We start from the raw sequence: 47,689 nt of genomic DNA, 5'->3' as shown, positions 1-47,689 counted from the left end.
GTTGTTTTACCATGGTCAACGTGACCGATTGTGCCCACGTTAACGTGTGGCTTATTACGTTCAAACTTAGCCTTAGCCATGAGATCTTCCTTTTTAAACTACTCATGGAGGATCACTCCATGAGCACTTGGTTTTAAACTATGAATTAGTTGGGCTTATAGTAATCGAAAGATTACTCGTCGTCACCTTTTTTACCACCAGCTTGGAACTTAGCAATGATGCCTTCAGCCACGTTACGTGGAGTTTCAGCATATTTAGCAAATTCCATAGAGTAAGTCGCACGACCTTGAGACATAGAACGCATGTGTGTTGCGTAACCGAACATCTCAGAAAGTGGAACTTCAGCACGGATTGCTTTAGTACCGCCAGGTAAATCGTCCATACCTTGAACCATACCACGACGACGGTTTAAGTCACCCATGATATCGCCCATGTAGTCTTCTGGAGTTTCTACTTCAACTTTCATGATAGGTTCAAGAAGAACAGGATCTGCTTTCATGAAACCATCACGGAATGCGTAAGAACCCGCCATTTTGAACGATAATTCGTCAGAGTCGACATCATGGTAAGAACCATCGAACAATGTCGCTTTGATGCCAACAACTGGGTAACCAGCTAGGACACCATTCTTCATACGTTCTTGAATACCTTTGTCTACAGCACCAAAGAATTCTTTAGGTACAACACCACCAACAACTTCTTCAGCGAACTCGTAGTCTTTACCAGCTTCAGGATCCATTGGCTCTAAACGTACATATACGTGACCGAATTTACCTTTACCACCAGTTTGACGAACAAACTTACCTTCTTGCTCAACAGATTTTTTAATCGTTTCGCGGTAAGCAACCATTGGTTTACCAATGTTCGCTTCAACACCGAATTCACGCTTCATACGGTCAACGATGATGTCAAGGTGAAGCTCACCCATACCAGCAATAATAGTCTGACCAGATTCTTCATCAGTACGAACGCGGAATGATGGATCTTCTTTCGCCAAGCGGCCCAAAGCAACTGACATTTTTTCTTGGTCAGCTTTAGTTTTAGGTTCAACTGCAAGTGCAATTACTGGCTCTGGGAATTCCATACGCTCCAATGTGATCACGTTGTTTTCATCACAAAGTGTATCACCTGTAGTCGTATCTTTAAGACCTACACATGCCGCGATATCGCCCGCACGAATTTCTTCGATGTCATGACGGTCATTAGCGTGCATCTGTACAATACGACCAACACGTTCACGTTTAGATTTAACAGGGTTATAAACTGCACTACCAGCTTTTAGAACACCTGAGTAAACACGAACGAATGTCAAGTTACCAACGAATTTGTCGTTCATAATTTTGAACGCAAGCGCAGCAAACGGTGCCTCATCAGACGCTTCACGAGAACCTTCTGTCTCATCTTTGTCGTCTAAGATACCTTTAATTGCTTCAACGTCAGTAGGTGCTGGTAAGAATTCAATAACAGCATCCAACATACGTTGAACACCTTTGTTTTTGAACGCTGAACCACAAAGCATTGGTTGAATTTCATTCAACAATGTACGTGCACGAAGACCACCGATGATTTCTTCTTTAGTCAAATCACCTTCTTCTAGGTACTTATCCATGAGTTCTTCTGATGCTTCTGCAGCAGCTTCAACCATGTTCGTACGCCATTCTTGAGCAAGCTCAACAAGGTCAGCAGGAATTTCACCGTATTCAAACTTCATACCTTGAGATGCTTCATCCCAGATAATCGCTTTCATTTCGATAAGGTCTACTACACCTTGGAAGTTTTCTTCTGCGCCAACAGGAATCACGATTGGCACTGGATTACCACCAAGACGTGTTTTTACTTGTTCAACAGCACGGAAGAAGTTTGCACCAGTACGGTCCATTTTGTTAACGAACGCAATACGAGGTACTTTATATTTATTTGCTTGACGCCATACAGTTTCTGACTGAGGTTGTACACCACCTACAGCACAGTAAACCATGCACGCGCCGTCAAGAACACGCATAGAACGCTCAACTTCGATCGTGAAGTCAACGTGTCCCGGTGTGTCAATTACGTTAATACGGTGTTGTTCGAACTGGTTACCCATACCTTTCCAGAAGCAAGTTACTGCTGCTGAAGTAATAGTAATACCACGTTCTTGCTCTTGTTCCATCCAGTCAGTTGTTGCTGAACCTTCGTGAGTTTCACCTAGTTTGTGGCTCTCACCTGTGTAGAACAAAATACGTTCAGAAGTCGTTGTTTTACCAGCATCAATGTGTGCTGAGATACCAATGTTACGGTAACGAGAAATTGGGGTTTGACGAGCCATGATTTCTTGCATTCCTAAATTTTGTTGTTTAAAACAGGACGCTTTAAGCTGCTGAGCAGCTTAAAGCGATTCGATGACAAATCAGTGAAACCCGACTTACCACCCTCCTGAATAGGGGCTGTTTTATCCGCTTAGAAACGGTAGTGAGAGAAGGCTTTGTTGGCTTCAGCCATACGATGCACATCTTCACGTTTCTTGATCGCTGAACCTTTACCTTCAGCTGCGTCAAGCAACTCACCAGCAAGGCGTAACGCCATAGTTTTTTCAGAACGCTTAGCAGCAGCATCTACTAACCAACGCATCGCTAAAGCAGTACGACGGGATGGGCGTACTTCCATAGGAACTTGGTATGTAGCACCACCAACACGGCGTGCTTTTACTTCGACCATAGGACGAACTTTTTCAAGAGTAGTCTCGAAAAATTCAACTGGGTCTACTTTAGATTTTTCTTGAACGCGGTCTAAAGCACCGTAAACGATACTTTCAGCAATAGATTTTTTACCATCTTGCATTACGTGGTTCATGAACTTAGCGATTGTTTGGCTGCCGAACTTAGGATCCGGAAGGATTTCACGAGCAGCGACTACGCGACGTCTTGGCATTTTAATACTACCTATAAATATGACACTTCAGGTTTATCCAGCAGCAGTACAAAGTGTCATGTACTATTCGCTGGCCTTACTACACGTCGCTTGAATTTCACAAAATTAAATGCAGAAATCAGACAAGCGAGACGATAAAGGATTGCAGTTCTATACGTTTAAGAAAATGATCTAGTTAGATTATTTCTTAGGACGCTTAGTACCGTATTTAGAACGAGACTGGTTACGATCTTTAACACCAGCACAGTCTAAAGAACCACGAACGGTATGGTAACGTACACCTGGTAAGTCTTTAACACGACCACCACGGATAAGAACAACACTGTGCTCTTGTAGGTTATGGCCTTCACCACCGATATAGCTAGATACTTCAAAACCTGAAGTTAAGCGAACACGGCAAACTTTACGCATTGCTGAGTTAGGTTTTTTAGGTGTAGTTGTGTAAACACGTGTACAAACACCACGACGTTGTGGACAAGCCTTCAACGCAGGAACTTTTGATTTTTCAATCAAAGTCGTACGACCCTTACGGATCAACTGATTTGTTGTTGCCATGTGGCAATTCTCCCGTTAATAAAAAGCCCCAAAAAATACTACTTTTTGAGGGCATGCAATTGTAAGCCAAGAAGTAAAAATGGTCAACATTCAACATGACATCAAATATTGACCATTGTGTGCTTACAACGAAATTTTCAGAATGATTTGATCAACCATTCATAACTAAATTTATTGTTTTTTCTGTGACGTAGGTAGTGAGTTTGCTGCTTCGTCTTTCTTTTTTGAATTACGACGCTTAGGGGGCGCTTTTACCTGCACAATAGGTTCGCCTTGAGGCTGGTCTTTATCAGCGTCTTGAACACTTTCATTAGAAGCCGATTCCACATGTTTTTCAGCTAAGGCCTTAAGACCATCCTCAACACTGACCACTTCTTCTTTTTCAGACTCGGTAGATTTTGCTTCAATTTTAATTGCTGAAATTGAATCATTATGAACTGCAGACTCATCAACTTGAATAGACTCTTCTCCTTCAAGTTTTTTTGCAAACTCTTCAACCTCAACCACTAACTCATTATTGATTGACACTGCGGAATTCAATGCGAGTGAAGATTGCTTTAATAATTCTGTACCGCGCTCAAAGGCCTCCTGAACAGATACCTGCTCATCTGGATGTTGGAGAATGTACTTCTGTGCTCCTGAAAAAACAGCTCTAGCTTTAGTATGAGCCTCTTCCACCAAACGCCAGCTATATACTGCACCAATACCAGCACCAGCCACAGGTGCTAATTTAGATAAAATTGAAATTTGAGGAATCTGATTCAACCAATTCCATTTATAACCACCTTCAGGATTACTCAGCCAATTTTTTAAAGCCGTGAAGTCGTTACTAGAGCCCAATAGGGTTTGTAGCTGATGAGTATCTTGTGTTTCCAATAAATTTGCGACTGTTCTTAATGCCACTAAAAGTGTTTGCTTTTCCGCAATAACACCTAAATCGACTTGTTTGAATACATACTCAACGATCTCTTGCTCTTGACGATGATTAAGTTCAAAACCGTGCGCGCGCCCTTCTTGGTAAATACTACGCAACGTAAATGCCAACGAGAAAGGAATATCGATGGCCGTACCAACTACGCCTGTCGCACCAGACACTGCCCCCTGAACCGCTGCAATCAACTTATTTTGATTGGCTAATGCTTCACCGATACGATTCGCACGATCAGGGCTTGATTTAAGTTCATCCAAGCTTTTTGCACCAACTTCCTTTAATACATGCTCAACTGAACTTAACTCAGAAACAAAATCATTCAATTTATCAAAAAAATAATCTGCAACTTTGTTGTTTAAGTCCGGAGAGATAAAAGAAGCAACATTATTTAATTTACTGTAATGACGACCAAAAATTTTTTGAGAAACTTGAGGGACATGATCACGAAATAATTGTTGAGGGGTTTCGTACTTTTTTTGTTCAGTCATTTTTCTCTCATCTAAAGTTATGTCAATAATTTTTTGTGGATCAGGTTGTTGCGTCAATTTCGCAATTGATCCTGGTGCAACATGTTGTGCCAGTTCAAATCCAGTAGCACTGAGCTTTTTAGCCACTCCAAATGCTTTTAATACCAGTCCGCTAGATTGCTTATTATTAGAATTTGCCATTTACAACCCTCCTTCGCATTTATCACTTATGTTTAAAATTCTATGCGCAGTCAAGAGTTATCTCAACTTTATCGTGTTTTATTCGGTTGCAATATAGTGAACATATCTGCCAATAAGCATTTTAACGCTGCGATATTGATTTGCCATAAGAATTTAAAATAGATTCTGATATCATGATACGAATTTTTGACAAGATCTTATGGACTTTTACATCCAATCAAATCATCGATGTGAATTTTTCCATAAAATGACTTCACCATAATAGGGAATTGTAAATGAAACGTGTTGTAATCACTGGTATGGGCATTAACTCATGCATTGGTAATACATTAGAAGATGTAAATCATGCCTTACAAAATGGTATTTCAGGCACACGTTTTAACCCAACTTATGCTGAACTTAATTTTAAAAGTCATGTTAGTGCTGCAGCAGAACAAAATTTTGACGGTATTGACCGTAAACTGAAACGCTTTATGGGTGTATGTGCGATGTATGCCTATAACGCTGCAGTCGCTGCGGTTGAAAATGCGGGTCTAACCGCTGAAGATCTTGCGGGCAATCCTCGTTATGGTATTGCGGGTGGTTCAGGCGGCAACTCTACAGCTTCTGTCGCTGAAATGATTGAACTTCTTGAAGAGAAAGGCGCACGTAAAATTGGCCCTTTCTTTGTTCCACGCAATATGTCAAATACTATTACAGCTAACGTTGGTGTGGCATTCAAATTACAAGGTATCGCTCACTCTATTACAAGTGCTTGTGCAACCTCAGCTGATGCCATTGGTTACGCATACAACCTGATTCAACTTGGCAAACAGGATCTAATGCTCGCTGGTGGTGGTGAAGAAGACCATTGGTCACAAAGTCTATTATTTGATGCAATGGGTGCTTTATGCTCAAAATATAATGACTCACCAGAAACCGCTTCTCGCCCTTACTCTGCTGATCGTGATGGTTTTGTCATTGCTGGCGGCGGTGGTTTCGTGGTACTTGAATCTCTTGAGCATGCTCAAGCGCGCGGTGCAAATATTCTTGCTGAAGTCGTTGCATATGCAGCCAACTCTGATGGTGCTGATATGGTCGCACCATCAGGTGAAGGTGCAACACGTTGCATCTTGATGGCACTTGATGAAGCAAAACAGCATGGTGTTGAAAAAATTGATTATGTAAATACACACGGCACATCTACACCAGCTGGGGATGTGACTGAATTGAAAGCAATGGAACGCGCATTCGGTGAAGGTCAAGTACCACCTTTAAGTTCAACAAAATCTATGACAGGTCATAGCTTAGGCGCTGCAGGTGTACAAGAAGCGATTTACTCTATTCTCATGATGCAGAATGACTTTATTGCACCAAATATCAACGTTACTGAGCTTGATGAAGGTGCAAAACCATTTGATATCGTACTTGAAAAACGCGATACAAAACTGAATACTGTAATGAGTAACAGTTTTGGTTTCGGCGGCGTAAATGCCTGCCTCATTTTCAAGAAATGGGAAGGCTAATTTAATTCCGCCCATAATGGGTGATTAGATGGATGCTCCTTCAGATGCTTTCCTATGGGTAAAAGCATTACATATTATTGCTGTGGTATGTTGGTTCGCTGCTTTGTTCTATCTACCACGGCTTTATGTTTATCATGCGATGAGTGACGATGCCATAAGTCATCAACGCTTTGAAGTCATGGAACGTAAGCTTTATCGTGGCATTATGTGGCCTGCGATGATCGCAACATTGATCACTGCACATTTTTTAGTGGACTGGGGTGATGCAACTCGACATTATCATGAAGCTTTATGGTTTTATTTAAAAGTTGGTTTAGTCGGATTACTGGTCATATACCACCTAGTGTGTGGATATTACCGTAAAAAACTCATTGATAATGCACACTATAAAAGTCATAAGTTCTGGCGCTATTTCAACGAAATGCCCACATTGATCTTATTCGCAGTTGTAATTTTAGTTGTGGTCAAACCTACATTCTAACTAAAGAATATAAAAAAACCTCCATTCGTGGAGGTTTTTTCTTTCTCTAAAAATTAATTATGGTTACGCTTACGCATACGTGGTTTATAAAGAACACGGTATGTTACAGCTAACAGAATCAACCAGATTGGGCTAATCATCAAAGCTTTAAGCGTGTCTGGCTCTAAACTTAAAATGATTAATGCAAATAGCAAAAATGCCAATACAACGTATGACATTGCCACTCCACCCGGCATTTTAAAATTCGACTTTTCATGTAGCTCAGGTCGCAATTTACGGTAGCGTATATAGCACACCATGATAATCGCCCAAATACTAATGAAAAGAATCACACACAGCGAACTTGCTAATGTAAAAGCTTCCATCGTATTTGGCACAAAATACTGAAATGCTGCACCGGCCATAATAAATGTACATGAAAAGATTAATCCCTTAGCAGGTACGGCACGACTTGAAAGTTCTGCTAGCTTTTGAGGGGCTTGGCCGTCACGGGCCAATCCAAATAACATTCGACTGGTAGAAAAGACACCACTGTTCATGGAAGACATCACAGAAGACAAAACCACTAGGTTCATAATCACAGCAGCTGAACCAATACCCGCAAATAAGAATAATGTGACAAATGGACTTTGATCTGCTGGGATATTGATCCAAGGTGTCACAGACATAATCATGATCAACGAAAGCACATAGAAAATAATAATACGTGTCGGAATAGCATTAACCGCTTTTGGTAAATTTTTTTCAGGATCTTTGGTTTCCGCAGCCATCGTCCCGAGTAACTCTACACCAACAAAGGCAAACATTGCGATTTGAAAGCCTGCCAAAAAGCCCATGGTTCCTTTCGGGAACATTCCACCATGAGACCAAATGTTACTGAAGCTTGCAACAGCACCACTTGGTGACTGAAAACTCGTAAACACCATGAAGGCACCCACCAAGATCAATCCAATAATGGCTAGAATTTTGATTAATGCAAACCAAAACTCAATTTCACCAAAAAGTTTTACAGTGACTAAGTTAATTGCGAGTATGAATAAGACACATCCTGCACTAATCGCTGCTTGCCCCATTGGGGTAAACATTTGATCTGGAGGTAACCAAAAACTGAGATAATTGATAATTGCTGCTAAATCAGCAATACCGACCAAAATCCATCCCAGCCAATAGGACCAACCAATATAATACCCTGCACCTGGTCCAATGAGATCATGTGCCATATCAATAAATGATTTGTAGTGCAGATTAGATAAAAGAATTTCACCAAGGGCACGCATCAAGAAAAAAAACATGGCACCAATAATCATATAAATGATGATGATTGAAGGTCCTGCAAGTGAAATCGTTTTTCCTGAGCCCATAAACAACCCTGTACCAATCGCTCCACCGATGGCGATGAGTTGTAAATGTCGATTTGAAAGCTTACGCTGTAATTCATTGGGAGATGATTGTTCATCAATATTTGTGGTTGTCATTATTCAACATCCTTTTACACCATCTAATCTAATCGATCAGCCTAAATTCCGCTTCAAACTGAGATTCGAGAGATTTTGTTATTATGAGAGGAGCCATAAATGACTCTTCCTCGTGAAGTCTTACTTATATTCAGTTATTTCAATGCAGCAATCACTGCGATTTCAATTAACCATTCTGGATTAACGAGGTCAGCCTGAATGGTTGCTCGTGATGGTGGTATTGAATCCTCCATCCATTCAATCCAAATTTGATTGAAGATTTGAAAATCTTCCAAATTCTTCACGAAAACTTGTGCTGACAATAAACGAGATTTATCTGTGCCTACTTGAGCCAAAAGAGCGTCGATCGTATTCAGCACATCTTTCGTTTGTAAGGCGATATCAGGCGTCGTAATCTTAGGTACTTGACCAGAAAGATAAGCCACTTGATTAAAGACTGTAACTGCACTCATCACGCCATTACTATTGAGTTTTTGAATATCCTGATTTTGCATATTAATTCCTTGATTACTCAGTATCGATCCTAGTGTTGATCGTTGAATTTTTAACATTAAATTTCTAGAACAAATGGAACCCGCGTCGTTACGCCACACATTAACTCATATCCCACAGTACTCGCTCCTACAGCGACCTCATCAATCGGTAACAAACTTCCGTACTTTGAGACGCCCCACAGTACGACTTCACTGCCAATTTTTGCATCTTCAATATGCGTGATATCAACAGCTAGCATGTCCATACTTACACGACCAATCAAAGAAGTTTTTTGTCCATTCACAAGCACTGTTGTGCCAGATTGAGTAATCCGTTGATATCCATCTGCATATCCACAAGCGACAATGCCAATTTTCATAGCTTGTTCTGCAAAAAATGTCGATCCATAGCCAATACTTTGCTGAGGATTAATTTCTTGAATTGCAATCAATTCACTTCTTAAAGACATTGTTGGTTTTAAGTCCCAATCTTGAATAGTATGGGTTGGATAATCCGGTGAACTCCCATACAACATAATGCCACTACGTACAATGTTAGAGTGGACATGATTGGCATGTCTAAGAATGGCTGCGCTATTACTTAGTGAACAAGGACCACCTAAAACGCTGATGATTTGATTGAATACTGAAATTTGATAGTCAACCCCAACCTTATTCAAGCGCTCGCCATCAGCATCAGAAAAATGTGTCATGTGAGTGATTGATGCCACTTGTGGCAATTCAGTTAACAGACTCCAAATTTCAGGGTAACGTTGAGGTTGGAATCCTAAACGGTTCATACCACTGTTCATTTTCAAAAAAATATTAAAATGAGCATCAAGACTAAACCGCTTAATCCATTCGACTTGAATCTCGTTATGAACGGTAAATTGAAGATCTAAATCGTGACACAACTGTAAGTCCGCTTCTTGAAAGATACCTTCCAAAAGCAAAATTGGGCCTTTCCAACCTAAATCTCGAACTCGTTGTGCTTCACTCAGCTCTAGAAGTGCAATTCCATCTGCATCCACTAAGGCTGAATAAATGCGCTCGATCCCATGACCATAAGCATTAGCTTTAACAACAGCAAAAACTTGGGCATTCGGTACATGTTGCTTAGCAACTTTCAAATTATGCTTGATCGCGTTTAAGTGAATAACAGCCTGTATTGGGCGAGACATATTCCTTGTCCTATTATTTATTTTTTAATAGCAAACCACGCAGCCTTTATGCTGCGTGGTTATAACGTTGAATTGAAAGTCCATCGGTACTAATCTCTGGAGTCCGATTCAGCACTAAATCACTAATCAGCTTTCCAGAACCACATGCCATAGTCCAACCGAGCGTGCCATGTCCAGTATTTAAAAATAGATTCTTATATTTCGTCGCACCGATAATAGGCGTACTGTCTGGCGTCATTGGTCGTAGTCCCGTCCAGAAGCTGGCTTGTGCCATATCTCCGCCTGGGAACAAATCACGCGTTACCATCTCTAAGGTGCCACGGCGATCCTCATTTAACTCTTTATTAAAACCACTTAACTCAGCCATCCCACCAACACGAATTCGTTGATCAAAACGAGTTATTGCAATCTTGTAAGTTTCATCTAAGACAGTTGATTGAGGGGCATATTGCGCATCCACGATAGGTATAGTTAATGAATATCCCTTTACAGGATAAATGGGCAAATCTAGACCTAATGGTTTAATAAAATCTCGTGAATAGCTACCGAAGGCAAGTACATAACGATCTGCCGTGAGTACTTGACCGTCGACAACAACGCCTTTAATTTCATCACCTTCAACTACGAGTTTTTCAACATTTTGATTAAATTTAAACTCAACACCAATACCTTTTGCATATTCAGCAAGCGCGTTGGTAAAGATATAGCAATCGCCAGTCTCATCATTTGGAAGATGTAAACCACCGACCAATTTGTCTTTAACTTCCGCTAAAGCAGGCTCAACTCGACCTAGACCTTCACGATCTAATAACTCAAATTCGACACCTGTTTCTTTTAAAACTTCAATGTCTCGTTGAACTGCGTCTAATTGCGCATCCTTACGAAAAATTTGTAATGTTCCTTTTGAACGATTCTCATAAGATATGCCAATATTTTCGCGTAATTCTCTTAAACAATCTCGACTGTATTCAGCAACACGTACCATACGCTCTTTATTGATAGCGTAATGTGCCGCATTGCAGTTCTTCAACATTTGAGCCATCCATTTCAGCTGCCACAAGCTTCCATCTACATTAATTGCTAATGGTGCATGATGTTGAAACATCCATTTAACCGCTTTAAATGGAATTCCTGGTGCGGCCCATGGTGTAGAATACCCAGGAGAAATCTGTCCTGCATTGCCAAAACTCGTTTCTTCGGCAGGACCTGATTGACGATCTAATACAGTGACGCTTGCTCCTTGTTGCGCTAGGTAATACGCACTTGCAACACCAATGACACCACTACCTAATACAATAACGCGCATGAACTATCCCTCAGCACTGTGTAGTTTATTTCACTAGTATATTTTTGCTTTAATAGTTTTTTTCACTCTTTTAAACGTTATAATTTAGGTAATTTAAGGGTTTTATCCTAAAAAAATTAAAAAATAAGGAAATTATTCATGCGGAAATTAGATCGCACTGATCGTATGATATTAGATATTCTGCAAAAGGACGGTCGTATCGCCATTAGTGAACTGGCTGCAAAAGTAAATCTTTCTACAACCCCTTGCTCAGAAAGAGTCAAAAGACTAGAACGAGATGGCATTATTATGGGCTATTACGCCCGATTAAATCCGGAGTTATTGGAGCGTAATTTACTCGTCTTTCTAGAAATTAAATTATCGGCGAAATCTGGAGACGTTTTTGATCAAGTCGCCAAGAATTTAGTTGAGATACCTGAGGTATTAGAGTGTCATTTAATTTCAGGTGAATTCGATTACTTGGTGAAAGCGAGACTAAAAGAAATGAGTGCTTATCGCCAACTACTGGGTGACCTGCTTAAAATGCTTCCCTCCTCTGCATCCTCCCATAGTTACATCGTGATGGAAGAGGTCAAAGAGTCCTTGTACTTGGATCTAAGCTAAGCTACGAAGAGCAATCTCTTGAGAGTTGCTCTTGAGCCCAAATTTCGGCTTAGATTAATCAACGTAATTTAAAATTTGATGGAAAGCTTGAATTCTGGCTTTGGGTGCAGCAGCGGCTAACTCTGCATCACTGCCATAACCGTATTCCACCGCAATCGTTTCAATCCCATTTTTTCGAGCACCGATAATGTCATGCTCTCGGTCCCCTACCATTAAACAGGTTTCTGGCTTAATTTTTTCTCGCTCTAAAATATATGCAATAAGTTCAGCTTTATTGGTGCGGTCACCATTTAACTCACTGCCATAGGCATAATCAAAATACGGTGTGAGATTGAAATGTTCAAGAATTTTCTGGGCATACACCTCAGGCTTTGCAGTAGCTAAAAACAATCTGTAACCTTTGTTCTTAAGTGTTGCCAATGTCTCTGCTACATCTTCAAATAATAAATTTTCAAATAAACCTTTTACAGCAAAGCGTTCACGATAACCAAGTAAAGCCTGTTCCGCCAAATCATCATTCACATCAACCTTCAAAATTTTGGCCAACGAGGCTTTTAAAGGTGGTCCAATAATCCAATCAATATTCTCATCCTCCGCGATAAGATGACCTACTTTTTCTAAACCATAACGTGCAGAAGTCGTAATACCCACTTTAGGATCAGTTAGCGTTCCATCTAAATCAATGAGAATATTTTTAATCATGCTGTACCTTTTTTAGAAATGCTATCGAGACTTCTCAGAAACTTGCCTATACTACTCCAAATTGATCGATGAAGGACATTGTTGTGCGCCCTACTGTATTGTGCTTTTCTGGTTTAGATCCATCTGGTGGTGCTGGCTTACAAGCAGATATTGAAGCAATCGGCCAAAGTGGTGCTCATGCAGCAATCGCATGTACAGCGTTAACCATTCAAAACTCTCAACAAGTTTTTGGATTTGAAGCAACCTCAAAAGATTTACTGCTGGCTCAAGCGAATGCTGTAGTGAACGATCTTCCTATCAAAGTAGTGAAATCTGGCATGCTCGGCACTACCGACAATATCGCCGCTTTGGCAGAATTCCTAAGAGCACATCCTGATTTCCAATACGTACTCGATCCAGTTTTGGTTGCCAATAGTGGTGGCTCATTAGGAAATCAAGCAACATTGGTCAAGGCTTTTGTTGAATTGATTCCTCTTGCTACGATTCTTACACCGAATACCGTTGAACTTCGCGCATTAACAGGCTGTGAAGATTTAGATCAAGCTACACAGAAGTTATTTGAAATGGGTGCTAAAGCTGTATTAGTCAAAGGTGGTCACGAAGACACACCGACTTATATTAGAAATGCACTCTACATCAACGGTGATATGGTCTCTGAAACAAAATGTCCTCGTCTTGAAGGTGAGTATCATGGTTCAGGCTGTTCTCTTGCTAGTTTTATTGCAGGGAGGTTGGCACAAGGTGATCAAATTAAAAATGCAGTTCACCATGCGGAAACATGGCTATTTGGTGTATTAAAACGTGCTGAAATCCCAGTTGAAGGTGGCCAAAGAATTCCAAAACGCTTCTAAATAAAAAGCCCACTGACTGTGGGTTTTTTTTTATTAATCTTTTAGTCTTTCTTTGATTGATCGGATATGTTCTCTATTGGTTTTCCACGATTTTTGAAGCGCTGCTTTTTCAATACGATATTTAATTCTCTGTAGTCTACGATCATCAATCACTTTCATTTGGTAGCTTTTAACTTCTTCAATCCAACTTTTACCCCAATGAACATGTACAGGAATTGGTGTTTTAAACTCACAATTAGGCACGAAAACTATTAACCCATGTATCGACAGATTTGAATCGATTAAATCTTTTAACAATCCCTCTAAAACCTTTATATGCTTGTAGTTTTGGTGCAATGGATTTTGAAATTTATGGCTAGATTTATAAATTTTTTGAGTCCACATTTTTTGATGTGATGAGCAAAAAATCCAACCTTTATAGTTTTTGGTCTCAATCACAAATATTCCATAAGGACTCAATAAAATATGGTCAATCTGTGTGGTCTGATTGTCCTGATCCAAAAATGTTAGATCATTCAGTAAAATATAGTCCTCATTCAAAAATTTTTTTGCATGATATTGGACAATGTATTCACCCAATTTTCCTTTGATATAAGGTACAAACATTTTGAATACAGGGATGATTGCTAGAATTAAGATCAACCACCATAACTGCGATATGAGATTAAAAACAATTGTAATTATAGGATTTTCATTAGACATAATTTTTGTATTTCATATGTTTATGCTGTTATAACATCACCACTTATCATCTTCAAGCTGCAGCAGCTTAAGCTTATTTTCCACACCTCCTGAAAATCCGACCAGCTTGCCATTGACACCTATTACACGATGACAAGGTACAATGATCGCGATAGGATTTTTCCCATTGGCCAAGCCTACCGCTCGAACCGCTTTTACATTCCCAACATCCTCAGCAATTTGCTTATACGTTCTAGACTCTCCAAAAGGAATTTTTAACAGCGCATTCCATACCGAGCGTTGGAATTCTGTCCCATAAAGTTCTATAGGCAAATCAAATACCTGACGTTGTTTTAAAAAATATTCGCGAAGCTGTGTTTCGGCAATGCATAAAATCTCGTGATCATCCCGCTGAATTACGATTTGATTTCGGATAAACTGAGGAAGTGCATTCTCCCAAGCGACAACAATCAATGCTCGATCATGAGCAACCAATTGAAGTTCACCGACAGGTGTCATTATTTTTTTTAAATAAAATTGAGTCATTTTTTAATCGCCTGAAAGTTGAATCATCTAACTATGTTGATGATAACTTCATCAAGACCAAACCCGAAATAATCAATACTGCAGCGATCATTCTCATTGCATTTGCAGGTTCTCCAAGAATAAAAATCCCAACCACAAATGAACCTACAGCGCCTATGCCTGTCCATACGGTATAAGCTGTCCCGAGTGGCAAAGTTTTCATCGCATGGGAAAGTAAAGCAAAACTTGCGATCATGAAAACGATCGTCAAAATACTGGGTGTCAATTTGGTGAATCCATCTGAAACTTTCATAAAATAGGCCCAGACCACTTCCAACAACCCTGCAACAATCAAGACTAACCAAGCCAAAATAAACCCTCTCTCAATTAAAAAAAGCAGCGTATGGATACGCTGCCTTAAATCTTACGCTGAAGCTAATTTCATCATGACTAAACCTGAAATAATCAGAATAGCCGCAATCATCCGCATTGCTGTCGCAGGCTCACCCAGAATAAAAATGCCGACTAAAAAAGACCCTACTGCACCAATCCCCGTCCAAATCGTATAGGCAGTTCCCAGAGGGAATGTTTTCATGGCATGTGCCAACAACCCAAAACTGAGAACCATAAAAAATAGAGTAATTGCAGTCGGTGTGAATTTAGTAAATCCTTCAGACATTTTCATACTATATGCCCAAACGATCTCAAATAAACCCGCGAGAATAAGAATAAACCAAGCCATGATGCCTGCTCCCAATTAAAATAATTTAAGAGTCAGGCCGTCCTGACGATTTTTCTCAGAGAAATGAGGGAGGTCGTTCCTCCAAATGATGGTTGAATTATATCAACACACGCACAAAATAGGCGCAATTTTACAATTTTTGACCCAAAATACACCTACAAAAAATAGGTCATTATCGGACTAGCTTTTCTAGATTATTTCTGCATTTTTAGGCTATTGCATTACAAAGGCGATCGCTATTGGCAGATAGAAGACTAAATCCGCACTAAATTAAAACACTTTACTGCACTATAGAATCACTGGTCTGGGATGTTTAAATTGATTTTTTATCTCGCTCTTTTAAGACTTATTCACGAAGATAAGCCAAATAATGAGCAACGAAAATTTCTCCCCCAAACAATACAACAGAAAAGATAAGAAGATCCATTTTTTGTAAAAAAGGACTCAAATGAGTCCTTTTTATACATTTATTGTCTAATAAACAAACCATTGAACTAAATATGATTATAATCTAATCAAATTATCCAGACTGTTATCAACACAGATATCCACCACGTTATCCATAGACTTATCCACAGATGTGTGTAGTGTTATACATGTTTCGGATCAAACGTTAATTGAACCTACTTTCGCCAACTCTGCACGCATTTCATCAATTACAGCTTTATAATCTGGCTTTCCAAAAATGGCAGAACCAGCTACAAACATATCTGCACCAGCTTCAGCGATTTCACGAATATTTGCTGGACCAACACCACCATCAACTTCTAAGCGAATATCTTTACCAGATGCATCAATAATTTTGCGTGCTTTACGAAGTTTATCTAGCGTCATTGGGATAAATTTTTGTCCACCGAAGCCAGGGTTGACGCTCATTAATAAGACTTGATCCACTTTATCCAGTACATAATCAAGGTAATGTAAAGGCGTTGCAGGGTTAAAAACTAAACCTGCTTTAGCACCACCAGCTTTAATCAGCTGCAATGAACGGTCGATATGGTCTGATGCTTCTGGATGAAAAGTGATGATATCTGCACCCGCTTCTAAGAAATCTCCGATCATACGATCGACTGGTTTCACCATAAGATGAACGTCAATTGGGGCCTGAATACCATATTTTTTAAGTGCCTTACATACACCAGCACCAAAAGTTAAATTTGGTACATAATGATTGTCCATTACATCGAAATGGACCACATCTGCACCTGCTTCAAGTACGTTTTCGACTTCTTCACCTAAGCGAGCGAAATCAGCAGATAAAATCGATGGAGCAATTAAGAATGGCTTGGACATGTCAGGACCTGGCGGGAAATTAGAATTCAAAAGTTGATTATAGCAAAACTTCGTTTATTCATTCCTTCGAAATTACTGCTATTTAAATTTCAACTCAAAATGCAAATCGTTGATAAAAAAATCTTCAAGGACGGAATATGACTTATGCAAAGCTATGTTGCATATTCGGAACAACCTTATGGTGAGATGAATGTTAAGATACAATAAATTTCAAGCATTACGGTAAATAATGAAAACAACCACAACGATAGACAGCTCCGAAGCATTACGTATCGCTAAACGATTAAGCAATCATTGGAAACATAAATTTGATGTCACCAATACCGATGACCAATATCAAATTTTTATGCCAAAAGTGACAGTTGAATTATCAATACAACCTGATCAACTTCATGTCAGTATTGTGAATAAAGAAGAAATATCTTTAAAAGAATTAATACGACTAGAAAATGTCGTGCTTGATCATATCAATCGCATGGTTCAAGCTGACTATCAAGTTATATGGTCTAGAGAAAGTTAAAGAAAAACCGACATAAAGTCGGCTTTTCATTATTGTTGCTGTTTAAATTCAGTAACACGGCGAATTCGTTCTTCAGTGGCAGGATGACTTGCAAAGAGATCAAGAATTTTTGATTGATCTTCGTCTTCTCCCATATCATCACTCATACGTTTTAAAAAGTTTGCAAAATGCACTGTATCCATTTCATGTTTATGCATGAGTTCTAGCGCATACTGATCTGATTCTAACTCAAACTTCCGTGAATATCCTGCACCAATCATGGCAACTGGCAAAGTCGCAATTAAATCCGATCCATCACCAGTGATAGCAATATAAAGTACACTGAATCCTAGGCTCGAAAGACCTTGTTGTAAGCTGTGACGTTTTAATAAATGTGCTTGTTCATGTGCCAAAACGCCGATAATTTCCTGATCATTCTTGGCAAGCTTCACTAATTCATCGGTGAGATAAATTGTATTGTTTGGCAATGCGAGTGCATTGGCTCCAAGCGAGGTACCTTCCCTAAATTTCAACTGAGCGGGACGACCCTCAGCAACATATTTCAGATAATCCGCGAGAATCCGATCCTGTCTTTGCTGTGATAACTGAGAAGGTTTAGTGTATTCGGCTAAATAAACTTCTGCCTGTCCACCCAAACGATTCAGCGTATTTTCTGGCAGCTGGAAAGCAACAATGTGCGATGCCGTCGGTATTCCCCATTTAATGACGGAGAAACCAAGTGCGACCACGAAAATAACACTAAAAATAATCAACGATGGTGTACGTTCAAGTTTCCATACTTTTTGATGAAAATTTTTATGCTCAACAGGCAACCATTCAGGAAGCTGACGCTCATGAAATTCAATCCTAGCGTCATGTGTTAACTCTAAAGCTGGATTACGTCGACCAATTTTACCAAGCAATACCATTTCATCTGCATGATAGTAGACTGTTTTCACTTCGCCTTTATCTGTATAACTGACAGCGATACTGTCTTGATTAGCAGGGCGAATCTGTGCTGTAAAAGGCTTAGAAAGAACACCATCATAATATGTCACTGTGAGAGGTTGATTCATTGAATTAACTCCTAAAGTGAAATATCAATATCAAAAATATCACTAATTTCTTCCGCGATGGCACTATGATCACTTTGCGCAATATTCATCATCAGGTTTGGATCATCATTTAATTCTAAGCTCATCGATTCAACTTGGTATCGATAAATGCGAATAGCAGCCCATGCTGACAATAATCCTAAACTTAAGATTCTAGCGATCCAATTACTCGCAACAATCCATGCATAGCGCCATTGATTACAACTGGTCTTAAACTGACTGCTGTTGAGTGTTGTGCTATTCCACGTAGTAATAAAAATTCGTGCCTGTATTAACGGACCAATAAACAACATTCCAATCGCATAAACGGCAAAGATCATCATCAGCATCATATCCATTCCATGACCACTGAGTATTGATAATGTCGAACCACCAAATCCGATGAGCATAAGAATCAATACAAAGAGAATCATGGGAACATATACTGCTCGCATATAACTAGGCCAGTCATTGTTTAATTGAAATTTGAGTTGTCCAATGTACAAATGATTAAGCGTATATTTTTTATAAATCCAAATTGCGACAGGACTAAATATACCTAATGTAAAAATGGTGATAGCAAGCGCAAGTAAAAATTGTTTATAGGCTTCTTTATTCGTGCCAGAAAAATAAAAACGGCTGTTCCCAAATTTACTGTTGCGCGCATTAAACCGAATTGTGGCACGAACCAACCATGGAAGAGCAATATAAATAATCAGTCCACCAAATGCTGCTATCGTCATATCCATATATGAGGCAATCGCAAATATTGCCCAAATGCCAATGGCTATCAGTCGACCAATCAAAATTTTAGTCGGTAAACCAGTAAAATCAAAAAAGCGATGAAAAAATTCGGTATTGTTATAAAAATATCTTAAACGACGTACTTTCGCCCATGGCGCATATAGGCTCAATGTCGCAATCGTCAACAGAATGTTGACGATCCATATGCCAAAGTACTCCATCGCATTGCCATGAAATTTAAATTTAAACACTTTCCCCATATAAATCGGTCGATTTTCATCTGCATCAGATAATGGAAATGGATCGTTGATCAATGGTAAGGGTGCTTGTTCAGCGGAGTGTTCTGATGAATTCATTATTATTTTCTCTGATTATAAAAAATGACATCCCGAGAGATGTCATCATTCAACATGATTTAAATGTGATATCGCACACATTATAACGAACTTAAGTATGAATATCTTAAAATTCAAATGAGATTAATTTTGCAATTGTAAAGCATGGAATTGCAGATGATCATCAATAAAACTTTGGATAAAGAAGTATCCGTGATCATAACCCTCGTGCTCACGCAATGTGAGCTTTTGACCTACGGTTTTACATGATTCAGCAAATAGTGCTGGATTAAGTTGAGCATAAAACTGATCTGCAACCCCCTGATCAATTAAAATTTCGTGATATAGAGCACCCTTTGCTTTCACGAGCTCATTCGCATCATGTGCTTTCCATAACTCACGATCTTCTCCGAGGTAAGCTGAAAATGCCTTTTCACCCCATGGACAAATTGATGGTGCACAAATCGGTGCAAATGCTGAGACTGACTTGAATAAGTCTGGATATTTCCAAGCAAGCGTGAGTGCACCGTGCCCTCCCATGCTGTGACCAAAAATACCAATCCCGTCATCCTGTACAGGAAACGATGTAAGAACTAAAGGATACAACTCCTGTATAAGATACGACTCCATCTGATAATGCTCAGCCCAAGGTGCTTGAGTTGCGTTTAAATAGAATCCAGCCCCTTGCCCTATATCCCAAGAATCCCCGACCGCCACGTCGTCACCACGAGGTGATGTATCTGGAGCAATCAAGATAATTCCCAATTGTGCAGCTAAACGTTGTGCATGTGCTTTGATAACAAAAGTTTCTTCAGTACAAGTCAAACCTGCAAGATAGTACAACGCAATACATTTTTGACCCTCGAGTGCCTGTGAAGGTAAAAATACAGAAAATTTAGTGGGATTTTTCAAAAACTTTGAATTGATCTGATAAACACGTTGTTCACCATCAAAACATTTATTCTTTTGAACCAATTCCATTGCACTGCCTCACACATTTAATTTTTAAAACATCATCGCATATTCGTAAACTGAGCACTATCACTCTGGTGTTCACTACTTACGGTTGATAATCCAACCTGAGGAAATAATCTCTTTTCAAGTTGCGGCAACATAATTTCCATATTCTTACCAATGACCCATTGTGGCTCTGATGGCATAAACCCTTGTGCATTTTCCCAATGCGCAATATTGACTGATGCATCTTCAAAGGCTTCACGTAAGCTATTTTTTTCACGCATCGCTAAATCAAAGAAAGCACGTCCAAAATAAGTCGAGTCTGCATCATTTGAACAACCAAAAGACTCTCGATCTGCTGCAGCTGCAGTAATGACTAATGTATCTGGCGATTGCAACGCTGGAATAAAACTACCAGAGAAACATGATGAAATCACAATGACTCTCCATCTGATCCCTGATTTATCAAGCGTTTGGCGCAACCATTTTGGATCTATGTCTTCCAAATCAATTGGCGTATTTTCCATTTGAAATTGGTTACTCAATCCATGGGAAGTCATATAAAGAAACAGGACATCACTTTCACGATTCATCTGAGCGCCAATACGTTGCAATGCCAAATCAATACTGGTCTTTGACGCAATTGGATATTCTTCGCGAGTTGCAGGATTATTAATTAACGCAATTGAACGACCAAAGGTTCCGAAACGCGTATCAAATTGATCTTTAAATCTTTGAATTTCCAATTTGAATACATCTTGATAACTTGCACCAGCTACGCCCATAAAATACCAATGCGAGTTCGCGAACTCTCCAAATTGGATCTGTTCAAGCGCCTGATTTAATAATCTGCTTTGCGCGTAAAATGATTGTTCTGAAATACTTGGAGGCGCCTCATCTACCTTCCAAATTGGTTGACTTTGTGACGAAATCTGCCACACAAAAAGTGTAAAAAACGTGGCGATCATGATGAGCAGTCGCTCCCACCAAGGCCATTTTAATTCACGCGAAAAAACCCAAACAACAGCTAAACTTTGCCAAACAAACAATAAAGAAAATATGTGCTGCAAATGATCAACAAGGAAATTAGGTTGATAGTCAAAGTTATTAAAATAATATTGGATAAGACACTGAATCAAAACAATATGTGTGTCTAGTACTAACCAAAGTAATGCTGGCACTAACATCAAACGTGGATTATTAGTACGCTGTGAAAGGAAAATCCCAACAATTAAAGCAATAAATGGCCAGAGCGCATAACTCACTAATCCTTGAGAATTAAATTCTCCAGCACCATTCGATAACAACCAGCTAAATAAAGAGCTCGCTGAACCTCCAAGAATTCCCCAAAAAATAAGTTGAAGAATTGATGGCCTTACAATCTGTAGTGATTTCCTTGAACCTAAAAATAACCAAATCCCTGCAAGCTGGTTACTTTTTAAATCATGCCAAAAGTTAATTGAAGGTTTAAGGTCTATCATAAGATTACTGTGTAGGTGCTTGGATCAGCTTTTTTAAGTTTATGCTCGGTTAAATAATTATCAATGCTACTTTTAACTATATAACAATTTTTCGATTATTTTTGAGTCATTTACCAAACTACTCAGAAACAATCGTTTGAAAATAGGCATCAAAGCGACATGCATCACCTAACCATTGATGATCAGGTTTTTGCGCATTGAGATAAACAGCATGCCTTGGTCGCTTTACAATAACTCGCTTAGCAACGCTTTGAGCCAATACCAACAATTCTTCACCTAAATCCATCTCTCCATCTTCAGGCAACAGAAGATGTAACAGCTGCATTTGTTTTTTAACTTGCGCTTGTTTTTTAATGGCATTTTGATTCTGATCGCGCTGTGGAAACATTGGATCTAAATATACTACATCGGCATCGACGTGTTGGTTTTCACATTGCTTAAGATAATCAGCGGAATCTGAAAAAACCAGCTGAATACGCGCAACAATACTCTTTAAAAATGGGTCAAGACTCGCTTGTTGATGAGTAGATTCTAACAAAGTATATAAAATTGGATGTCGTTCAACTAATGTGACATTTGCCCCTAAATGTGCCATCAGTAAACTGTCATGCCCAAGCCCTGCGGTGGCATCAATGAGCTGGGGTTTTTCAGATAACTGGCATGCCCTCGCAATCATTTCAGATTTCAAGCTAGCACGTTTTAAGCGACCGACTTCGGCTTTCCAATCAGGTTGCATACGCATGCCCTGTGCGCACAGCCACAACCCATCTTGATCAACACAAAGCGCAAGTTCAGGATGATGTCTGAAAAATCGAGCATTCAATTTTTCAACCTCTTCGATTGTTGACTGCACCCCACGAGAAGAAAGCACAGCATTAAAATGCTGTGCTTTCTCAAGAAAATCTCGTTCAGCAAATAAGCGTATTTCGCTTACCATAATTTCCAACCTGTAAATGCAAAGAGAAGGATCACTAAACCTGAAGCAATTCGATACCAAGCAAAAATCATAAAATCACGTTTTGCGACATAGGCAACCAAAGCTCGAATGAGTAATAAAGCCGAGACAAATGAAACAATCAACCCAGTTGTCAACACTGCCCAATCTTCAGCAGTCTGGAACACATCATAGCTTTGATATAAATCTAATAATCCAGCACCAATAATGACTGGAATTCCAAGAAAGAATGAAAATTCGGTCGCTGCTTTGCGGGAAACGCCTAAAAACATTGCCCCGATGATCGTAGCACCAGAACGTGATGTACCTGGGATCAAAGAGAGCACTTGAATTAAACCAATCCAAATTGCATCTTTATAACTGAGCTCTTCAACTTCTTTGACACGTATTCTTGGGGGATTTTTTTCTACCCAAATGATAATTAAACCACCCACAATCAGGCCAATTGCAATCGCGTAGTTATTAAATAATAGCTCTTTTACTGTTTGCCCAAAGGTCAAACCTATTGCAACAATTGGGATTGAAGCCAAGATTAAACCAAATCCGAGTCTTCTACCTTGTGCTTCGCCAGTGACCATACCCGTTGCAGCACCCCATAAGCGCGACCAATATTCATAAATAACCGCTGCGATTGCCCCCATTTGAATGGCAATCACAAAGACATCACTTTTTTCCTTGGTCCAGAAATTCATGAGTTCAGCGGCTAAAATTAAATGGCCTGTACTAGAAATGGGTAAAAACTCAGTAATACCTTCAACGATACCCATAATTGCCGCTTTAAGCAGCAGTAAAAGATCCATAGAAATTCCTAATTATGCTTTGCCTTGTTCTGGAATTTTTTTCCACGCATTGTCACGTAAATAAACGGGTAGTGCGAGATCGGCACTGAGCCAGTGTTTTTTTAAAGCATGTTCACGTGCAATCGTCGCTATATCCTCAGCAGTTGCTTGGACATTTGAATAATCATTTAATTCGGGATGAATACATTTTGTTCCCGAACCAATCATTTGAAACTTTTGATAGGCTGCAGCATTTTCATAATTTAATAATTGCTCTTCATCCACCAACTGCATTAAACCTTGAGCATTTAACTGAAAACTTGCGATGTAGACCTCACTCATTCTTGCATCAAGTACAGCCGTAACTTCTGTCAGTTGATACATTCGATAAGCAGCCTGTGCCAGAGCTTGAAGGGATGAAACAGGAATCACAGGCACGTCATGTGACCATGCAAGCGCCTGAGTGACCGCTGCATTAATACGCACACCGCTGAATGAGCCAGGACCACGACTAAAAGCGATCGCATCCAAATCTGAAACGTGTACTTCAGCTTGCTGAAAAGCTGCTTCAATCATTGGGAGGATAGATTGGGTCTGCGCTTTTGCACGATCATCTAGTTTATAAAAAAGTACTTGATTCTCATCAATTAACGAAACTGAGCACTGCTCATTGGCAGTTTCTAATGCAAGCAATTTCATGCATGCCCCTATAAATCGTTAAAAATGGTGCTAATCATACTCCACTCGAATTATTCCTGCGAGAGCAGATCTGTTCAGATTTAGTGATTATTGAACGCTGGTATCAATCTCAACACTTATATTTAAAATTCAAATTTTTCAAGCTGAGTGAAATTTTTGAAATGATGCGCATAATGCATCGCACTCATTTTGAGTTTAGCTTCTGCAAACTCATCTAATGTTTTAATTACTTTGCCAGGAGAGCCCATCACCAATGAATTATCTGGGATGATTTTACCTTCTGGAATCAACGCATTCGCGCCAATAATGCAATTTTTACCGATTACAGCATTATTTAATACGACGGCGTTGATACCAATCAAACTATTATCTCCAATCGTACAACCATGTAACATTGCTTGATGACCAATGGTGACATATTGCCCAACATTCAATTCAATGCCCGGATCAGTGTGTAAGACGGCATTTTCTTGAATATTACTGAAATCACCAATACGAATTTTGCAGTTATCCCCGCGTATTACCGCACCAAACCAAACACTCACCTCTTGTCCAAGTTCAACATCGCCAATCACAGTGGCATTTTCTGCAATCCATCCATTCCATGGTTGAATCGTCGTTGAAGGGGTTTTGTCTTGAAATTTGTACATCATATGCAGCAATCCTATGCATTTAATATTTTAATGTTGTTTGAAAATTGAAGATTTAAAACTTGGGGAATTGAGCAAAAAGGGCCAGTTTTTTTTATAATTTAAGCCATACTGAAACAACGAAATCAGGATCCTTGCTGTAAGACCCCATATCACCTCATTCTCAACTCTTAAACTTGGAAAATAGATTGATTGCTTAGCCAATCGAACTTCATAAGGTGTTGGGCGAGCATCCATCATTTCGCGTATTGAAGCAAAAAAAATACGATCGATTTCTGTAGGTTGTGGGACAAGCTTCACATTAGGCGGTATCAATCCAACAACAGGTTTTACTAAAACACCCGCTTTTGAGCGCTCTGAAGGCAGATCACCTAGCAACTTTACATCGAACGGATTCAAAGCCGTTTCTTCCCATGCTTCTCGGAGTGCAACGACAATATTACTGGTGTCGTTCGGATCTCTTTTTCCTCCTGGGAATGACACTTCACCCGCATGATTATTCATATAAATAGAGCGACGCGTCAGCAGAATTTTAGGATCATCTTCATTGGTGATTGCAAGTAATACTGCAGCATCAGCTTTTTGAATGCGTTTAGAAAACCTAAGGTGTTGTTGCAGTTGCAATGTTAATGAATGATCCATCATCTTGAATAGCTCGATCTCTCTTTTTTATTCTCATCCCATCATATATGAAATTTTGTGCATAAGGCTATAAATGATGCGAAAGTTATTTTTTTGGGGTATGCTGAATCATCTCATTTTTACTTGACAGCATATGCCTTTTTGCACGGCCTGTGGGCAACCGACGACCGAACAGATTCCTTTAGGTGATCATAAAGTACGCCAAGTCTGTACGCATTGTAAAACCATTCACTATGTGAATCCAAAGGTCATTTGTGGAGCCTTAGCGATTTGGGAAGATAAAGTACTCTTATGTCGTAGAGCGATTGAGCCGCGCTATGGTCTTTGGACGCTACCAGCAGGATATATGGAACTCTTCGAGACAATGGAGCAAGGTGCAGCTCGTGAAACTCGTGAAGAAGCTGAAGCTGAAGTGGAAATTGAGCAATTGTACTGTATGTACAATATCCCTCGTATTGGTCAAATTTACGTATTATTTAAATCTCACCTTGTTGAAGGTAAATTTGGAGCTGGTGAAGAAACCATCGAAAGTCGTTTATTTGAAGAACACGAGATTCCATGGGATAGTTTAGCTTTCCCAAGTGTTGAACGAACGCTTCGTCATTATTTTGAAGACCGAAAATCGAATCATTTTCCTACACACTTAGAGACCTTAGGTACTCGACTTGATCAAACAGGTTAAAAAAAACTCCATCTCATAAGATGGAGTTTTTTTGATTAAGCTTTTCGACCTATTTGATAACAAGGTGTTAAAGCAATTTCAATTGTTCCTGTTCTAAGCTTTGCTAGATTAAGTTGTTCAGTCGTTGGTTTATTCTCTGGAATCGAATTATACGTGTGTTGGTATGTCGCATGCGTATTTACCCATTCAGCTGCGGCTGTAGAGCCCTTATTATCCCAACTCGTGATATTAATACCCGCTCTTATGTCATTATTTACGATTAAGTTTTGTAAATTTAAACGTACGCCTCCAGATGACACAAGTTCACTATTAGAATCGACTCCAAAGTCTGGTCTGTTATTTAGTCCAGCTCTGACCCCATTTAGGTTCCCAAAAATTGGATTCGCTAGAATCATACGTATTGTCAGAGATTTATCATTTGCAGTTGAATATGTTGTGCCTGTCGTACCAATAATGAATTGTTGAACATCCAATTCATCGGTCATGGTTGAAGTATTCTTAATGCTTGGACAAGTGGTAGATTTTAAACTCGATGCAGTACGATTGGTTCGTATATCTCCATTTTCATCAATGACGATACTCACTGTTTGTGATGGAATCGTTTTATCATTAAAGTTAAACACTAAATCTGCGTATAATGGGAAAATAATTTGATCCCCAGCTTCAACATTTTTACGTGTTTTGAACACTTTACGATCTAAATAGCTCACTGGACTGTATTTTAGAATATCAAGCTTACCTGTATAGCGCTCAGAATTGACATCTTGACGCCACTCCCCATATACCTCAGTGCTTGTAGGTGTATCCTTGCTGCCTAAGAATCCTTGATAAGCATACTGATTACCAGGAATAATGGATTGACCAAACAGAGTTCCTTTATAGATTTCTAATTTGTCATTTGAAGATTCAATACTTTTAAAAACTAAAGGTTTTTGTATTTTTTGTGAGATATTATTCAACCAATCTTTTGAATTAGAAACGACATCTAATTTTTCAGGTGGTACTTGATTGATTAATAATACTCGTGCTAACTCTTCTGAAGTATTACTACCCGTAACAATTGGTTTCCCTCTCCACTGTGAGAGATAACCACTCGCATAACCTTCGCGCGTAGTAATTACGCTCATATCAGCAATTGCTTGATTATTGTTTAGGCTTGAGCCGTGAAACCCTGCGAAATTAGTATTTTGTCCAATAAAGAGTAAGTGATTGGCCTGATAAATACCCACACTTCTCATTCTGATGATCTGTTGTGCTACTTTTTCCGCATCATCAATTGATACCTTATCGACATCTAACCATGGTTTCAGGATCTGAACATAACTGCCATTTTTGAACTCATTGGCCGTTATATTTTGGCTGATCACTTGAAGCCCATCCAAATTGTCTTTTGACAGCACAACTTGCTGTATATCACCAGGTACATTACTGATTTGATCTACACCTAATGTTTGCAAAATTCGTGTAATTCCGACCATTGCATTATAGGTAGGATCGGACATATTAAAATTTTCAATTGGCTTACCAGTTAGCCCTTGAGCCATATCTTGCACACCAATCTGAATATAAACATCGCTCATTTTCTTAGGCACAATTGAACCTAGATCGACCGTCCCTAACTCAATTTTTCGAGCACTGGCTTCACCCTGAATATAAAATGTAACTTTGTCTCCCACTTTGCATGAACCAATCGCAACATTAGGATCGAGTTCAGTTCGATAGTGATTCAATTTGTCAGTACTACAATCGAACTTTAGTCCCTCTACAGGATAGTCCAAGACAAATCCCAGACAATTAGCATCATTTGAGGTTAAACAACCATTAGAGGTTGTAACGGAACCACGGTTAGGATCTTCATTTATTTTAGCACTCTCTCCACCACATCCAGTCAGTGCTAAAAAAAGCGTGGAAAACGTGAATGGGATAATATTAGACTTTTTCATTCTAGTTCTCTTTTATTTGATGGCCTTAAGCTTTAGCTGACCAGTATTCACGAGTTTTTGATTTTGAATATCAATTGATTCGACTAAAGGGGTGAGTAATAAATATCGTGTTTGAGGTGGTTTTTTTAATATACCTTCGAGTGCAGAGTATGTCGTGACGTTGGCTTGAGTATCTGTACTTTTAAAACCAGTCGCTCCCTCTAAAATGCAACCTTGCTGATCCAAAAATACTGCAATCGGCCAATAAAAAGTTGGGTTATTTTGAGATGAAGCAAATGATTGAATTTGAATCTGATCAATTGATTCATCTAACTCCACCACCTCATAAGCAAAACGTTCTTTCAATGGCGCAACTGGCCATAAACCAATTTCACCTTGAGCACCCTTCAAACGCTTAGCTTTCTGAATTTTTTTATCTTGAAAGCATGTACGTTCCAAAGATTCTGCAAGATCTTTTGCTTCAATACGCATGTACGTACTCGATAAAGCCATTGCTTCTTTCGCTGTAGGCTCTGTCGGCTGTAGGAACTGAGATAAAACGGCTTTGGTAATCCCTTTTTGTCGCTCAATCGTTTCAAAACGAGCTGCACCTACACCCTGCGTATCAGGAACTACATAAAACCGTTTTCTTCCTTCCAGATTAAACTCATGATCCTCAAGATATTCATGATCAATGTATTCAACACCATCAATCACAGTTACAGGACTTCCTGTTTCAGCTTTCAGTGAACCACCTGCGTTTTTGCTATCTGAAATCTGCTCAACACGTTGAAGGCTTTCTTTAGAATTTTGATCGTGTGTAGATTTATTTTTTGTTAATGACTGCTCATGTTTCGTATTGACTTTAGTCTGTTCAAGATCAATTTTCGTCATTTGATCTTGAGTCTTTTTTTCAACACTCACTGTTGATTGTTCAACATTGTCATTTTGACTGCGCCCAACTGATTTGCTCGCTGTAGGAGCTTTAATACTCGGCTGAGCGATTTCAACCTGTATTTTTTTAGGCTCATCTGCTGGTTTTTTTTGAATGATTTTTGGCTGAATATTTTCTCTTTGAACTGATTTTTGATTTTTAATAGATTCGCTGTTTTGGGCACTAGATGCAGCTCTTTCGATGACAATCGGTCTGCCATCTGGACCTATAATTGTGTAAAAGTCTTGGGCATACAATGTAGGACTTACTAAAAAAGAACCTGCACATAAAACACAACCGAGAGACTGGCTCACTCTTGTTTTTATTTGTTTAAATTGCTCAAGATTTAAGTCCATTACCATCTCGTTCTATAATTAATACCTAAAATCGTAACTTTAGTATTCGTCGATACATTTAAACCTGCATATGGATTAAGTAATAAATTATCCACGGCGTCTAGATTGGCTAGGCTACTTGATCCCGCTGGAATTCTATCGCGGCTACGAAGGAACCCGACTGATAAATCAATATCTGTATCTTCATCAAAACGGTAACCAATACCCAATCCAAACAATTGTGCATTATTGATCGGTACCATTGTATTCCGCTTTCCATCTGGGATCGCACTTGTTCTAGGTTCATAACCAGCACGGAATTTCAAACGGTCATTGGCAGAATATTCAACGCCAACGCCCCAACTCCATGGAGATTGAAAACCTAGAGGCAGAGATAAAGAAGAGTCTGTTACATCATTAGATAACAGTTTTGCAATCTTCAGAGCAGAAATTTGACGATCGAACTCAAATTTAAACTTATCCCAAGCCGCATAGTCAGTCCATCCCACATCGAAATTTACCTGTAAGTCCGGGAATACTTTGTACTTAATCCCCGCTTGGAAATGTGCTGGATATTCTAAATCCATAGACATTAGACCAGTTTCAATCGCAGGTACATAGTTTGGAAAACCAAGTATGGTTGCCAAAACTTGCCCCGTAGGTGAGGAGTTTAGTCCTTTGATTAATTCTCGGGATGCGTTTCCATTTTCTACAATATATTTACCCTTCAAGCGCATTTTAGCACCGCTTTGGTAAACCAGCCCCAAACCAAACTCTTCAGTGGGTTCCCACAAGACACCTAAGTTGTAGCTTGGTGATAAACTCTGCTCCATTTCAACATTGATTTTCCCGAAAGTTGAAAATGGATTCATGCCCTCATTGGTATTACATAAGCCGAATAACAAAATATTCGTGACAATATTGTCATTCCCTCCACGGAAAGGGGCACAGACAGACTCATCCACCATCCGAAGAAGACCAATCATTTCATTTGGAAAACGTAAATCTGTTTTCATGGCAATGGCTTGATAAGACATGCCCACTGAAGCACCAATTGAAAGTTCATCATTTACTTGATATGCAATCGATGGTGATAAATATGTAATACGCTCCATGGCAACTTGCTGCCCCATGAAGTTACCCGGATTACCATCTTCTGCACCGAAACCTGCAACCATTGGTGCATAAACTGCTGTAGCGAAAGTAAACTTAGATCCTGGTGGGTTGTAGGAGATCCCTCCAGTTGGAGCTGCTACTGGCCATCCTTCTCCTAAATCCACCATTTTTTTCAATATAGGAATATATAAGGATGCGTACTCGACATCACCTCTCACAGAATCCTTAAAATCAGTACAGAGGTTTGATGGATTATCAAGCGCATCATTACAGATTAATGGATCATCAGAATATCCAAAGACGTCATAACCTGATGGCGCGGAAAATTCACGCTGAATATCAAAATTAGCAACTAAGCCTTGAACGTCGGTTTGTAACCCTTTGAGTTTGGTTAAACCCGCAGGGTTAAAGTGAATTGCACTAATCCCGGGTGGATCTGCAGTGACAGCATTACCCATTGATAATGAGCGTACATCTACAGATAAATTCTGCCCAAGGTGTGCAAAGACTTGCGTACTACATCCACTCAGAACAATTGCTGTAACTAAAGGATGCAAACGGAATTGACTCATTTCCGAACTCCTTTAGCTTGCTTTTTTCTTACCGAAGCCAAGTATATCTAATGGGAACGATAGGCCGAGAGAAACATCTGGAGAGTCTTCAGTTAAACCGATACCTATCGTTCCATTGACAATCGTCTTCGGACTAACACGTACACCGAGTGCCACCGCAAACATAGAGCTGGTCTGAGTCGCAGGTTCGTAATATTCACCTGTATCATATGTAAATTTGGTACCCATGTTCATTGATTGCTGATAAGACATGGTCAAGGAGACATCATAGTTAAATGAATATGCAAACCCGAACGAGAATCCAGCCGTAACACCGGGTTCAAAAGTATCTAAAACACGGTTACGCCCGGTTAAACCTTCACCTTGAGTATTTCCTCCCCCTCGGATTTGATTTAAGCCAGATTCTTTAAAACCATAATTTGTTGATACTGACGCAAACAATACAACTGGATCAATATATTTTCTTGTACTTGCACCAACACCAACTGAATAATACCCCTTACCTGTTGAGAGATCCGTCAAAGGATTAATTTCATAGGGGCTATCACCTGTTTTTGTCGATAGATTACCAAACAAAATAAGTGGCAAACGACCTTCTTTCAGTGGAAATGGCTCCCAACGCGCCCCTAAACTAATATCACCCAATCCAGCAGTGGTCGTATCTTTGACACTATCAGACTTTGCAACCAATGGAATTGAAGCGTTTAGCGTGATGTTATCTCTTAAACCATATTGCGCTGTGATGGTATTGGTAATCGTATGATTTGCATCTTCATCAATACGAAGTTGATACAACTGTCCTTCATCGATCGAAGCATTTATTTGTGAATCCCGATAGTACGAATAATCAAGATCATAGAACGTTGAAAACTCACCACGCTTAATCAGTGAATATTGTCGCTCATTAGAGGAAAAAACTTCCTGCAAGTTAGTCTCTTGCGTCGCATCACCTTCTTTTTGTTGGAGCGCATTTGCAGCCTGCCCTTCAACACCTGGCTTAAGAGAAGGTGTTGCATCAACATTTTCAGTAGATTCTGCCGTATAACTTGATTGTGCTTGTTCAAGCTCGGTCGCCGAACTATTTTCAGTATTATTTTGAGTATCTTGAGAAATATTCTCTTCTGATGGAGCTTCAACTGTTTCGGGTGCTGCATAGACGCCTGTGACAATCATTTGAATACTGATTGCGAGTAGCGTTCTTTTCGTCCATTGATTATTCATTTTACTTCCTACCACAATTCTTCATTATTTGGATTTTGTTTCAATTCAATTTAATTGCATTTAAATTACTTACGTTTATAGTAAAGCCGCATATATGTTGTAATGGGTTGATTATACGTTGGAGATTTGGGATCAAGATCTAATACTTTACGCATAGTTGAGGCTTTATCTGCGATTTTATTCATATAATCTGACGAAAATTGTGCATCAACTAAGGCGTAACGGTTAATTGTTGCATCATCGACATGTCTTAAATCTGTTTCTTGTAATGCCAATAGATCTTTCTGTTGAGATTCAGGAACGTTCACTAAAAATAAGGTATTGTTTTCCCAAATTTCTTTAAATCGTGCTTCATCAAAACTGATATTTCCTAATGCAGGGTCAGCAACATAAACCCTTCCATCTTTATATGCTTTGTATACAACAAAGTGCTTAAAACCTGCATAGTGAATTGGAACAATAGCAGGTTGTGTCTGTTTAATCAGGTCTTTGAATTCACCACGGTACCCCCCACTTTCATAACCTAAAGCAGTGACGAAGCGCTTCATATCCAATAATGAAAAGCTTCTACGCTCAATGATTCGATCATACTCGCCAAATCGCAACAATCCCTCCATGGTTTGTTGTTCTGTCAAATTTAGACCAGCGTGACCATTAAGAACTGTCGTCAACGCCGCAGAACCACAACTATAGTCATACGCTTGACGAACTATTCCTCTAAACTGATTTTCGATAGCCGGCTTGATAGCTACAGGTTCACGGTGATTTTTTGTATAAGATAGATGTCGTGAGTCTGCAATCTCACTGTAATAAACTGCTTCGCGTGGTTTTTCTTTAATTTCGAGAGCATGACTCGCAAAAAAATACATAATTGCAGAGCCTAAAGTAATTTCTATCATAATGTTAACTGTTCTAGTTCGGCGTACTTGCCTTTATGATTCTGTAGTTGGAGTTTGCACTCACATTTATTCTTATATTCAGAATACCTTTTTCATCCTAAAAATACAGTACTTTTACTTTTTAATTTCAAATTCGCAAAATTTAAAAAACGCGTGATCAACACGCGTTTTTTGTATAAAAACTTAGTGACCAGAAATTTTGATTGAAGTGCTACCCAAATTCAAACCTTGAACTTCGATTGAACCGATACTCTTATTAGCTTCACCTAAAGAAACTTTTTGGATGTAAGCATTCAATGGTGATTGAGCTGGGCTGATATATAATCCATCTTTTGTTACACCAATTTTGGCGTCAGCATTCAGGTTTTTACTGCCTGAACTTGTAACTTTCAAGCCCTCGATTCCAATGCTACCACCACCCGATGTAGATGTATCATTAATAGTTAAGCTTGTAGATAAACCACCAGTGATTTCAGAATCAACGACAATCATAGCGCCTTGAGGTGCATTACCTAATTGAACGTTTGCTTTGGTTGCACCCAATGATAATGTTAAACCTGTAATAATTTGTTTTTCAGAACCTTCAACAACACCACGAACATTGTCATCAGAACTGTAAGTGCCAGAGCTTGCAACCCCAATAGAACCAACATTGATGTCTAAAGCACCAGTTTCAGCAAGAACATTAAGTACCGCTTGACCACCAACATCTGCGGCATCAACTTTCAACGTTGCTAAGTTTTGAGTATTTCCAGTACCCTTTGAAATCGTTAAACCGTTAACCGTGATTGCACCAGCACCAATTGTTGGATCAGCAGTGCCAGCTGTATTAATGGTCGTATCACCGAATGTCAAAGCGCTATTTGTAAAACCATCATTATCATGAATATATAACTTATCGATTTCGATACCAGCAGTTGTATCAATGGCAATAGTAATACCATCTTGACCAGTCGTTGCGCTGAGTGATGCATCATCCATTGCCTGCATCGCCATAGCATTCACGCTCACCGCCATTGAAGAAACTAAAGCCAATTTTGTGAATAATTTCATTATGTACTCTCCCAAGAGCATTTTTTTCATTTTTTTGACTGCTCTCCGTGTTTCTGAAGTTTTTATAATTTAACGACTGAAACTTCATCCTTGAGCAGTTCGCTTTGCAGTATTAAGTTAACCTTATGTTATCTTATGATCAATATCTGTTAAGAAAATTCGACCTATTCCCGATAAATGGCATAAGTGTGAACTAGTATTAAATGGGTGATGCAAATTTTCTGAAAAGAGTGTAACAAGTCACAAATGGTAAGTGCTTCATTTTTTAAACAAAACTTAAAAATTTCAGGACTAAGTAAAGCTGATTTTTTGCAAAAAATTGGTTCATTGACAGGATTGGTATATCTTGAAAATCAGGATTTACCGATTATCGGATTTTTGCCAAAAAAATATTGCGTTTATATAAACGGCGGATTCAGTCAATTTGTGCGTTGCTCTGATTTTAATTATCAGTATGAAAGCCAATTTTCTTCACTCAAAGATTTTGTTCAATGTAGCGAAAATTCACTTCCAGATTCTGCAAGCCATTATTTCAGAGGCGGTTACATTGGTTACTATGATTATAATTTTGCAGCAAATTTTCAAATCAACACCAAGGTAAAAAAACAACCACAATTGTTTTTTGGCTTGTATGAAAGCTATTTGATTTATGAAAATAATGATTGGGTTTTCTATAGCACTGAACATAATGCCGAGTGCCTTTATACACGATTATTAGACTGTTTTCAGCAATCTAGTCCATCATCATTTCAACTCAGTTCACCCATGCAAGCACGTTGGACTAAACAACAATATCGAACTGCATTTCAACGAGTACAAGATTACATTGTTGCTGGGGATTGTTACCAAATTAACCTAACTCAAGAATTTGTAGCACAAGCTGAAGGTGAGCTACTGAGTATAGCTAAACCTTTTTGGGCACTCACAAATGCTCCTTATGCTGCTTATCTTAAAATTGATAACCTTGAACTTTTGAGCTGTTCACCTGAGTTATTTATCGAGTTTAGACCCAATAAAAAAATGATCACTAAACCGATCAAAGGCACCATGCCACGCTTTAAAGATCCTCAAAAAGACCAAGAATCAAAACAAACACTCATCAACTCTGAGAAAGATAAAGCCGAAAATCTAATGATTGTTGACCTTCTCAGAAATGATTTAAGCATTTATGCAGAAACTGGCACTGTCAAGACACCAAAATTATTTAACATTGAAAGCTTTAATCAAGTCCACCACATGGTCAGTGAAATTGAAGCGACGTTAAAATCCGATGTTCATCAATTAGATGTTTTACACGCAGCGCTCCCCGGCGGTTCAATAACGGGGGCACCCAAAATTCGAGCGATGGAAATTATTGAAGAACTTGAAGAGTCCCCACGCGGTGCATACTGTGGCTCTATTGGTTATTTCAATTTTGATGGTACTGGTTCTTGGAATATTTTGATCCGAACGATTCAAAAATATCAGCAAGATGTGTCTATTTGGGCTGGTGGTGGTGTCACAATCAGTTCAGATTGCGATGCAGAATATCAAGAATGTTTTGATAAGGTTGAAGCCATGCTAAAACTGATGAATCAATGGTACGAATCATAAAAAAGCGACCTATCTGGTCGCTTTTTCAACAACAAAAATTTGCAGCACTCACACTTTTAAAATGTCATTCTTCAAGGTGTCTACTAAACGTTGATTTTGCTCATCTGTACCAATGGTGATACGCAAATACTGATTAATACGTGGTTTATTAAAATATCTTACGATAATGCCACGCTCTCGCAATTCATTTGCAAGCTGACCTGCATCTTTGCTAGGCAGTGTTGCAAATATAAAATTTGCGGCAGAAGGCAACACATCAAACCCTAAGGATTTCAGTTGCTCAACTAACTTTATACGACTAGCAATCACTTTGGCATTTTGCGCTTCGAAATAGGCTTGATCCTCGAAAGACGCCACTGCAGCGGCAATCGCAAAACGGTCCATTGGATATGAATTGAAGCTATTTTTTACCGCTTCTAACGCTGCAATTAAATGCGGCTGTGCAATCGCAAACCCGACCCGTAATCCCGCAAGCGAACGTGATTTCGAAGTTGTTTGACAGACCACCAAGTTGTCATATTTTTCTACGAGAGCCACTGCAGATTCAGCACCAAAGTCTACATATGCTTCATCAATCACAACCACTGAATTTGGGTTCGATTGAAGTACTTCCTCAATTGCAGACAAACCAAGTGCAATACTGGTAGGGGCATTTGGATTGGTGATAATGATGCCACCATTTGGTTGCTTATAGTCATCCACAACAATTTCAAATTTTTCGTTTAAAGGCAAAATTTGAGTTTTCACACCAAAAAATTGGCTATAAACAGGATAGAAACTGTAGGTAATATCTGGATAAAGAATTGGCAAATCTTGAACAAAAAATGCCTTAAAAATATGAGCTAAAACCTCATCAGAACCATTACCAACAAACACGTGTCCCACTGGAACATGTTGCTGTTTCGCAATTGCTTGCTTTAATTCCGATGCGTCAGGGTCAGGATACAAACGTAAAACATCCGCGCCATTTGCTAAAACTTGTTGTACCGCTTCTACAACTTTTGGAGATGGTGGATACGGGTTCTCGTTGGTATTCAATTTTAAAAGATTTTGGATCTTGGGTTGTTCACCAGGCACATAAGGCTCTAGTTCACGTACTTCGGGACTCCAAAAACGCATTTGTTCTACTGTAATATTCATTTTTAAATTCTCTAAATTCCCCTCACTGACTAAGGAGGTTAGGGAGAGATTTTTTAATTACCTTCACCTAACCTCACTTGCATTTCGATTTCAAGCAATGCTTAAAAACAGATTTAGAGAGGAATATTCATTCTAAATTTATCGCTTAAATTACTGATAACGATATCGTGCTGAACGAGCGTGAGCATCTAAGTTTTCTTGCTGTGCAAGAATATCTGCTGTTTTCGCTAAGGTTTTCACGCCATCCTCTGAACACATGATTAAGCTTGAACGCTTTTGGAAATCATACACTCCGAGTGGTGATGAAAAACGTGCCGTACCCGAGGTTGGCAATACATGGTTCGGACCTGCACAGTAATCACCAATTGCTTCAGGCGTATAACGCCCCATGAAGATAGCACCTGCATGGCGAATACCTTCAGCCATTTCTTGTGCTTCATCTAAACATAGCATCAAGTGTTCAGGGGCAACTTGGTTGATCAATTCTGCACCTTCGGCACGGTCTTTAACTAAAACAAGTGCACCACGATTAGCAATAGAAGTTCGTGCGATTTCTGCTTTAGGAAGTGCTTTTAAGTGCTCTTCAATTGCAATCGCGACATCATGAAGTAGTTGCTCGTCTGGCGTAATAAATACAGCTTGAGCAACAGTATCATGCTCTGCTTGAGACAGAAGATCCATTGCAAGCCATTCTGCATTATTGTCCCCTTCAGCATACACTAAAATTTCTGAAGGACCTGCAATCATATCAATACCTACCTGACCAAATACGGCGCGTTTTGCTGCTGCAACAAAACGATTGCCCGGTCCAGTGATCTTGTCTACTGCTGGAATGGTTTCAGTACCATAGGCCAATGCTGCAACCGCTTGTGCACCACCAATCGTAAATACACGAGTGACACCTGCCAAATACGCAGCTGCCAACACCAATGGATTTAAATCACCATTTGGTGCAGGCACAACCATAATAATTTCAGGTACGCCTGCGACGTGAGCAGGAACAGCATTCATGAGTACTGATGATGGGTATGAAGCCAAACCACCTGGCACATAAATTCCAACACGGTCAAGCGGCGTCACTTTTTGACCTAAGGTGTTACCCAAAGCATCAACATAGGTCCAACCATCTTGTTTTTGTGCCTGATGGAATTCACGGACACGATTTGCAGCCAACTCTAAAGCTTCTCGAACTTCAGTCGTTAAATGATCAAATGCAGCTTTAAGTTGCTCTTGTGTCAGTTCTAAATCTGAAAATTGATGCGCTGGATGTCGATCGAACTGCTGAGTAAGTTTAAGAACATGAGCATCACCATGTTGACGAACATCGGCAATGATTTGGTCTACTGTTTTTAAAAGTTCTGGGTCACTCACGGTTTCAAAAGCGAGCAAGTCAGCAAAGTCTTGCTTGAAGTTTTGATCTTGAGTCGATAAACGTCGCATCAATTTATCCACAATGAAATTAAAGGGAAGCTTTAGTTTACCTGTTTTCTGTTGATTTGTGGGCATCTTCATTCAAGCAACCCAGATAGAAATGATTGAAAATAACTTTTGATTAAATTGAATTTTCTATTGAGCTCTGTTCTTATCATGATTTGATTTTATTCGGGGGAGTTTTAGATGAAAGAAATAGAAAAATATGTCGGTTACTATTTAGGTGTTTATGTCGTTGTTTTAGCTATTTGTGGATTCTTTCAATACTTTTATTACTGTCAAGGTCAATCATTGATGTGTGCTGTAAGTATGCATCGAATAAATACCATAATTACCACAACAGCTTATGTACTGACGCCAATAGTTGCTATTGTTGGTTTTCTTTCATGGAAAAAACAATTTAACTCCCAACAAATTTCAAAACTTTCTTTTCAAATTATCAGCTTACTAAACACCAACTATAGGGAACAGCTTAATTTATTATATTGGATTTCTGAAAGAAAAAACTCTTATGATGAGTTAAAATCTTCAGAAGACTTTAATCATAAAGTACAAGAAATTAAAGACAATACTGCCTATATTTACTCGTTAATATCAGATTTATCACGGTTTACTTTAGATAATCAATTAAATAGATTTCTTAATGATTGGAATCAAGGATGCAATATTTTCATATCAGATTTGAAAGTGCTAAATACAAAGCTAACGATAAATCAAATAAATTTAAAACTTAGAAAACATCCAGAATATGAAATTGATTTTATCCCAGTATATGTAAATCTAGATAAATTACAATTTCAATTAATAGAACAAATCAGAAAATACAGTCTTGTATAATAAAGAACCGCCCTTTCGGGCGGTTCTTAAAATCAACAAACTCAAGCAGTTTTCACTTGCTTTGCATTTTCTCGTTCATCCACCGCTTTTTCAAGCTGTGCAAGAATCGGATTAAGTAAGGCTTGCTTACGCTTAAAGCTCGCTTTGTTCACAATCAATCGAGAAGACACTTTACAGATTTCTTCAAGAGGCTCTAAGCCATTCGCGCGAAGTGTATTACCTGTGTCCACGACGTCGACGATGTAATCACCCAAACCAACCAATGGTGCAAGCTCCATCGAACCGTAAAGTTTAATCACATCAACTTGCTCACCTAAGCTCGCATAGTATTGACGCGTCAAATTCACGTACTTGGTCGCGATCTTCAAACGACCTTTCGGACGCTCCATACCCACTTTGCCCGCTGTCATTAACTTACAGTTTGCAATTTTAAGATCTAATGGTTCATAGACATTTTGTGCACCATGTTCCATCAGTACATCTTTACCTGCAACACCAATATCAGCCGCACCATTTTCTACATAAGTTGGTACATCAGATGCACGTAAAATTAAAATTCGAACATGTTTATGCGTCGTAGGAAAAATTAATTTACGCGATTTATCTGGGTCTTCTAAAAGATTAATCCCTGCTGTTTCTAGCAATGGCAATGTCTCTTTTAAAATACGACCTTTACTCAATGCTAAGGTTAAACCATGATCAAAATTGCCCATTACGTCAAAATTAGGATCATCGTTTCTCATATCGCTCATTAACTTACTCGCTCACTCGCTTAATTTGGGCACCTAAACCTTGTAATTTTGCTTCAACATCTTCGTAACCGCGATCAATGTGATAAATACGGTCAATTAAAGTCTCTCCTTCAGCAGCTAAAGCAGCCAAAACTAAAGAAAATGAAGCACGCAAATCTGTTGCCATAACAGGTGCAGCTGAAAGTTTTTCAACTCCTGTTACAACTGCATCATTACCTTCAACCTGAATATTAGCGCCCATACGTGACAATTCAGGTACATGCATAAAACGGTTTTCAAAAATCGTTTCTGAAATTGTTGCAAACCCACGACCGATTGCATTGACCGCCATCAATTGTGCTTGCATATCTGTTGGAAAATCTGGATGAGGCAATGTACGGAAACTAACGGCCTTAGGACGCTTACCCATCATATCGAGTTCGATCCAATCATCACCGCGCGTAACTTCTGCACCCATTTCTTCAAATTTATCCAACACTGATTCCATCAGCAATGGATCTGTATGTGTCGTTTTAACTCGTCCACCCGTAATAGCAGCAGCAGCTAAATAAGATCCTGTTTCAATACGGTCAGCAACAACTGAGTATTCACAACCATGCAAACTTTCTACGCCAGTGACGATTAATGTATCCGTATCTAAACCTTCAATCTTCGCACCCATTTTTATGAGCATTAGTGCAAGATCAGTGATTTCAGGTTCACGAGCCGCATTACGGATGGTAGTAACACCTTCTGCTAAGACAGCAGCCATGAGGATGTTTTCTGTCCCACCTACAGTGACCATATCGAAAACAACTTCACCGCCTTTTAAGCGACCATCAACTTTTGCATTGACATAGCCTGCTTCGACTTCAATTTCCGCACCTAAAGCTTCTAATGCTTTTAAATGCTGGTCAACAGGACGTGAGCCAATAGCACAACCACCAGGTAAAGATACTTTTGCACTACCGTAGCGCGCCAGCAATGGGCCAAGCACCAAAATAGACGCTCGCATAGTCTTTACGAGTTCATATGGTGCAAATTGATTATCAAGGGTTGAAGTATCAGCGACAACAGTATCACCTTCATACTTCATGCTAATCCCAAGACCTGCAATTAATTTTACAAGCGTATGAACATCTTTAAGCTTGGGTACATTTCTGAGCGTAATTGGTGTTTCAGCAAGAATCATTGCTGCTAAAAGTGGCAATGCAGCATTTTTTGCACCAGAGATGCGAACTTCGCCTTCTAGTCTTTTACCACCAGTGATTAGAAATTTATCCATTTATTCCTTAAGCTCCGAAAAGACTAGCTTTGCGCCATTCTTCTTTTGTCATTGCGCGTATGGTTACAGCGTGAACTGCACCACTTTTAATATATTCGTTAAGAGGAGCATAAACTGCTTGTTGACGAGCAACTGTTCTTTTACCTTCAAACAGATCATCTACAATACGGAGGTCAAATTTCCCACCTTGTCCACTTACAGCAACATCAGCAGAAGGGAAAGCAGCTTTTAAGATTTCAGTGAGCTGTTCACTATTCATTGCAAAGACCTCTCATGGGACGATCGATTGTGTAAAAACGGATTATTTTACTATAACTCATTCAATGAATTCATCTGCTATACAATTTATCTATAAAAAAAAGAGGCAATATACCTCTTTTTTTATTTTCAGCTACATACCGTCATATAGGCAGCGGCTGAAAAGCCATTTGCATTTTACGATATCGCATTAACTGTCTTTTTATTTTCTCAGTCAATTTTTTAATTGATGCATACATATCATCGCCAGATGCCTGAGCAAAAAGTTCGACGCCTGGTAAACGCACGATTGCTTCAGCTATATGATTCGAACTTCCTTTTTTCGAACGCTTATCGACTTGGTGATCCTTTGTGAGTTTCACCTGCATACTATTGACCTGATCAAGGTGCTTGGTCATTTCGGCGAATTTACAACGAATATTCTCTTCTATTGCAGGAGTAATACTTAAATGATGTCCACGAATTGTTATTTGCATAATCCTATCCCTCTCCTTCTAAAGGATTTGATTGAGTTAAGCCATGTGATTGCATGACAGAACATTCAACATAGAATTATTCTGCAAATTTAAGTCATGAAATCATGCTGGCTAAACCTCGTGTAACTAAAAAAAAGAGATTCATTATTTCGTCATAATGAACCTCTAGAATAATCACACTTCAAATTTCAGATCAAGACTTTTCGATCGGATGATGCAGGAATATGTAACGATTCACGATATTTTGCGACTGTACGACGTGCAACATCGATACCATCCTCATTTAACAACTTAGCTAAACTATTATCAGATAATGGTTTTCTTGGGTTCTCTTCAGCAATCAACTTTTTAATTTTTGCTCGGATCGCAGTTGAAGACGCTTCACCACCTGATGTTGTTCCAACATGGCTTGAGAAAAAATATTTAAGTTCAAACAACCCTCTCGGAGTAAGCAAATATTTATTGGTCGTTACACGAGATACTGTTGATTCATGTAACTCAACCTCCTCCGCCACATCTCTCAACACCAAAGGTTTCATTCCTTCAGCACCCAACTCTAAAAAATCTCGTTGATGCTGAACAATACATGTCGCTACTTTTAAAAGCGTTTTATGGCGCTCATCTACACTTTTAATAAAATTTTTAGCATCAAGCATTTGATTGCGTAAGTATTGATTATCTGCACTTTGATCAGCTCGACGAATCATATTTGCGTAATAAGGGTTGATACGTAATTTTGGCAAAATATCTGGATTTAAGTGCACATGCCAACTGTCATTTTTCTTTGCCACCACAACATCAGGCACTTGATATTCAGATTCTTTATTTTCAAACATTAACCCTGGATAGGGTTGTAATGATTTTAAAAGTTGTATCGCTGCTTTTAACTGTTCAAGTTTAAAACCTGTTTGCTTCAGTAATTTATTTAGGTCATTGGCAATCAATAATTCATAATGCTGCAATAACAATAACGCGTCATTACGGCATGGTAAGGTATTAGGCAAAACTTGAAGCTGAACATATAAGCATTCCACAAGATTGCGTGAACCAACGCCAATCGGCTCTAGTCTTTGAATATGTTTCAACACCACTAAAATTTCATCAATCTCAACATCTTCTTCAATATCCATCTGTGCGAGTAAAGTCAGCACTGCGTGGTGAATTTCTTCAACGCTCTCATCTAAAAAGCCTTTTTCATCCAAACCATCTACGATGCAATAAGCGATCAAAAGATCAGTTTGGGAGAAATTTAGAAGATTAACTTGCTGTAAAATATGATCTTTCAGTGTATTTTGAATTGATCGATTATCCTCACGTTCTTCATATTCTGGTAATTCCATTGATGATGATTGATGGGTATATACATCATCCCATTCCGTATCTACAGGTAAATCATTTGGCAAATGATCTGCATTTAATTCTCGAGTAAGATCACTAGCAGAATTTTCCTGATTCAAGTCCTCCAAACTTTGCATTGGAGAATCATCATCCACCTTTTCAAGTAAGGGGTTACTATCCAACTGCAATTGAACTTCTTGCTCCAACTCTAAGCTGGATAATTGTAAAAGTCGGATCGCTTGTTGGAGCTGGGGTGTCAAAGACAAAGAATTGGATACTTTTAGTCCTAACGCTAATTTCATAAATCATTACCCCCTAACATCGTTATTATTCAAGCAATAATCATGCCTACAATTCTTATAACATAAGTTTCAAGTGTTAGGTTAATCAATTAGTCTTAATTGTTAATAAAAAAATAAGGATAAAATACATTATAATTCAATCACTTTTTTTTAATTAATATTCAAAAAATATGAGCACTCAAGTTTAAATTAAAAAAAATAATTTTTTAGTTTTATCTGCAGTTATGGTTGATTAAAAATAAACCACTTACTCATGATCAAGGTTTTATAAGCTCATGATTTATTTCGCATTGATCAAAAAATCTAAATTCATTTGAATTTCGAGTATTTTTTATTCTTTACTTATTCTCATAGAAAGTATAAAAATAATTAATAGTTTATTTTGAATAGATTTCAACCAAATTTGAGAACTGTCAAAATTATAAGAACGATGCACTACAAGACATGGAGATTTCTTGATGAAAAGTCTATCTGGTAAAGTCCTTCTCAGCGCATTAGGCTTCATCATCGCTGGCGGAACAATGAGTCAAGCCAATGCCACTGACACCATTGCGAAAATCAAAAAAAATGAAAAAGTGATCATCGGGTATCGTGAATCTTCTGATCCAATCTCATATATCGTTGGTGGTAAACCTATGGGATATGCCATCGATATCTGTAATAACGTAGCTAACGAATTAAAAAAAGACTTAAAACTCCCCAACTTAAAAGTTGAATATAAAGCGGTTACTTCTTCCACGCGAATTCCTGAAATGCTCGCTGGAAACATTGATATGGAATGCGGGACGACAACCAACTCTGTCCAGCGACAACAGCAAGTCAACTTCTCTACAAATTACTTTGCCACTGAAGTACGTATGGCAGTCAAAGCTTCAGCGCCTTTCAAAGATTTAGGGGATTTAAATGGTAAAGCCGTTGCCACAACGCAAGGAACAACCTCGGATAAATATATCAAAATGGGTGCACGAGGAGAAAAAATAAAGGTTACCAATGTCTATGGTAAAGATCATGCTGATTCTTTTGCAATGGTCGCTTCGGGACGTGCAGCTGCATTTGTTATGGATGACAATATTCTTGCAGGGCTCATTGCCAAATCATCAAAACCTCAAGATTTTAAAATTGTAGGTCCAGTCCTTTCGTCAGAACCTTACGGAATTATGCTGCCTAAAGGCGATGCCAAGTTTAAAGCGATTGCAGATCGTGTGGTAACTGGAATGTGGAAAAATGGTCAAATGGATACCCTTTATAAAAAATGGTTCTTATCACCTATTCCACCACGCAATATCAATCTAAACATGCCTATGAGTAGCTCATTTAAAAAATTAAAAGCATCTCCGAATGATGCAGGGATTAAATAACAAAAATTATGAGGGCTTAAATAGAAACACTTAAGCCCTTTTTTCTCATAACCATTGCAGGGAATTTCAATGGCTGTTGGTTCTTTAAATTGGACGTCATTTTGCTTGGCATCCAACGAATATGGCGTTGATAAAAAAGATTGGGCTGAATCTATATGTAGTGCGATTGGAGGTTCAAGTTATTCAGCTGTTGCTGATGCACCGACTTGGTTACAGATACTTGGATCAGGTATTTGGACCATGATCTGGACTGCTGTCATTGCCTTTTTCATCGCATTTATACTTGGTTCACTTATTGGCATTATGCGTACATTACCCAATAAATTACTGTCATTCATTGGGACTTGTTATGTAGAGTTATTCAGAAATATACCCTTAATTGTTCAATTATTTTTCTGGGCATTCGTTTTCCCTCAACTTCTACCATTGAGTATGAGTACTGGAAGTGGTGAAATGGTTTCTGGCGGATGGTGGCAAAATATTTTAAATAATAATCCAGCAATTATTGGTGTATTTGCGCTGGGCCTATATACCGCTGCAAGGATTGCTGAGCAGGTTCGAGCAGGTATTAATACCGTTTCACAAGGTCAAAAAAATGCAGCTTATGCGATCGGTTTAAATTTAAACCAAAGTTATCGTTATGTCATTCTGCCAGTGGCTTATCGAATCGTTTGGCCAACACTAACATCAGAAGCAATGAATGTATTTAAAAATTCAGCCGTGCTTTTTGCCTTAAGTGTTTTGAATTTTTTTGCATATACCAAAACAATGCGAGAAGAAACCTCTCAAGACGTGGTCATTTTAATTCTTTCAACACCTGTTTACCTCATCATCACTTATTCAATTAAATACCTGATGGCATGGATTGAGAAACGAATGGCTGTACCAGGTCTAGGTTCGGGAGGTAAATAAAATGGACTTTAGTGTTCTAACTCATCCCGATGTCGTTGCAAGTTTGATCGCTGGTTTTAAATTTACAGTTACAGTAACCATTCTTTCGATTATTGGTGGGATTCTTCTTGGTACACCAATCGCGATGATGCGTCTATCGAATAATAAAATTGCCAGTGGATTTGCAAAATTTTATGTCGACTTTTTTCGAGGTGTTCCCCTCATTCAAGTTATTTTTATCTTTTACTTTTTACTTCCTAAGTTTTTCGATTTCCAATATCACACCTATTGGGGACCTTTATTTTCAAGTGTAGTAACCTTCGCCATTTTTGAGGCTGCTTTTTTTTCAGAAATTGTCCGTTCTGGCATTCAATCAGTTTCTAAAGGACAAGTGAATGCAGGTTACGCCTTGGGTTTTAATTATCGCCAGACAATGTCATACGTAGTTTTACCCCAAGCTTTTAGAAATATGTTACCCGTGATATTGACGCAATCCATTGTTCTTTTTCAAGATGTATCTTTGGTTTATGTCATCAGTGCACCAGATTTCCTAGGCAATGCAAATACTTTAGCTAATACCTATGGTTCGGAAACCAAAGCCGTTTTTTATCTAGTTGTTGCTGTCGTCTATTTTGTCATTTCATTTGCACTTTCACGACTAGTTAAACGCTTACATCAAAAAATAGCCATTATTCGATAAGGAGAATCAAAATGCCAATGATTGAAATTCAAGATGTATCCAAATGGTATGGAGATTTTCAGGTACTTAGCGAATGCTCAACCACTATCAACAAAGGTGAAGTTGTCGTTGTATGCGGTCCATCTGGCTCAGGTAAATCTACACTTATTAAGACAGTGAATGCTTTAGAACCTTTTCAACAAGGAAATATTATCGTTGATGGTACCGCTTTAAAAGACTCTAAAACGAATCTAGCAAAATTCAGATCTAGAGTAGGTATGGTATTTCAACATTTTGAACTATTTCCTCATATGACTGTGTTAGAGAACCTAACAATAGGACAAATCAAAGTACTTAATCGCTCAACTGAAGAAGCTAAAATAAAGGCCTTACAATATTTGGATCGAGTGGGTTTGACAGCACACAAAGATAAATTTCCAGGACAATTATCAGGTGGTCAACAACAACGTGTCGCGATTGCACGTGGTCTTTGTATGGACCCAGTCTGTATGCTTTTTGATGAACCCACTTCCGCATTAGATCCTGAAATGGTCGGTGAAGTGCTTGAAGTCATGAGCCAACTTGCAAAAGAAGGCATGACGATGATGTGTGTTACGCATGAAATGGGATTTGCAAAAAAAGTTTCAGATCGAGTGATATTTATGGATCAAGGTAAAATTCTAGAAGATTGCCCGACTGATGACTTCTTTAATAAGCCACAAGAACGACATGAAAGAACAAAATACTTTTTAGAGAAGATTTCAGCAGTACACTAAACATCAGAATGAATCCAAAAATTTCGCGATATCTACTCAAATTATTTTCAAATTCAATTTATATATATAAAAAAACACCCCCTTGTATTGAAGGGGGTGTTTAGAATAATGAGCTGGCGATGACTTACTCTCACATGGGTAAC

Annotated in this window: 48 protein-coding genes and 1 pseudogene; 12 read left to right on the top strand and 37 right to left on the bottom strand. The window is 38.8% G+C overall.

Going from position 1 to position 47,689, the window contains the following annotated elements; translation table 11 throughout:
• The 5 genes and pseudogenes from AC1M9A_RS13725 to AC1M9A_RS13705 form a co-directional block, all read right to left on the bottom strand.
• Positions 1-80, bottom strand: a pseudogene (locus tag AC1M9A_RS13725) (hypothetical protein); the annotation flags it as partial.
• A 92-nt stretch (positions 81-172) separates the two neighbouring features.
• A complete protein-coding gene (gene fusA, locus AC1M9A_RS13720; protein WP_035268315.1) occupies positions 173-2,308 on the bottom strand; it encodes an elongation factor G in 2,136 nt (711 codons plus the stop codon).
• Between the two features lie 131 nt (positions 2,309-2,439).
• Positions 2,440-2,910: a 30S ribosomal protein S7 gene (rpsG, locus tag AC1M9A_RS13715; RefSeq protein ID WP_004648014.1), complete on the bottom strand. Its 471-nt coding sequence runs from the start codon at positions 2,908-2,910 to the stop codon at positions 2,440-2,442.
• A gap of 180 nt (positions 2,911-3,090) precedes the next feature.
• Positions 3,091-3,465 (bottom strand): 30S ribosomal protein S12, encoded by a 375-nt coding sequence (gene rpsL / locus AC1M9A_RS13710; RefSeq protein WP_004648013.1) that lies wholly within the window; start codon positions 3,463-3,465, stop codon positions 3,091-3,093.
• Between the two features lie 171 nt (positions 3,466-3,636).
• A complete protein-coding gene (locus AC1M9A_RS13705) occupies positions 3,637-5,064 on the bottom strand; it encodes an EcsC family protein (protein WP_481592389.1) in 1,428 nt (475 codons plus the stop codon).
• 275 nt (positions 5,065-5,339) lie between these two features.
• Here AC1M9A_RS13705 and AC1M9A_RS13700 point away from each other — a divergent pair, with 275 nt between their 5' ends.
• Positions 5,340-6,569, top strand: coding sequence for a beta-ketoacyl synthase N-terminal-like domain-containing protein (locus tag AC1M9A_RS13700; protein WP_035268310.1), 1,230 nt, complete (start codon positions 5,340-5,342; stop codon positions 6,567-6,569).
• A gap of 28 nt (positions 6,570-6,597) precedes the next feature.
• Complete coding sequence (locus AC1M9A_RS13695; RefSeq protein WP_481588043.1) at positions 6,598-7,050, top strand: CopD family protein; 453 nt, start codon at positions 6,598-6,600, stop codon at positions 7,048-7,050.
• Between the two features lie 53 nt (positions 7,051-7,103).
• On the opposite strand, the gene AC1M9A_RS13690 is transcribed toward AC1M9A_RS13695, so the two are convergent.
• The 4 genes from AC1M9A_RS13690 to AC1M9A_RS13675 all read right to left on the bottom strand — a co-directional run bounded on the left by AC1M9A_RS13690 (position 7,104) and on the right by AC1M9A_RS13675 (position 11,485).
• Positions 7,104-8,525, bottom strand: coding sequence for an amino acid permease (locus tag AC1M9A_RS13690; protein ID WP_092768649.1), 1,422 nt, complete (start codon positions 8,523-8,525; stop codon positions 7,104-7,106).
• A 134-nt stretch (positions 8,526-8,659) separates the two neighbouring features.
• Positions 8,660-9,019, bottom strand: a complete 360-nt coding sequence (locus AC1M9A_RS13685; protein ID WP_481610421.1) for a RidA family protein — start codon at positions 9,017-9,019, stop codon at positions 8,660-8,662.
• 56 nt (positions 9,020-9,075) lie between these two features.
• Positions 9,076-10,179 (bottom strand): alanine racemase, encoded by a 1,104-nt coding sequence (gene alr / locus AC1M9A_RS13680; RefSeq protein ID WP_481609312.1) that lies wholly within the window; start codon positions 10,177-10,179, stop codon positions 9,076-9,078.
• A 46-nt stretch (positions 10,180-10,225) separates the two neighbouring features.
• A complete protein-coding gene (locus AC1M9A_RS13675; protein ID WP_481592386.1) occupies positions 10,226-11,485 on the bottom strand; it encodes a D-amino acid dehydrogenase in 1,260 nt (419 codons plus the stop codon).
• A 138-nt stretch (positions 11,486-11,623) separates the two neighbouring features.
• Between AC1M9A_RS13675 and AC1M9A_RS13670 the strand changes: the two genes are divergently transcribed.
• On the top strand, positions 11,624-12,088 hold the full coding sequence (locus AC1M9A_RS13670) for a winged helix-turn-helix transcriptional regulator (protein ID WP_092768640.1): 465 nt from the start codon (positions 11,624-11,626) through the stop codon (positions 12,086-12,088).
• 54 nt (positions 12,089-12,142) lie between these two features.
• On the opposite strand, the gene AC1M9A_RS13665 is transcribed toward AC1M9A_RS13670, so the two are convergent.
• A complete protein-coding gene (locus tag AC1M9A_RS13665) occupies positions 12,143-12,790 on the bottom strand; it encodes an HAD-IA family hydrolase (protein WP_481589576.1) in 648 nt (215 codons plus the stop codon).
• Positions 12,791-12,873: 83 nt separating this feature from the next.
• Between AC1M9A_RS13665 and AC1M9A_RS13660 the strand changes: the two genes are divergently transcribed.
• Positions 12,874-13,641, top strand: a complete 768-nt coding sequence (locus AC1M9A_RS13660; protein ID WP_035268321.1) for a hydroxymethylpyrimidine/phosphomethylpyrimidine kinase — start codon at positions 12,874-12,876, stop codon at positions 13,639-13,641.
• A 33-nt stretch (positions 13,642-13,674) separates the two neighbouring features.
• On the opposite strand, the gene AC1M9A_RS13655 is transcribed toward AC1M9A_RS13660, so the two are convergent.
• From AC1M9A_RS13655 to rpe, 5 genes are all read right to left on the bottom strand, one after another.
• A complete protein-coding gene (locus tag AC1M9A_RS13655; RefSeq protein WP_481610420.1) occupies positions 13,675-14,343 on the bottom strand; it encodes a nuclease-related domain-containing protein in 669 nt (222 codons plus the stop codon).
• 36 nt (positions 14,344-14,379) lie between these two features.
• The gene (locus tag AC1M9A_RS13650; protein WP_180028722.1) at positions 14,380-14,868 is read right to left on the bottom strand and encodes a methylated-DNA--[protein]-cysteine S-methyltransferase; all 489 of its coding nucleotides are present in this window, start codon (positions 14,866-14,868) and stop codon (positions 14,380-14,382) included.
• A gap of 31 nt (positions 14,869-14,899) precedes the next feature.
• The gene (gene sugE, locus AC1M9A_RS13645; protein ID WP_180000188.1) at positions 14,900-15,217 is read right to left on the bottom strand and encodes a quaternary ammonium compound efflux SMR transporter SugE; all 318 of its coding nucleotides are present in this window, start codon (positions 15,215-15,217) and stop codon (positions 14,900-14,902) included.
• Between the two features lie 54 nt (positions 15,218-15,271).
• The gene (locus AC1M9A_RS13640) at positions 15,272-15,589 is read right to left on the bottom strand and encodes a DMT family transporter (protein WP_481588038.1); all 318 of its coding nucleotides are present in this window, start codon (positions 15,587-15,589) and stop codon (positions 15,272-15,274) included.
• Positions 15,590-16,195: 606 nt separating this feature from the next.
• Positions 16,196-16,882 (bottom strand): ribulose-phosphate 3-epimerase, encoded by a 687-nt coding sequence (gene rpe / locus AC1M9A_RS13635; RefSeq protein WP_481610419.1) that lies wholly within the window; start codon positions 16,880-16,882, stop codon positions 16,196-16,198.
• A 229-nt stretch (positions 16,883-17,111) separates the two neighbouring features.
• On the opposite strand from rpe, the gene AC1M9A_RS13630 reads away from it, so the two are divergent.
• Positions 17,112-17,402 (top strand): DUF2218 domain-containing protein, encoded by a 291-nt coding sequence (locus AC1M9A_RS13630; RefSeq protein ID WP_481610418.1) that lies wholly within the window; start codon positions 17,112-17,114, stop codon positions 17,400-17,402.
• A 29-nt stretch (positions 17,403-17,431) separates the two neighbouring features.
• Here AC1M9A_RS13630 and AC1M9A_RS13625 read toward each other — a convergent pair whose 3' ends face one another.
• The 9 genes from AC1M9A_RS13625 to AC1M9A_RS13585 all read right to left on the bottom strand — a co-directional run bounded on the left by AC1M9A_RS13625 (position 17,432) and on the right by AC1M9A_RS13585 (position 25,720).
• Positions 17,432-18,457 (bottom strand): M48 family metallopeptidase, encoded by a 1,026-nt coding sequence (locus AC1M9A_RS13625; RefSeq protein WP_481588035.1) that lies wholly within the window; start codon positions 18,455-18,457, stop codon positions 17,432-17,434.
• 11 nt (positions 18,458-18,468) lie between these two features.
• Complete coding sequence (locus AC1M9A_RS13620) at positions 18,469-19,479, bottom strand: YjgN family protein (RefSeq protein WP_481610422.1); 1,011 nt, start codon at positions 19,477-19,479, stop codon at positions 18,469-18,471.
• 219 nt (positions 19,480-19,698) lie between these two features.
• A complete protein-coding gene (gene fghA / locus AC1M9A_RS13615) occupies positions 19,699-20,535 on the bottom strand; it encodes an S-formylglutathione hydrolase (RefSeq protein WP_481610417.1) in 837 nt (278 codons plus the stop codon).
• 32 nt (positions 20,536-20,567) lie between these two features.
• Positions 20,568-21,992, bottom strand: a complete 1,425-nt coding sequence (locus AC1M9A_RS13610) for a C13 family peptidase (RefSeq protein ID WP_180028728.1) — start codon at positions 21,990-21,992, stop codon at positions 20,568-20,570.
• Positions 21,993-22,110: 118 nt separating this feature from the next.
• A complete protein-coding gene (locus tag AC1M9A_RS13605; RefSeq protein ID WP_481610416.1) occupies positions 22,111-22,929 on the bottom strand; it encodes a class I SAM-dependent methyltransferase in 819 nt (272 codons plus the stop codon).
• Positions 22,923-23,747 (bottom strand): undecaprenyl-diphosphate phosphatase, encoded by an 825-nt coding sequence (locus tag AC1M9A_RS13600; protein WP_035268259.1) that lies wholly within the window; start codon positions 23,745-23,747, stop codon positions 22,923-22,925. Before AC1M9A_RS13600 ends, AC1M9A_RS13605 begins: the two co-directional genes overlap by 7 nt.
• 12 nt (positions 23,748-23,759) lie before the next feature.
• Positions 23,760-24,425 carry a tRNA (adenosine(37)-N6)-threonylcarbamoyltransferase complex dimerization subunit type 1 TsaB gene (tsaB, locus tag AC1M9A_RS13595; protein WP_092768604.1) on the bottom strand — a complete coding sequence of 222 codons (666 nt, stop codon included), beginning with the start codon at positions 24,423-24,425 and terminating at the stop codon, positions 23,760-23,762.
• Positions 24,426-24,547: 122 nt separating this feature from the next.
• Positions 24,548-25,078, bottom strand: a complete 531-nt coding sequence (locus AC1M9A_RS13590; RefSeq protein ID WP_481598046.1) for a gamma carbonic anhydrase family protein — start codon at positions 25,076-25,078, stop codon at positions 24,548-24,550.
• A gap of 27 nt (positions 25,079-25,105) precedes the next feature.
• Positions 25,106-25,720 carry a CoA pyrophosphatase gene (locus AC1M9A_RS13585; RefSeq protein ID WP_035268255.1) on the bottom strand — a complete coding sequence of 205 codons (615 nt, stop codon included), beginning with the start codon at positions 25,718-25,720 and terminating at the stop codon, positions 25,106-25,108.
• A 130-nt stretch (positions 25,721-25,850) separates the two neighbouring features.
• Between AC1M9A_RS13585 and AC1M9A_RS13580 the strand changes: the two genes are divergently transcribed.
• Entirely contained in the window at positions 25,851-26,399 is a 549-nt protein-coding gene (locus AC1M9A_RS13580) for an NUDIX hydrolase (protein ID WP_035268253.1), read from the top strand.
• A 35-nt stretch (positions 26,400-26,434) separates the two neighbouring features.
• On the opposite strand, the gene filF is transcribed toward AC1M9A_RS13580, so the two are convergent.
• From filF to filA, 6 genes are all read right to left on the bottom strand, one after another.
• A complete protein-coding gene (gene filF, locus AC1M9A_RS13575) occupies positions 26,435-28,342 on the bottom strand; it encodes a putative pilus system protein FilF (RefSeq protein WP_481590801.1) in 1,908 nt (635 codons plus the stop codon).
• A gap of 12 nt (positions 28,343-28,354) precedes the next feature.
• Positions 28,355-29,611, bottom strand: coding sequence for a putative pilus assembly protein FilE (filE, locus tag AC1M9A_RS13570; protein WP_481610415.1), 1,257 nt, complete (start codon positions 29,609-29,611; stop codon positions 28,355-28,357).
• On the bottom strand, positions 29,611-31,278 hold the full coding sequence (gene filD / locus AC1M9A_RS13565; RefSeq protein WP_180000164.1) for a putative pilus system OmpP1/FadL family transporter FilD: 1,668 nt from the start codon (positions 31,276-31,278) through the stop codon (positions 29,611-29,613). Before filD ends, filE begins: the two co-directional genes overlap by 1 nt.
• Positions 31,279-31,290: 12 nt before the next feature.
• Positions 31,291-32,499, bottom strand: a complete 1,209-nt coding sequence (gene filC / locus AC1M9A_RS13560) for a putative pilus system protein FilC (RefSeq protein WP_092768595.1) — start codon at positions 32,497-32,499, stop codon at positions 31,291-31,293.
• Positions 32,500-32,564: 65 nt separating this feature from the next.
• The gene (filB, locus tag AC1M9A_RS13555; protein WP_481588027.1) at positions 32,565-33,398 is read right to left on the bottom strand and encodes a putative pilus system C39 family peptidase FilB; all 834 of its coding nucleotides are present in this window, start codon (positions 33,396-33,398) and stop codon (positions 32,565-32,567) included.
• A gap of 183 nt (positions 33,399-33,581) precedes the next feature.
• Positions 33,582-34,451: a putative pilus system protein FilA gene (filA, locus tag AC1M9A_RS13550; RefSeq protein WP_092768589.1), complete on the bottom strand. Its 870-nt coding sequence runs from the start codon at positions 34,449-34,451 to the stop codon at positions 33,582-33,584.
• A 246-nt stretch (positions 34,452-34,697) separates the two neighbouring features.
• Here filA and pabB point away from each other — a divergent pair, with 246 nt between their 5' ends.
• Positions 34,698-36,044, top strand: a complete 1,347-nt coding sequence (gene pabB / locus AC1M9A_RS13545) for an aminodeoxychorismate synthase component I (RefSeq protein WP_481590805.1) — start codon at positions 34,698-34,700, stop codon at positions 36,042-36,044.
• Between the two features lie 48 nt (positions 36,045-36,092).
• Here the strand turns inward: pabB and hisC are convergent, their stop codons facing one another.
• Positions 36,093-37,184 carry a histidinol-phosphate transaminase gene (gene hisC, locus AC1M9A_RS13540; RefSeq protein WP_035268929.1) on the bottom strand — a complete coding sequence of 364 codons (1,092 nt, stop codon included), beginning with the start codon at positions 37,182-37,184 and terminating at the stop codon, positions 36,093-36,095.
• Between the two features lie 150 nt (positions 37,185-37,334).
• A complete protein-coding gene (gene hisD, locus AC1M9A_RS13535; protein ID WP_171076792.1) occupies positions 37,335-38,636 on the bottom strand; it encodes a histidinol dehydrogenase in 1,302 nt (433 codons plus the stop codon).
• 165 nt (positions 38,637-38,801) lie between these two features.
• Here hisD and AC1M9A_RS13530 point away from each other — a divergent pair, with 165 nt between their 5' ends.
• On the top strand, positions 38,802-39,452 hold the full coding sequence (locus AC1M9A_RS13530) for a hypothetical protein (RefSeq protein WP_481610414.1): 651 nt from the start codon (positions 38,802-38,804) through the stop codon (positions 39,450-39,452).
• Between the two features lie 41 nt (positions 39,453-39,493).
• Here the strand turns inward: AC1M9A_RS13530 and hisG are convergent, their stop codons facing one another.
• The 5 genes from hisG to AC1M9A_RS13505 all read right to left on the bottom strand — a co-directional run bounded on the left by hisG (position 39,494) and on the right by AC1M9A_RS13505 (position 43,842).
• On the bottom strand, positions 39,494-40,204 hold the full coding sequence (hisG, locus tag AC1M9A_RS13525; RefSeq protein WP_481590807.1) for an ATP phosphoribosyltransferase: 711 nt from the start codon (positions 40,202-40,204) through the stop codon (positions 39,494-39,496).
• A 4-nt stretch (positions 40,205-40,208) separates the two neighbouring features.
• On the bottom strand, positions 40,209-41,468 hold the full coding sequence (gene murA, locus AC1M9A_RS13520; RefSeq protein ID WP_481610413.1) for a UDP-N-acetylglucosamine 1-carboxyvinyltransferase: 1,260 nt from the start codon (positions 41,466-41,468) through the stop codon (positions 40,209-40,211).
• 7 nt (positions 41,469-41,475) lie between these two features.
• Positions 41,476-41,727, bottom strand: coding sequence for a BolA family iron metabolism protein IbaG (gene ibaG / locus AC1M9A_RS13515; RefSeq protein ID WP_180000146.1), 252 nt, complete (start codon positions 41,725-41,727; stop codon positions 41,476-41,478).
• A 142-nt stretch (positions 41,728-41,869) separates the two neighbouring features.
• A complete protein-coding gene (gene hpf, locus AC1M9A_RS13510) occupies positions 41,870-42,202 on the bottom strand; it encodes a ribosome hibernation-promoting factor, HPF/YfiA family (protein ID WP_035268921.1) in 333 nt (110 codons plus the stop codon).
• Positions 42,203-42,390: 188 nt separating this feature from the next.
• Positions 42,391-43,842 carry an RNA polymerase factor sigma-54 gene (locus AC1M9A_RS13505; protein ID WP_180028738.1) on the bottom strand — a complete coding sequence of 484 codons (1,452 nt, stop codon included), beginning with the start codon at positions 43,840-43,842 and terminating at the stop codon, positions 42,391-42,393.
• Positions 43,843-44,300: 458 nt separating this feature from the next.
• Here AC1M9A_RS13505 and AC1M9A_RS13500 point away from each other — a divergent pair, with 458 nt between their 5' ends.
• From AC1M9A_RS13500 to AC1M9A_RS13485, 4 genes are all read left to right on the top strand, one after another.
• Entirely contained in the window at positions 44,301-45,200 is a 900-nt protein-coding gene (locus AC1M9A_RS13500; RefSeq protein WP_481610412.1) for an amino acid ABC transporter substrate-binding protein, read from the top strand.
• Between the two features lie 69 nt (positions 45,201-45,269).
• Positions 45,270-46,112, top strand: a complete 843-nt coding sequence (locus AC1M9A_RS13495) for an amino acid ABC transporter permease (protein ID WP_481592365.1) — start codon at positions 45,270-45,272, stop codon at positions 46,110-46,112.
• 1 nt (position 46,113) lies between these two features.
• Positions 46,114-46,791, top strand: coding sequence for an amino acid ABC transporter permease (locus AC1M9A_RS13490; protein ID WP_180028741.1), 678 nt, complete (start codon positions 46,114-46,116; stop codon positions 46,789-46,791).
• A gap of 11 nt (positions 46,792-46,802) precedes the next feature.
• Positions 46,803-47,546: an amino acid ABC transporter ATP-binding protein gene (locus AC1M9A_RS13485; RefSeq protein WP_481592363.1), complete on the top strand. Its 744-nt coding sequence runs from the start codon at positions 46,803-46,805 to the stop codon at positions 47,544-47,546.
• Positions 47,547-47,689: the final 143 nt, after the last annotated feature.

The sequence above is a fragment of the Acinetobacter sp. ANC_7634 genome (assembly GCF_056779875.1).
Note: the sequence above shows the minus strand (reverse complement) of the source record. Positions and strands in the feature narration are given on the sequence as shown.

Excerpts from the sequence above, each read along its gene's own strand:
- AC1M9A_RS13670 (WP_092768640.1), top strand. The coding sequence starts at position 11,624 with ATGCGGAAATTAGATCGCACTGATCGTATGATATTAGATATTCTGCAA.
- alr (WP_481609312.1), bottom strand. The coding sequence starts at position 10,179 with ATGTCTCGCCCAATACAGGCTGTTATTCACTTAAACGCGATCAAGCAT.
- rpsL (WP_004648013.1), bottom strand. The coding sequence starts at position 3,465 with ATGGCAACAACAAATCAGTTGATCCGTAAGGGTCGTACGACTTTGATT.
- AC1M9A_RS13585 (WP_035268255.1), bottom strand. The coding sequence starts at position 25,720 with ATGATGGATCATTCATTAACATTGCAACTGCAACAACACCTTAGGTTT.
- AC1M9A_RS13690 (WP_092768649.1), bottom strand. The coding sequence starts at position 8,525 with ATGACAACCACAAATATTGATGAACAATCATCTCCCAATGAATTACAG.
- pabB (WP_481590805.1), top strand. The coding sequence starts at position 34,698 with ATGGTAAGTGCTTCATTTTTTAAACAAAACTTAAAAATTTCAGGACTA.
- filF (WP_481590801.1), bottom strand. The coding sequence starts at position 28,342 with ATGAAAAAGTCTAATATTATCCCATTCACGTTTTCCACGCTTTTTTTA.
- filD (WP_180000164.1), bottom strand. The coding sequence starts at position 31,278 with ATGAGTCAATTCCGTTTGCATCCTTTAGTTACAGCAATTGTTCTGAGT.
- AC1M9A_RS13580 (WP_035268253.1), top strand. The coding sequence starts at position 25,851 with ATGCCTTTTTGCACGGCCTGTGGGCAACCGACGACCGAACAGATTCCT.
- AC1M9A_RS13665 (WP_481589576.1), bottom strand. The coding sequence starts at position 12,790 with ATGATTAAAAATATTCTCATTGATTTAGATGGAACGCTAACTGATCCT.
- AC1M9A_RS13500 (WP_481610412.1), top strand. The coding sequence starts at position 44,301 with ATGAAAAGTCTATCTGGTAAAGTCCTTCTCAGCGCATTAGGCTTCATC.
- AC1M9A_RS13675 (WP_481592386.1), bottom strand. The coding sequence starts at position 11,485 with ATGCGCGTTATTGTATTAGGTAGTGGTGTCATTGGTGTTGCAAGTGCG.
- AC1M9A_RS13605 (WP_481610416.1), bottom strand. The coding sequence starts at position 22,929 with ATGGTAAGCGAAATACGCTTATTTGCTGAACGAGATTTTCTTGAGAAA.
- AC1M9A_RS13490 (WP_180028741.1), top strand. The coding sequence starts at position 46,114 with ATGGACTTTAGTGTTCTAACTCATCCCGATGTCGTTGCAAGTTTGATC.
- fghA (WP_481610417.1), bottom strand. The coding sequence starts at position 20,535 with ATGGAATTGGTTCAAAAGAATAAATGTTTTGATGGTGAACAACGTGTT.
- AC1M9A_RS13655 (WP_481610420.1), bottom strand. The coding sequence starts at position 14,343 with ATGTCTAATGAAAATCCTATAATTACAATTGTTTTTAATCTCATATCG.
- AC1M9A_RS13630 (WP_481610418.1), top strand. The coding sequence starts at position 17,112 with ATGAAAACAACCACAACGATAGACAGCTCCGAAGCATTACGTATCGCT.
- filB (WP_481588027.1), bottom strand. The coding sequence starts at position 33,398 with ATGATAGAAATTACTTTAGGCTCTGCAATTATGTATTTTTTTGCGAGT.
- AC1M9A_RS13590 (WP_481598046.1), bottom strand. The coding sequence starts at position 25,078 with ATGATGTACAAATTTCAAGACAAAACCCCTTCAACGACGATTCAACCA.
- hisG (WP_481590807.1), bottom strand. The coding sequence starts at position 40,204 with ATGAGCGATATGAGAAACGATGATCCTAATTTTGACGTAATGGGCAAT.
- AC1M9A_RS13530 (WP_481610414.1), top strand. The coding sequence starts at position 38,802 with ATGAAAGAAATAGAAAAATATGTCGGTTACTATTTAGGTGTTTATGTC.
- rpe (WP_481610419.1), bottom strand. The coding sequence starts at position 16,882 with ATGTCCAAGCCATTCTTAATTGCTCCATCGATTTTATCTGCTGATTTC.
- AC1M9A_RS13705 (WP_481592389.1), bottom strand. The coding sequence starts at position 5,064 with ATGGCAAATTCTAATAATAAGCAATCTAGCGGACTGGTATTAAAAGCA.
- AC1M9A_RS13620 (WP_481610422.1), bottom strand. The coding sequence starts at position 19,479 with ATGGGGAAAGTGTTTAAATTTAAATTTCATGGCAATGCGATGGAGTAC.
- AC1M9A_RS13495 (WP_481592365.1), top strand. The coding sequence starts at position 45,270 with ATGGCTGTTGGTTCTTTAAATTGGACGTCATTTTGCTTGGCATCCAAC.
- hpf (WP_035268921.1), bottom strand. The coding sequence starts at position 42,202 with ATGCAAATAACAATTCGTGGACATCATTTAAGTATTACTCCTGCAATA.
- filE (WP_481610415.1), bottom strand. The coding sequence starts at position 29,611 with ATGGACTTAAATCTTGAGCAATTTAAACAAATAAAAACAAGAGTGAGC.
- AC1M9A_RS13640 (WP_481588038.1), bottom strand. The coding sequence starts at position 15,589 with ATGGCTTGGTTTATTCTTATTCTCGCGGGTTTATTTGAGATCGTTTGG.
- AC1M9A_RS13625 (WP_481588035.1), bottom strand. The coding sequence starts at position 18,457 with ATGAATCAACCTCTCACAGTGACATATTATGATGGTGTTCTTTCTAAG.
- AC1M9A_RS13650 (WP_180028722.1), bottom strand. The coding sequence starts at position 14,868 with ATGACTCAATTTTATTTAAAAAAAATAATGACACCTGTCGGTGAACTT.
- AC1M9A_RS13695 (WP_481588043.1), top strand. The coding sequence starts at position 6,598 with ATGGATGCTCCTTCAGATGCTTTCCTATGGGTAAAAGCATTACATATT.
- AC1M9A_RS13600 (WP_035268259.1), bottom strand. The coding sequence starts at position 23,747 with ATGGATCTTTTACTGCTGCTTAAAGCGGCAATTATGGGTATCGTTGAA.
- fusA (WP_035268315.1), bottom strand. The coding sequence starts at position 2,308 with ATGGCTCGTCAAACCCCAATTTCTCGTTACCGTAACATTGGTATCTCA.
- tsaB (WP_092768604.1), bottom strand. The coding sequence starts at position 24,425 with ATGAAATTGCTTGCATTAGAAACTGCCAATGAGCAGTGCTCAGTTTCG.
- hisC (WP_035268929.1), bottom strand. The coding sequence starts at position 37,184 with ATGAATATTACAGTAGAACAAATGCGTTTTTGGAGTCCCGAAGTACGT.
- AC1M9A_RS13685 (WP_481610421.1), bottom strand. The coding sequence starts at position 9,019 with ATGCAAAATCAGGATATTCAAAAACTCAATAGTAATGGCGTGATGAGT.
- AC1M9A_RS13485 (WP_481592363.1), top strand. The coding sequence starts at position 46,803 with ATGCCAATGATTGAAATTCAAGATGTATCCAAATGGTATGGAGATTTT.
- filC (WP_092768595.1), bottom strand. The coding sequence starts at position 32,499 with ATGAATAATCAATGGACGAAAAGAACGCTACTCGCAATCAGTATTCAA.
- AC1M9A_RS13700 (WP_035268310.1), top strand. The coding sequence starts at position 5,340 with ATGAAACGTGTTGTAATCACTGGTATGGGCATTAACTCATGCATTGGT.
- filA (WP_092768589.1), bottom strand. The coding sequence starts at position 34,451 with ATGAAATTATTCACAAAATTGGCTTTAGTTTCTTCAATGGCGGTGAGC.
- AC1M9A_RS13610 (WP_180028728.1), bottom strand. The coding sequence starts at position 21,992 with ATGATAGACCTTAAACCTTCAATTAACTTTTGGCATGATTTAAAAAGT.
- ibaG (WP_180000146.1), bottom strand. The coding sequence starts at position 41,727 with ATGAATAGTGAACAGCTCACTGAAATCTTAAAAGCTGCTTTCCCTTCT.
- rpsG (WP_004648014.1), bottom strand. The coding sequence starts at position 2,910 with ATGCCAAGACGTCGCGTAGTCGCTGCTCGTGAAATCCTTCCGGATCCT.
- AC1M9A_RS13505 (WP_180028738.1), bottom strand. The coding sequence starts at position 43,842 with ATGAAATTAGCGTTAGGACTAAAAGTATCCAATTCTTTGTCTTTGACA.
- murA (WP_481610413.1), bottom strand. The coding sequence starts at position 41,468 with ATGGATAAATTTCTAATCACTGGTGGTAAAAGACTAGAAGGCGAAGTT.